The following is a 53,738-nucleotide window of genomic DNA, read 5'->3' as shown; positions in this document are numbered from 1 at the left end:
GCTCGTATAGATACTAAACAGCACCGAGAGAGTGGTATGAGTAAAGCTTACCCCAGCAACCTAACCCTGGCACAATATAAATTGATGAGTGACCTAATTCCGGAAGCGAAACCGGGTGGTCGAAAGCGTGAAGTTGATATGTGGGAGGTTCGATGGCGCGATTTTCTACATTTTGGTAGAAGGAGTCAGATGGCGATCGCTACCAGGAGATTTTCCTGCCTGGCAAACGGTCTATACATACTTTCGCAATTGGCGTAAAGACGCGACTTGGCTAAAAATCCACGATAGTCGTAAGAGTTTGGGTTCGCATAGAACATCAACGTCAACAAGCGTCCATCCGAGGCAATCATTGACAGTCAAAGTGTTAAAAGCGCAGCAATGGTGAGCCAGTCAGTTGGTTTTGATGCAGGTAAAAAGATCAAAGGACGTAAGCGATTTATGACCGTCGATACCTTGGGATTGGTTTTGAGGGTTTTAGTTACCGCAGCCAATGTTGGTGAACGAGAAGGAGGAAAACAAGTTCGCGCATCCGGTCAAACAGTCCAATCAAAAGGTATCTCGTTTGACTACTATCTGGGTAGATGGTGGCAATGATTACGAACCTTTCATGCAGTGGGTGATGAATTTTTGCCGTTGGATTGTACAGGTTGTGTTGCGCTCGCAAGAGGCTAAAGGTTTTGTCTTGCTCAAAAAACGTTGGGTTGTAGAGCGAACTTATGGGAAAGCTGATGGGATGTCGCCGATTAGTTCGAGACTATGAGTTATTGCCCGCAACATCCGAGACTTTTATTTATCTTGCCATGATACGCACTATGGTTCAGCGATTAGCATAATTTTTAACCTCTAAAAACTTTTCAAACATCCTCTAATATGTCGGCAGTGTAGTTTTTGTAAGACATGACTTTTCTTGTGTATGAGTTATTACAAGATTTAGAGCCATCTTTGTAGCGACCTAGACCACAGAATCAATCAATATAATAAGCAATTTTTTGCTGCTTTTTTTGTGTTCGTGGGATCATTATCTTTGCCCAAGTCCAAAAGTATTTAGCAACTATTTCAGCTTTAATTGAGGACTGTTCTCTAGACTCATCAAAGAAAGAAGTGTCAGTCATAATTTCTAATCAAAAGTACGATAGTCTCTTGTTTAATAGCTTATCTTATTAATTCAACAATGAAATTTCTCGGAATTGACTTAGGGTGGAAATCCCAACCCAGCGGCTTATGCTACTTACAATTAATCGATGGAAAACTCCAAATACAAGACTTAGACCGCAAGGAACTGATTGCAGATATCCTCACCTGGATTGATACCTGCGTGACATCACACGAACCCGCCATCATCGCCGTAGACGCACCCACTCTCATCCCCAACGCTACCGGGAGCCGCCTACCCGACAAACTCACTCACAAACACTTTGGCAAATATCACGCTGGTTGCTACCCGGCAAATCTTGGCTTACCCTTTGCAGAACGGACAGTAAAATTTGGCTTAGAATTAGAATCGCGTGGTTTCACTCACGCACCAACCATCGAACCGCAAAAACCCGGTAGATATCAAATAGAAGTCTTTCCTCATCCAGCCATAGTTCAATTATTTGGGTTAGAACGCATCCTGAAATATAAAAAAGGACGCCTTAGCGATCGCCGCTTAGAACTGATCAAACTCTACAATTACATTACAGAAATCTTACCCACCCTCCATCCTCCTCTGTGTTCTGTGCGCCTCTGTGGTTCCTTCCTTCCCGAAATTCCCACCACAGGCGCAGCCCTCAAAGAAGCCGAAGACAAACTAGATAGCCTCATCTGTGCTTATGTAGCAGCATACTGGTGGTATTGGGGAGAACAACGTAACCTGGTACTTGGCGATCGCACTACTGGCTACATTGTCATCCCCCAATCAAACTTGTAGAGACGCGCCATGACGCGTCTCTACAGGTTGCGTCTCTACAGGTTGCGCTGCACTGTTACTGCGCCCAAACAATCAGCCTTGGCTCATAAGGACTAGAGAGGTGTTTGTGTTTTGGCACCACGCGCAAGGACAAGCCTTGCAAACCAGAGGTATTATACACGACGTCAGCCGTGTAAATACTCAATCCGTCCTTATCCTCGCCTTGGTAATCCATCACCACAGGTACACCGTTGATAATATCGCCACTGGCATCAATAGCACCTTGGTAAAGTTCCACCTGCACATCATCGTTCGTCAAAGTTGCCAAGTCAATCTTGGCTTTGACGTTGACGGTTTGATTAACCTTAATATCTGCATCTGAAGATACGTTCACATCTTTGATTTTGATGTCGTACCAGTGGGCGGTAAGGTTATCTTTCCAATGAGCTAATTCTTTAGCTGGGGCGTAGTTATCGACAGTGAGAGTGTGGTAGCGATCGCTTGCTGGGAAATAAGCCCGCTCTGCATATTCTCGCACCATCCGCGCCGTATTAAAGAAGGGACAATTTAACTGGATTGCATCCTTCATTTTGTCAATCCAGCGGCGAGGCAAACCATCGACATCTCGGTCGTAGAATAAAGGCACGACTTCCTTTTCTAGGATATCGTACAGGGCATTCGCCTCTATCTCATCTTGGTAATCGGGGTCATCATACATTTCCCCGTGTCCGATCGCCCAACCGGTACGGACATAATCAGCTTCATCCCACCAGCCATCTAGTACGCTTAAATTCGGCAAACCATTCATAGCCGCCTTCATACCACTGGTACCGGAGGCTTCTCGTGGACGCCGGGGATTATTTAACCAAACATCGCAGCCCGCCACCATTAATCGGGCTATATGAATGTCGTAGTTAGGAACAAACACTATCTGCTTTTCCAAGCCTTGTTCTTTAATAAAGTGATTGATATCACGGATAAGTTCTTTACCTGGAATATCCTTAGGATGTGCTTTACCAGAGATGACAAACTGTAACTTACGGTCTTTATTAGCTAACAAAAGCCGCCTGATTCGCTCAACATCCCGCATCCATAGGGTGGCACGTTTGTAGGTCGCAAAGCGACGGGCAAAGCCGATAGTGAGAACCTTTGGGTCGAGAACTTCTTGTGCAGAGGCAATTTCTGAGGGAGAAGCACCACGATCTCGCAAATGTTTCACCAAACGTTCGCGAACGTACAAAACCATGTCCAAACGACAGCGTTCGTGATTGCGCCACAACTCCTCATCGGGGATGGCGTCCATCCGTTCCCATAACGGGTTATCGGTTGCTGCTGATGACCAGCTTGGTCCTAAGTAGCGATCGTACAACTCCTGAGTCGATTTAGAGACACAAGAGCGGGCATGAACGCCGTTAGTAATTGCGGTAATCGGCACTTCCTCTACTGGCACATTCTGCCACAAACCCTTAAACATCTGCCGCGAAACCACACCATGCAGCTGCGCTACGCCGTTAGAAAATGTCGCCGTTTTCAGCGCTAGCACCGCCATACTGAAAGGTCCAGACAAATCACCAGTATTTTCACGCCCCAAGCTCAAAAATTGGTCTTTATTCAAGCCAAAAATTTCAGCATAGCGTCCCAGGTAGTGCAACACTTTGTCTGGGGAGAACAAGTCAATTCCCGCTGGTACTGGCGTGTGAGTAGTAAAGATATTACTAGAAGCGACTACTTGTCTGGCTTCGGTATAACTTAGCCCCTCTTCCTGAATCAGGATGCGGATACGTTCTAGGGCAGAGAAAGCCGCATGACCTTCATTCATGTGATAGGCAGTGACATTATACCCTAGCGCTTTTAGCATTTGGACACCACCGATCCCCAGCATGATTTCTTGGTGGATACGCATATCGATGTCGCCACCGTAAAGCTGGTCTGTGATGTCCTGGTCGTAACCGTTATTCGGTTCAATGTTAGTGTCTAGCATATACAGAGGCACCGATCCCACCTGTACGCGCCAAACCCTTGCATATACGATGCGTCCTGGATAATCTACCGCAATGCGTAATTCCGAACCATCAGGATTGCGTTCCAGGTGCAAAGGCATATTATAAAAGTCGTTGATTGGGTAGCGTTCCTGCTGCCAACCATCGGCGTTTAAATATTGAGCAAAATAACCTTGTTGATACAGTAAGCCCACACCAACTAAGGGCAACCCCAAGTCACTAGCAGATTTGAGGTGATCCCCAGCGAGAACTCCCAAACCTCCAGAGTAGATGGGCAAACAATCTACAAGCCCAAACTCAGCCGAGAAATAGGCGTAGTATTCTTTTTGCTTTTGACCCCGCTGTTTTTGGTACCAAGTACGCTCTTGCAAATAATCCTCTAACTGACGAGCAGAGCGATCCATTTGCGCCAGGAAGCCTTCATCTTCCACAACTTCCAACAAACGCGCTTGGCTAATGGTACCAAGCATCAAAACTGGGTTGTGACGGCTAGATTCCCACAAGTCGGGGTCTAAGCGACGGAATAAATCTTTCGTCTCAACGTTCCAATCCCAGTGCAAGTTATATGCCAACTTCCGTAGCGGCTCAAGTCGCTGCGGTAGTGAAGGGGAGACATTAAAAGTGCGAATTGGCTGCATAGGTTAGCGTAACTCTAGCTTTAGCTATGGTTATTGTTGACTGTATTTCCCTTATGCTGTCAATTCTTTATACTAAGTTTGTGAAGTTATCGTGACATTGTTAAGTTTTAAAAAGTATTCTCAGTTTCCTTACCAAAGCGGACAACAAGGATATTTCAAATTCTCCGCTTTACCCTTTGCCACATCTTGAATACAGAAAAACTTATCAGAAAGATGTATCCTCTCTGTCAATCTACCAAATATTAGTAGTGAATTTACAAATCTTTATGTACTGGAAAACACCTACTACGGCGGCTGGGTGTCTCAGAGGTTGGATGACCGACTTTTCACGGTTCGTCCTCAAACCACGAAACAGCCTGGCTTTTTCCAGAGCAGGATTCTCAATAGTTTTGGATTAATGATAATAAACCTTGATGTCTCCAGACCCCGGCTTCTTATAATATCAAGTCCGGTTGATTACAGTCTGTTACCTGGGGCGCTGTTGCCTCTTTAAGGTCTTCTAGTGATTGTTCAAACAAACCAAAACCCCCACTGCCAGGTTTGGCAATGGGGTTATCAGGGGGAAACGAAAGGTTGTAGATTTTTTGGAAAGGTAGCGCGACAGCTACGCACTTTTCATTACTGAGTGATCAATCCTTGGGGTCTTATTACTCCTTCCAAATCAGCCCCCTGTAGGTTTGCTCCTTCTATGTTCGCATCTGTTAGATTTGCCTTTTCTAAGTCTGCGTCAAATAGGTTCGCTCTTTGCAAATTTGCTCTGGCTATGTTTGCCTTACCTAAGTCTGCTCCTTGAAGGTTTGCCGCTAGCAGATTTGTTGACTGTAAGTTAGCCTTTTCTAAGTCCGCACCTTGCAAGTTCGCACCTTCCAAGTTTGCCGCTTGCAGGTTTGCCCCTTTTAAGTGTGCCCCAATTAGGTTACACCCGACACATTCTTTGGTTTCTAGTAAACGTCTAATGTTTGCTGTTACAGACTCTGTTGGCAATGCTGGAGATATGATTGGAGTCTCTGTGGATTGTGTAGATACCGATGGTGTGAGTGATTGAGCAGTAGCGTTGGGTTGGTCAAGCAGAGAAAATCCCGCTACAAGTACTAGGAATACTGCTGCTAGAACCCAATGAGTGAGGTTTTTTAAATTTGGTTTTTTCATTTGACTTCCGTGGCTGTGCTTTAATTGCAACTATCAATAAGATGCTTAATGTTTACTTTAAATAGGTCAGCTGAGAAAATCAAATATTATTTTTATTCAAATTTATAAATTCAAGTGATGAAGAAAATTTTAGATACATAGCGCAATACCGTTGGTGATAAGCCTTTTTGTTTCCCCCTGCACCCCCTATTAGCACCATCTCCGGTAAAAAAATAATGTTGTATTCCCGCAGGCGCTCCAATACGGTTCGGATAAGATCGCCCCGCCTAAGGGCGATCCCCGATAAATTGGGGGTAGAAGGAAAATAACCCCCTTTTTTAGGGCGTGATAAACAAGCTAACCGAACCGTATTGGGGGACTTACGCGATTTGTAGGTATTGACAAAATTATCATTATTTGGTCGTATTTGTAGAATGTCCATTAGCCATTCAGCTAAAACATGGCTGAACTAACAAATCCTTTGGCGGTTACTGACTTGTATGAACTCTGCAACTTACGCTCTCATCGCAATCAGTTTGGGAGCAGTTTCAGGTGCGCTGAGTCGTTATTACCTGACTATCTTTTTTGCGCGTTGGTTAGGGACGGCATTTCCTTATGGAACTTTTTTCATCAACATAACTGGCGCTTTTTTGATGGGCTTTTTTATTACCCTCACATCAAAGCTAGCAATTTTTCCTCAGTTAAATCTGTTAGTTGCAGTAGGCTTTTTAGGTTCTTACACTACATTTTCCACTTATGCTTTAGATACTTCAAATTTGTTACGGACTCAAAAGTACCTAGCTGCAATACTTTATTGGTGTGGTAGTGCGATATTAGGGTTTATTAGTATAGAATTAGGAATCTTCTTAGCAAAGAGATTCTGATGTTTTTTCAATCAGAACGCTGAGGCGATCGCCAGTCGCCTGCTCCGGGAAACCCTACCAATAGCGCTGGACTTACACGCAACGTCTCTAGATGTGGGGAATCTTCATCAACAATCCTTAACTGAACGGGAGCATCCCAATGCATGCAAAAACAATGGTAGTGGGAGCCGGAAAGCTCCCTACTTCAATTGAAAGCGGGCAAGATGCCCGCACTACAAAATAAAATAAATTTACACATTTGGGATGCTCCCAACTGAACCGTATTGTAGTATTGAAATAAGTTGCAAAAAGTATTAGCAAATATTAGCAAGCAATAGCAGATGTGCTAGACTGGGTTCATGGAAACACAAGATTGCCATGAAGCTATCGGAGTATGCAAAAAAATAGGGATAAAGCCCTAAAAATTCTGTAGTTACTAGCAGTCGGACTTCAGGATGAATCATAATGAATCGTCCCAGTGACAGTTCTAATAGTTACCTTATAGTTGTGTTCTCTTGCTGCAACAAATAAGGAGCGGTGAAGCTCCTAAAATCAGAGGAAAAGCTTCACCGCTCCCGTGCATTTGGTTTCGCATTAGAATCCTTCTTTATGTGGCGGAGTCTCTGAAGGATTAGAAGCGGAACCCAACTCCTGTTTGCAAGCTGACGGCGTCAGCATCACTGGCCTTGTAGGCGTCAATGCCCCACTTGGCATCACCATACACAACGACGTTCTTAGCAACTTCTGATTCAGCACCAAGGGTTAAGACAGGTGCATTCTGATTTCCCAACTGGCTTGCTTTACCTTCGTCCGTCTGGAAGGAGTAACCACCGCCGATGTAAACGTTGGTGTTTTTAGCGATCGGTGCATCGTAAGTTAACAACGGCATAGCTGCGGTAGAATCACCACCAAACAGAACAGAACCGCGAAGTGAAACAGGCGCATTAGGAATGGCGTATCGTCCTTGAATATTTCCACCGAATAAAGCTGCATCATTGTCTCGTCCGCCATTGGTCACGCCAGCAGAAGCACCAGCACCAAGATAGCTACCGTTCATACCACGTGTTGCGGCTTCTTGAGTTGTAGCTGTTGTTGGAGCAGTTTGAGCCGAAGCAATACCAGCGGAAAGGACAACTGAAGCAACAGCAAGTGTAGAAGTTAACAATTTTGCAAGTTTCATAGGTTTCTCGTTACTAGAATTATGTGCAATCAATAGTCTCTAGTACTAGAATCCCTTTTTTGACAAAATTCACCTTCATGCACTTAGGTTATCCAACTGGATGAAACTGTTTCACCCAGTTAGGTGAGCCTACACCAAAATAGTTAAGATATAATATGTGGCATATACTAATTTGATTTATTTTTTTAAAAAGCGCTGACGCAAACGAGATACAAAAAGATTGACTTCTGGTAATTTCATCCATGCGGCAATCACAGCAAAAACGCCGATGCCAACTAAACCAGCAATAGATAATTGCAACAGTTGAATGAGTAAACCATTTGTACCTAAAAACTTCTGCAAAACCTCAAGAGTTCCATAGCTTGCGGCTCCAGCTACCATGCTAGCAGCAGTCAAACCTAGAATTGGCAAACTCCACTCTCGCCAAGGTAAACCATTCAGCCTGCGATCAAGCAACCACAATAGCATCAATACTGAGATGCAATTCACTCCAACTGTTGCTAGCACCAAACCAGGAGCGCCAAAAGGTTTAAAGAAAATCCAATCTAGCAAGGCGTTGAACAAGATGTTAATAACGCTGATCCGAAATGGTGTTTCGCCATCACCCAAAGCATAAAACACCCGCACCAAAACATCTCGCCCCAAGTAGACAAACATTCCAATGCCCGAAGCAACTAGTATGGAGGAAACTAGCCCTGAATCTGCTTGCGTAAAAGCACCGCGCTCATAGACGACTCGCACAATGGGGACAGACAGCACTACCATCAGCGCTCCCATTGGTAGCATGGTAAGGGCAGTAAGTATCAGTCCCTGACGAATTCGCAATTTTAGCTCCGGCCAATTATCTGGCTCGGCAAGTCGCGCAAATACTGGTAACAAAGGTAGCAATATAATATTAGAGATAATACCTAAAGGAGTTTGCACCAAGATATTGGAATAACGCAATCCAGAAGGAGCAGAGGGGATGAAGGATGCGAAATACATATCAGTGTAAAGGTTAATTTGCAACATTCCAGAGGAAAAGGTTGCTGGTGCCATAATTTTCAGTACATCGTTGACCCCTGGCTGCTTAAAATTAAATCGCAGGCGAAATGTACCTAAGCCTGCTCGTGCTTGGGCAATTTGCTGAATCAACCATTGTAGGAACGCTCCCGCTAGGGTACCTCCAGCTAATACCATTCCACCTAAAATGGCATATTGAGGTGAGCTAATTTTGTTACCTAATTGCAGAGCAAGGATACCAAGCCCAATAATGAGAATAATGCTGGAAAATAAGGGGCTAAGGGAAAGTAGCCAGTATTGATTAGCTGTGTTGAGAGTACCAAAGCCAATACCAATCAGTCCTGCTAAAACTGCGATCGGTGCCATGATCCTGAGTTGCACGATCGCATTTGCTTTTATTAATGCTCCATTAGGAACCGTATCTAAACCTGGTGCTATTAAGTCAATCAGGTTAGGGGCAAATATTACCAGGAAAATAGTCACTAAGACGAGCAAACCACCCACAAGCGTTGTAATTGTTTCCACCAAGGGGGCGGCTTCTTCTTGCTTGCGCTTGGCTAAGACGCTGACGATCGCACTGTGGAATGGTCCATTTACACCACCTAGTAATATCAGCAGGAAACTGGGGATCATGTAGGCGAAGTTATAAGCATCGACAATAGCCCCCGCACCAAAAGCAGCGGCGATCGCTTGTTCGCGTACCAACCCAAAAACTTTGCTTATTAACGTCGCAACGGCGATAATCCCAGCAATTCCAGCTAAAGAACGAGAGGCTTTTTGTTCTTTTGTCACAAATAATACCTGACAACTTTCTCAACGCGCATATCTGGAAACATTTAACCTGAAATTTAGGACTTTGTCAGGGTATTTTTGACAAAATTAGGGGTATAGGGGTGTGAGTGAGTATCCATTATTAACGTTGATTTTGGAAATACACGTAATTTTGTTGCATTGCAAATACTTTTCTCAAAACTATCAGCAAAGAGCATCAGTTGATTTAAAGTACATTTATTAAAAATAAACGAGGAAGAAATACGCAGTCTTTCCCATCCTCCCAGTCCTGAGGAAATTGAAAAAGCTATTGAAGTCGCTACGACAAAGTGTGTTCGATTGCCATAATTGTTGTCATTGATTGTTTTTGCTTAAGCATAAGCTGGACTGGCGTAAAGCAGCACCCATAACCAAGCAAGAACCCAAACTACAATCAATCCCAATATACGAAGTAAGATTTTTTTCATAAGCTTGCCCTTTGTCCTGTGCCATTAGTCATTAGTCAAAAGACTAAGAGACTTCCAAATAAAAAAATATCCAACTTTTTCTTGTGGGATGCTTCTGGTCCCTCCTATAAACTGGGGGAACCAGAAGCCCACCCGACTCTCATTGGATAATTTATTTGTTGGAATACCCTAATGACTAATGACTAATGACTAATGACTAATGACTACTTCCAATCTTGACCAATACGAATGGTAATGTCAGATTCTAGATCCCCAATCGCAGCAACCTGGGTATAACCAACGCCTAATAATTTTTGTAGTTCTTCTCCTGCTTGTCTGTTGCCTTTCTGGACAATAATCTGGGTTCGGCGTCTGCTGTCAGCCCAATCAGGTATAGCGTAAACTTTAGTAAAACCTTTCTGTTTAAGAGAGTTGATAACTTTTTGAGTTAGCTCGGGTTTATTGGAAGCATTTTGAATAGCAATTTTGAGGCTGGATATCGGTTTCGCACTTGATTTCATACCAGATATTGTCACCCCAGCATAGTCCTCAAGTAAATCCACTCGCCCAGTCAGATCTAGCCAATAGCTATTGGGGTCTTGGCTTAAACGGCTGAAAATACCAGGTAGTATGGTCATTTGGAAACTATCTCGCCTAACGTTTAAGCCAAAGTTAACCAGCGCCATCATTTCTTCCAACTTCAGGTTGGTGTCGAAATGCTTTCGCATAATGCGGACGAGTTGAGGTAACCTGGGTAAGACTGTTGGACTATCTAGGCGAGAGCGCAATGCCATCAGTAGTGCTTGCTGTCGCTGTACTCTTTCGAGATCCCCCATTCCTGGTTCACGGTAGCGCACAAATTGTTCTGCTTGCTCGCCATTGAGAGTTTGCCAGCCGTTAACTAAGTTAATCGAAAATTTTTCGCCAGAGTCTTTATTAACCATTGGTTTGGGAACAAAGACCTCTACTCCACCCAACTGATCCACCATCTGTCGCAACCCACTAGTAGATATACGAATGTAGCGGTCAATAGGTGCATTATTTAAAGTACGACTGATGACGCGTGCTGCCAAAACATGACCACCTTGGGCATTCGCATCAGATACCTTAGTTAATCCTTTTTCTGGAATAGCTGTCATCGTATCTCTGGGGATCGAAAGCACCCGGATTGTTTTGTTACTTGGGTTAACTCGTATCAACAGTATCGTATCGCTATGACCTGCAAAACTTTCCGGAGAACCATTTACACTCCTGGGTACTGGTTCAACGCCCATCACCAAAATATTCATTGGTCGGGTGAGTTGATATTGTGAAATGTTACTCCACAACTCCCCAGGCAATGGTGTTTTTTGCTCTTTCCCATCCAATCCCAATTCTTCATCTGTTCGGTCCATGTCACTCCAAAGTGGAGTCCAAAGTGCCAAACTCGATACCAGCAAGCCTGACAAAGTGATCCCTACAACAATTGTCAGTATCCAAAATAGCCATCGAGGCATGGCTAACCCTAGCCTGTGGTAAAGCTGGCTGGGAATCGAACCCGTAGACTCTACGAAGTTACGGGAAACATTTTCTTGCTTTTTTGTTATCACCCCATTCGGTGATTGTTGAATTTCTTGAGATGTGTCCTGGTTTTCTTGACCTGCGACTTGTTTAACCACTATGCTCTCCCCACTCATCCACTCCCTAAAGGTAATGTTAATGCAAGACACAAATCTTGCCAGTTAACAAGATCACTTGAAGTCTGAAGTATAAAGTTTAAAATTTTCTTCCTACCCTACAAGAAGCCCCTCGGATGGCGTTTATACAACAATACAGTTCAGTTAAGGATTGATCCTCCCTAGCCCTCCTTAAAAAGGAGGGAACTAAGCCCCCTTTTTAAGGGGGTTGGGGGATCTTAACAAAACTAAACTCCACTAACTGAACCGTATTGGTTTATATAATTTAGAGTTGTTAGCCCTTCACTCTTTTTTGTGTGTCTCTGTGTCATTTCCTCTGACTGGTCAACTAGAGTCAACTACAAGCCCTTGCCTTTTAGAGCCTGGGGAATACACTCAACTAGAGGTCGTTGACAGTACACTTGTAGTGTTCTTTAGTAAGTTTTTATGACACAATGACTAGAACGTTGTTCCCTGTCATCCTTGCTGGTGGTAAAGGTGAGCGTTTTTGGCCCCTAAGCCGCCAAAATCGACCCAAGCAATTTTTGAATCTTGATGGCAGCAATAGAAGTCTTCTGCAAGCAACTGCTGACCGACTGCTGACACTTGTAGGCGGTTGGAAGAACTTGTGGGTCATCACTTCTGGTCAGATAGCTGAAGGAGTGCGAGAACAACTGCCTGAACTGCCATTTGATAACCTACTCGTCGAGTCACAGGGAAGGGACACTGCTGCTGCGGTTGCTTGGACAACTTTGGAAATTCAAAAGCGTTACGGAGATGAGGCTATTATCGGCTTTTTCCCTGCTGACCACTGGATAGCAGACCAAGAAGCATTTGCACGCACAATAAATGCAGCTACAGAACTTGCGGCAACTCAAGCAGCAATTGTGACACTGGGGATCAAGCCAACTTTTGCATCAACTGGTTACGGCTACATTGAACAAGGGGAAAAGGTTGGTAATTTTAATGACTTGCCAGCTTACCACGTCAATAGATTTACTGAAAAGCCTGACCGTGAAACGGCAGAAAATTTTCTCTCTACGAGACGCTTTAGCTGGAATAGCGGGATGTTTATTTTTCGGGCGGGCATTGTTCTTAAGGAACTGCACATACACGCTCCGGAAATTATCGAACCGATAGAAAAACACGGTTCGCAAATCTACCCAGAGCTACCTAAGAAGAGTATAGACTATGCCTTAATGGAAAAGACAGATATAGCGTATGTCTTGCCAGCAGAATTTGGCTGGGATGATTTAGGTGATTGGAATGCGATTGAGCGTTTGCTGAAAAAAGAAGGCACTCCCAATGTCGAATTGGCTACTCACGTAGGGCTTGATACCCAGGGGTCTATCGTTTACTCGACAAATGAAGAAGATGTCATTGTTACCATTGGGTTAGATGATGTCGTAATTGTGCGCGATCGCAACGTTACCCTCATAGTCAAAAAAGACCGTACCCAAGAAATTAAGCAAGTCCTCAAAACCTTGCAGAGTGATCCCCGATTTACGAACTTGCTTTAGAACTTAAACCCTTGGCAGAGGCATAAAAGGTGAATTTACCAGTATAACTTTTCTGTCTCGTATTTCATTTGAACAATTATGCAAATCATTAGTTATCAGCTTCTAGCCAAGGGCATGGCAATAAACCGCATTATTGCCTATCAAAAGCATATTTTTGCGAGCAAAAGATTTTCGTGTCCCCATCGTCTACACGGTGGGGATTTCTGCTCAAATGATGTCAAACGGATGCTGAGCAAACAAAACTTGACAAAAGTTGTAAAATCGTCTTTATAAAGATTTAACATTGTGCGGAAGCAAGCAAAATCTTAAAAGCTAACAGCAGTACCAATGACTTGCGCTGCATCATCATTCGCTGCTGCTTAGCTCTCTAATCCCTCTGTTCGTTTTTCTGTTGCACTCTCGGTTGCCTCTGCGGTTCATTAAAATTATGTTTATAACCCAAACTGTTCCTCGTCAAAGAGAAATTATTGAAGTTCTACTTCGCAATGGCTGGGACTATATGCGACGACTCCTCACCGGAGGTAAAGCCGATGAACCCCAGCTACCTACACCTGCTGTTTTAAAAAACATATTGGTAGATTTAGGACCAGTCTACGTCAAACTCGGTCAGTTAATGTCTACCCGTCCAGACCTCCTGAGCGCAGCATACATAGAAGAACTGTCAACGCTGCAAGACGAAGTGCCTCCAGTTCCTTGGGCAGAAATAGAAGTTCTGATTCGCAAACAACTCAAACGCCCTTTAGAAGAAACCTTCGCCACAGTAAATGCGATCGCAGTAGCAGCTGGTTCTATTGCCCAGACACACAAAGCGACACTCGCAGATGGTCGCGAAGTTGCTCTTAAGGTGCAACGTCCAGGAATTGATATCACTGTTGCTCAAGATATCGCTTTAATTCAAGGTATTGCCGATTTAGTTGCCCGTACTGAATTTGGGCAGACTTATGAAATCAAATCCATCGCCGAAGAATTTACCAAGGCGCTGGAAGCAGAGTTAGATTTTACACGAGAAGCAGGTTTCACCGACCAGTTGCGACGCAATTTATCCGAAAGTCGCTGGTTTGATCCCACACAGTTAGTCGTAGCGGAAATTTACTGGGATTTGACCACACCAAAATTAATGGTGATGGAGTGGCTGGACGGGGTTCCTCTGCTGATGGGGGATCTCAGCAGTGACAACAACGGTCAAGACCCTGCGGAGAAGCGCAAAGCAATTACCACGCTACTATTCCGTGCTTTCTTTCAGCAACTGTACATTGATGGCTTTTTCCACGCCGATCCGCATCCAGGGAATTTATTTTATCTCAAAGATGGTCGGGTTGCTTTGTTAGACTGCGGCATGGTGGGACGACTTGATCCCCGCACGCAACAGATATTGACCGAAATGTTATTGGCAATTGTGGATCTAGATGCTCAACGGTGCGCTCAGTTAACTTTGCAGCTAGCGGAGTCTACACAGCCAGTGATTATGGTTCAGCTGGAAAATGATTATGACCGGATGCTGCGAAAGTATTACAACCTGAGCGTGTCGCAGATGAATTTCAGTCAAATCATCTATGAACTTCTGCAAGTTGCCCGCAACAATAAAATTCGCTTGCCCAGTAACATGGGCTTATACGCCAAAACCCTAGCTAATTTAGAGGGGGTAGCGCGGGGATTTAACCCAGAAGTCAACTTTATCGATGAAATTCAGCCATTGCTAACAGACTTGTTTCGCCGACAACTGTTTGGGGATAGTCCTGTGCGATCGCTTCTCAGAACAGCGCTGGATCTTAAAAGTCTCACTTTACAATCTCCTCGCCAGATAGAGTTGCTGCTCGACCGAATTACCTCGGAAACTCTACAGTGGAATATCTCAGTGCGTGGTTTAGATGGTTTGCGGCGCACAACAGATGATGCTGCCAATCGTCTTTCTTTCAGCATCTTGGTTGGTTCGCTGATTATGGGTGCAGCAATTATCTCTAGCAACGCACGGACACCTCAACTGTCTTTTTTAAGCAATGTGTTGTTTGCCGTCGCCAGTTTGCTAGGGCTGTGGTTAATCATTAGTACCTTGCGATCCGGGCGTCTACGCTAAAACCTAGAACCCCACCCCTAACCCCTCCCCGCTTGCGGGGAGGGGAAGTTTTGGCACAAGACAAAATTGGGGTGTGGTTTTGTGGCGATCGCACTACAGCAATTTTGCTGTTGGGAGTACCAAAAAATAAATTATCCATTCTGTAGGGGGGCTGACGGCGCACAGCAGTTGAGGTTTTACATGCAGGACTTGGATTGCGCCCTAACCCACCATTGTTTTGGAGAGTACTACAAATTGGAGATTTTTTTAATTGGAAGTCCCTTAGACTACGCCAAGAAACCTAACCCCCCAACCCCGCTTCCCTACAAGGATACTGCTGGCGAATCAGGGGTGTGACCCTCTAATACATATCCGTGTAGGGGGGAAAGTGACGCAACTGGGGAACGCTACGCGCTTATTTGGCGGTGCCGAGTACGGGCACAAAGACCGCTCACGGGCAGCGCAGTGCCGCCCGCACTCGGCACTGCGCGCGCCACTCGTGCCGTTTGTTCTGGTACTCCCCAATGGTTCCTTGGATGCAGTGTCATATGCAAATGCAACTCTCCAACTCAACTTTTTGTATCATCCTGCTAAAAGTTGCATTTTGCTCATCTCCCTTACTCTGATCAGGGGTCGCACTCCTGATTCGCCAGCAGTATCCTGGTAAGGAAGGGGGTTGGGGGTTAGGTCTGTGCTGCTGTACTTGACTCAACCGCCGAACCGCCATAACCCATGACCGAATCAGTACCCGCAGTGCCGAGTTACCAAGGAAGCGCAGTAAAAATCTTGTTTGGTACAAGCCCCTGTTTTTTAAACATGGTAGTATGCAGAAAAATGTCCAAACGAGATACGTAGTACGAGAAATACGGCGTCCTTATACAAAGCCCCTCAAGAAGATTGATGGGGATTAACTGGTCACTGTTCACTGTTCACTGTTCACTGTTTTACCTACCTTTGCACCACCACTGGTGTTCCTATCGACGCCCAGTTAAATAGCCGCTTAGCCTGCTTGGGAGGCAGATTGACACAACCGTGGCTAATCGGTGTGCCAAATTTTTGATGCCAATATGCACCGTGAATTGCATAGTTTCCACTGTAATACATAGTATGTGGAACGTCCGGAATATCATAGTCTGTACCCTGCATTCGAGTAGACTTGAGCTTGGATTGAATTTGAAAAACACCAGTGAGAGTTGGGGTGGATTTCTTACCTGTGGAAACCATGATTGCATAAAGACGTTTGCCTCCTTCCCAAGCTACTAAGCGTTGGTCTGAAAGGTCAATTTGAATCCAACGCTGATCAGATTTTTGTAGCGTCTGTATTTGTTCTTTAATTGTCTGGCTTTTGGATTGCGCCCAAACCTCATTTGAAGCAGCAAAAAAAATATTCAAGCTCAGTGCTGTCCCAGTCAGCAATAGCTTCACAGGACGCATCCATACAGGAGAAATTAGACTTTTCATAACATATGTACTCAAATAGCAGTGTTTAGGGAAAGCTTTCGCTTTCTCCTATACTTCCCAGTTTATTCCGACAATATAGGGCGTTTTGTCTGATTTCATCCTAATTAAAGAACCTGGCGCAAGACCCACTAGGGGTTATAAACCAATACGCTTGAGATAAGGCTAGATCCCTCAACCCCCCATGCATTCGGGGAGTTGAGGGGATTTTGAACGTTCTATGACTCTGGAGAGAAAATAATTGAGGCACAGGTGCGGAGTTTACGGCACACAAACAAAGTCCGCCTGCGCGGACTAACCTAAAAATAGGGTTTCAAATTTAATCTGACGAGAGTAATAAAAGAGGGTTAAGCATTAATATCACTAACTAACTAATTTTTTGGATCAGGTTTTGTGCTTTTTGAGCGATCGCCTCCCAGTTTCCAGTATCTACAAACTCTTTGGGAAACAACTGACTACTCAAACCAACTGCTGCTGCTCCTGCTTGTAAAAATTCCTTGGCATTTTCTAAAGTCACACCCCCTGTCGGAATTAAGGGAATATGACCCAATGGTCCTCGCAAACTTTTTATATACCTTACGCCTCCTACCGCTTCCACGGAAAACACCTTGACACAGGTTGCGCCACTAGACCAAGCCGTAACCATTTCTGTTGGGAGAGCGCTCCTGGTATGATAGGTACGCCTATATCGAGTGCTGCTTTAATCATCACTGGATCAACGTGGGGAGTGAAGAGAAATTGTGCCCCTGCAGCAATTGCTTCCCGCATTTGCTCTAGATTCAGCAGCGTACCAGTTCCAATAGTACAGTTAGGTAATTCGACCCTGAGTTGCGCGATCAATTCAGTCGCACCAGCACTATTCCAAGTAATTTCAATCAATTGCATTCCTCCAGATGCCACAGCTAAAGCCAATTGGCGTGTCAATGAGACCTCTGGAGCGCGGATAACTGCAATAACTTTGTGTTGTTTGAGCTGTGATAACCAAGATTGACCAGACATTTTTATGAGGTTTTCTTTTAGAGTTAAAATTTTGAATTAGTAGTCGAAATCACAATCGTCTGAACTTCTCTACCTTTTAGAAAATCAATTTCTGTCTTAATCCGTATTGACTAACTTTAACACCCTACCATAGAGATATCCCATGAAAATCATAAGAAGCTAAACGCAAGTTAAATTCTATCTTTAGAAGTATATAATGAGTGATTTCGTCTTCCATCAATAGTCTACCAACTTAAGAATGATGACTAATCAACGATGATTCATTACAAAAATTAAGTCGCCAGCGAGATGGCAATCATCAAATCTATTTCTACTGTAAAGAATAGATGTTCTTAAATGTAAAGACAAGATTATGCCTCTCTACAAACTTGCAGACTTTGATCCAAACTATAGAGAAACTTTTGGTGGTGACGATATCAGAACTTTAGATTTATATACAGAAGGCAATGTAAAAATTGGCTCAGTTGCCGATGTGCTCGTTGATGCAGATGGTCGTTTTCGCTATCTGGTTATAGACACTCAATATGATTCTTCTGATAAAAGAATATTATTACCGATTGGTCTTTCCCGTATTGATTATAATCAGCACCGCGTTTTTGTTGATGGACTCAGCAAAGAGCAAGTGCAACGTTTGCCTGAGTATAGAGACAACATAACCGTTGATTACGATTATGAAGAGCAGGTACGCGGCGCGTATCGTCCAATATCAAGTGACGTTGCTTACAATCGCGATACGTACAATTATCAACAAGATGCATCCTTATACAATTTGAATGAGGAGAACCATCAAACTTTCAAACTGTATGAAGAACGTCTCGTAGCCAGCAAAAGCCGTGTCAAGACAGGGGAAGTAGCAGTTGGTAAGCACATTGAAACAGAAACAGCACGAGTTTCTGTACCAATTGAAAGAGAGCGAGTTGTTATTGAGCGAATTAACCCTACAGATGCAGGGAGAGCAGTCAATCCTAGCGAACTTCAGTTTCAAGAAGGGGAAATAGCACGCATAGAAATCTATGAAGAAACGCCTGAAATTCACAAAGAGGCGTTTGTGCGTGAGGAAGTCCGCGTCAGAAAAGTGGTTGATAGGGATACAGTTGAAGCAGAAGAAACAATTCGTCGGGAAGAGTTAGATATTAATACTCAAGGGGATTTGCCCATAAACCAAGTTGATACGGCTGCAAATGATCGTCTTTAAATTGCTTAGCCAAAAAAATCTCAATTAAAAATTGACTGTAAAATAATACAGGCAAAAGGGTAAACATACATCTTTTGCCTGTGTTTCTTTTTGATGTCAAAAATATCTGATATTGCTGGCACGACTAAGAAAAAGTGAAGAAAACATGAACTATACAAAAATCAAAAATAACTACCACTATTGAGCATTAATAATAGATTTTAAGTCATTCGTTAGGGAGATGGAGCATAGCCGGGAAAATCTTTAAAGTAGTTGGTAGGAGATACAAAGACTTTGAGGGGAAAATAGCATGGCTTTACACAAAATTGCAGATTTCGATCCAAACTACAAAGATAGTTTTCAAGGTACTGATGTCAAGGGGCTGGGCGTCTACACAGAAGTAAACGACGAAAAAATTGGTACAGTTAGTGATGTTTTGGTAGATGAAGAAGGTCGTTTCCGTTATCTAGTTGTTGACTTAGGTTTCTGGATTTTTGGTAAGAAAGTTCTTTTACCAGTTGGTCGTTCTCGCATCGACTATAACCTTGATCGTGTTTTTGCGCTTGGGTTGACCAGAGAACAAGCTGAAAATTTACCAGAGTTCAACGAGCGTGATACCGTTGATTACGACTACGAAGAGCGCGTACGCGGTGTCTATCGCACCCCCGGAAACCGACCTGTAGATACATCAGCTTCTCTGGAAGCATCAGCTCCTCTAGAAGCATCGGCTCCTTTAGCGGGTGCAGCTTATCCAGCAGCAACAACTTCCACTTACGACCGTAATACCTACAATTACGAGCACGAGCCGTCTCTGTTCCAATTGAACGAGCAGAATAATCAAACCCTGAAACTATACGAAGAACGGCTCATTGCCAATAAGAGACGCCAAAAAGCTGGAGAAGTAGCGATTGGCAAGCATATTGAAACTGAAACTGCGCGAGTTGCGGTTCCAGTAGAAAAAGAACGAGTCGTTGTTGAGCGAGTCACTCCAGCCGATGCTGGTAGAGCAGTTGCTCCTGGCGAAGCTAACTTCCGTGAAGGAGAAGTTGCTCGTGTGGAAATCTACGAAGAAACAGCTGACGTTCGCAAAGAAGCATTTGTGCGTGAAGAAGTCAGAGTCCGGAAAGTTGTAGACCACGACACCGTTGAGGCTCAAGAAACAATTCGCCGTGAAGAATTGGATGTGAATGCTCCTGGTCTTCCCATTGATGAACGCTAAATCAAACCTCGTAGTTGCCTGACCAGCCGCCCGCAGATAGACAAATTTGTGCGGCTGAAAGCAAAAATCTTCTCTAAAAGAACTCGAAGAGCCTTTTAGTTCAGTTTCATCAATGTAGAGACGCGCAATTGCCTCACCTAAGAGTAGAGCAAGGCTTACGCGTCTCTATTTCCCATTTATTTATAAATAAATGGATAAATAAATGGATAAATTATTTTAGAATTTTAGGGTAAGCAGTTACTAAGTGCTAACAATGACTTACAAAACATTTGCTATAAACAATGAAAAGGCAAGTAAAATCACAAGAATTAGCGCCTTGCTAGAAACTTTGAGGGCAAAAGTGAAAAATTATGCTGTCATTGATAGGCAAGCTCAGGTAGTAGGTGAGGTTCAAGATTTAATCATAGATGGCAATCGTCAGTTAAACTTTGTGGTATCTGACTCGGATAATCAGGTAAAGGATCAATTGTTTCTATTAAGTAGTAAGGTAGTTGAAAAAATTGATTCACAAATTAAACAAATTTTTATAAACGTGGATAAATCACAAATAGAACAAATAGAATATTTACCTGAATATATACAAAGAGAAAGCCAAGTCAGTGAAATGGAACAAAATTCAAACGCTCCAGAAGCAAATACACAAGACTCAGTACTCACGTCAGTAACAAATGCTACCGATGTCCACATAGATTCAGTAGAAGAAATTATTCGTTTGCTAGGAGAACGATTAGTCATTGACCGCACCAAGCGTAAAATTGGCGAGGTAATTGTTCGTAAAGAGATTGAAACTGAAATAGTACAAGTTCCCATCAGGCGCGAGAAACTGATAGTAGAACAAGTTAGCCCAGAACGCAAACAGCTTGCAGAAATAGATTTGGGACAAGAAGAAATTTCTGGTCTTAATTTGACTCAAGCCCAAACACCAGAAGGGGTGATTGAAGGAGAAAGACCTGCATTTGCTAATTTTGATGGCGGTTTAACCGTGAGTGGTGAATTTAGCTCCCCTAAAATAGCTAGCTTACTTTTAAATGCGATCGCCCTTGAGCGAAATCATGGATGCAAAGCGGTGCGAGTCACAATTCTGGTAGAAGATCAAGAACACCAGAAAACATACCAGGAGTGGTTTGCTCGCACAGCAAAAGAGTAACAGCAGCCGCGTAGTCAACACAATTGCTGTCCCTAAATTTAAATTTCGTCTAAAGACGCAAAGGTGCTGAGAAAGCTTTTGCGTCTTTGCGTTTTTGGATGATCTTATCAATGTTTGATGATATTCCGCCCCTGTGTATCAGCAGCAGATTTGTCTTCTCAAGATAATGGTGTTAAAAGGTATCTATCCTATGGATGATTTGCTAAAATTTAATGCCACGCTGCCTGGAAAACTGTAACACTTTTGCTTGGGACGCATACAGCACCAATTCCTGAGCCCGAAGTCAAAACGGCTCTTAGTCTAGCTTTTAGACAAGAACATTGTACTTCATGTACCAACAATGCGCTGTATGTCGTCCACAGAGCCTTCTGCTCCTAGCCTAGGGTTGATTTTTCAAGAAATTCAGCCTGACGACGAGAGCGTATTTGTTCCATTTTGGTCTTGCGGGTGGAAATTTTTTGTAGTAGGTATTTATCCATAGTCATATGGGATGTTGCCAAAAATAGTAATATCTCATAATAAGTAGTTACCAAGAGCGATCCCCAAATGTTTAAAAAGTGTGAACTCTTTATGAAAGTGCGTAAAACACAACATAATATCAAGCAGAATTTAGTGAGCTAACCGTAATTGTGCATCCTAAGTGCTGACACTCCGAGAATGGAACTATTTGTTAAATTTAAGAATCTAGTGCTTAAAGGCAGAAGGCAGCAGGAACTGTAGGGCAAAGCTCTTGCCTAAACGAAGGAAATAATGCTTGTGATATCTGTCTTTTGACTAGTTCTTAACTGCCCTTGTTATTTCCGGCACGTTGCACTAGGAATAAGATTCATCTTTTGTACATGGAGGCAAGTATATACAGCCAAATGAAACAGGTTATTGCTAATGGCTCATGCCCAACTAAAGATTGGCAACAGACATATGTCACAATTAGCATTAAAAAATCTTGTGACTTGAGTGCTGTTTCATTGTTCCTACCTGTAGGTCATACCGATTTTGAAAAAAATGATTTGGCACAACCGAAAAACTCAACAGCGCTTTGATCAGCGAGACACATGAATCAACTGAACAATGGTTTTACCCTTTTTCTCAGTCTGCTCGTCGAGGCGATACCTTTCTTGTTGCTTGGGGTTTTGTTCTCTAGTTTGCTACTGTTTTTTGTCGATGAGCGCAAACTGGTGGAAAAAATGCCTAGAAATCCTTTGCTGGGTGCATTAGCTGGTAGCCTAGTGGGCTTTTTATTTCCTGTTTGTGAATGCGGTAACGTACCAGTAGCACGGCGGTTGCTGATGCAAGGAGTACCGATACCAGTAGCAATTGGCTTTTTGCTAGCAGCACCGACAGTCAACCCGATTGTCATTTGGGTAACTTGGACGGCATTTCGCGATCAGCCAGAAATAGTGGTGTTACGAGTCGTATTTTCCCTATCGATTGCAGTCATTGTTGGCTTTGTCTTTAGTTTTCAAAAAGATTTAGCAACGATTGTAGAACCTGCGATCGCTCGTTATCTGAAATTCAACCCACCTGCAAACCCACAAGGCAAACGCCCCACTAGAAAACAATTAGTACAACAACAGCAAGCAACGGTACCTACCTTACTACAGTCTGGAACTTATTTGCTAGGAGGGCAAGCAGGTCAAACGATGCGGATAGATGCTAATGCCGTGCAAGCAAATATGGCAACCTCTCAAGCTAGTAAACCCCTAGCAGATAAACTGCAGTTGCTGGTGGATAATTGCGTGCAAGAATTGCGGGAATTAGGGGCTGTGTTAGTTATCGGAAGCGCGATCGCTGCTGCTATTCAAGTATCAGTCCCTCGTGAATTTATCATCAGTTTAGGGGCGGGTCCAATTACCTCAATCACTGCCATGATGATATTAGCTGCAGTGGTGTCAATTTGCTCTACCGTTGATTCATTTTTTGCCCTGTCTTTTGCCTCAACTTTTACCAGCGGTTCCTTGTTAGCTTTTCTGGTATTTGGACCAATGATTGATATCAAAGGCATTGGTTTATTGTTATCAATTTTGAAACCAAGGGCTGTCATCTACTTGTTTGTTTTAGCAGGACAGTTAACATTTTTATTCACCCTCTTCATTAACTTGCACGTTATTTAAAAAAGGAGTTATTTTTCATGATGGTTATTTCTTCCTTTGTCATTTGTCTGTTGCGTTCTGACTAATGACTCATAACTCATGACTAAACACCAATGACTTCAATACCAAAAACAAAATCTAAAATCCGTCATTATAACTTACAGTCTTGGGTTGATGTTTTAGCAATCGCAGCTTGGGGTATTTTAATCCTCAAGTACTGGCTAACTAACAAACTCAACTTGTTAATTCACCCCGATTACTTCTGGTTAGCAATTGCAGGTGCCCTTGGCTTGCTCATTGTTAGTGGCTTCAAGACACTGCAACTTTTGCGGCAGCGGCGTGAGGTGGCTCCAAGTCTGCAGCACCTGAGTTTCTTTCCACCAGGTTGGGGTAGTGCAATACTCTTAACAGCAGCAATCCTAGGATTAACAATTACACCCCAGGTTTTTGCCAGCCAAACAGCGCTTGCGCGAGGTGTGACAGATTTAGTGGGAGCAACACGCGCCCAACCTCAAGCATTCCGCCCTTCGACCCGTCCAGAAGAGCGAACACTCCTAGATTGGGTACGTACGCTCAACGTCTATCCAGAACCAGACTCATATACAGGACAAAAAGTCAAGGTACAGGGATTTGTTATCCACCCACCGGATTTAGGAAAAGAATATTTCTTCTTGGCACGATTTGTCATCACTTGCTGCGCTGCAGATGCCTATCCTGTGGGATTACCTGTAAAACTGAAAGAGACTCGCGATCAATATCCACCCGATACCTGGCTGGAAATTGAAGGACAAATGATGACGGAAAATTTGGCAAATAAACGCCAATTGACTATCGGTGCAACTTCCTTGAAAAAAATTCCCCAACCGAAAAATCCATATTCTTACTAGTCAGGAGTTGATAGTCGAAAGTCATCAAAATCGACTAATGACTAATAGACTTCTTGCAAAAGTCGAAAAAAAGAATAATTAACCACAGATGGACACAGATGGACACAGATGGAATCAAAGAGATGCAATATTGTCTAATGACTAATGTCTAATGTCTAATGACTAATGACTAATGACTAATGACTAATGACTACTAGTAAAACTTTTTTCCAACCACTAGATCGTATTGCTATCGGGCTGATGCTCATCCTCAGTCTGCTGATTGGGCTATTAATGTTACAGGGTGATGCAGTTAAGCCTAGCGTGCGTCATTTTAGCTGGCAGAACCAAGAAGTTGGAGCAGACGATATATCCTTCAGCCTCACCTTTAGTCGCCCAATGGACTCAAAAAGCGTAGAAGATAACATAAAAATCGATCCGCCCTTAGCAGGTAAAATGAGTTGGGCAGGGCGGCGGATGGTTTACACACTGATGACACCAGCCCCTTATGGAACAACGTACAAAGTACAGCTAGAAGCAGCCAAGGATAAATTTTCGGAACAAGAAGGAAAAAACAGACAAATACAACCGTTTACAGGAAGTTTTCGCACACGCGATCGCGTCATTCTTTACGTCGGAGCAGATCAACAAGACAAGGGGCGATTAGTTCTCTACAATCTCACCCAACAACAAAAAAAGGTACTCACGCCTAAAGACTTACTTGTGATGGATTTTAAGCCCTTTCCAAATGGGGATAAAATTTTATTTTCTGCTCGCAAACTCGGAAGCCAAGACTTACTTTCATCTCAGCTTTATACTGTCACAACCGGTATTTCTGCGGAATCTGAAAAAGAAGCAGAAGCACCAGGTAGAGTTGACCTAATTTTGGATAACAAGGAATATCAAAACCTGAAATTTGACTTATCGCCTGATGGACAAATTCTTGTTGTCCAACGAGGCAAAAAAGATGATCCAGGCGACTTTGGGCTGTGGTTTATGCCCGTAAACAGCAAAAATTCTCAAGACAAACCAACCCTCAAACGTCTCAAAAGTCAACCAGGGGGAGACTTTATCATCACGCCGGATAGTAAAGCTGTCGCAGTTGCCCAAGGTCAAGGTGCAGCAATATTAGCCCTGGAAGCAGAAACCAGCAAACCCCTAGATTTTTTACCACAGTTTGGCTTGGTGCAGGCTTTCTCTAAGGATGGTTCGCAAGCGGCAATGGTCAAGTTTAATTCAGATTACACCCGAGATTTGTTTCTGGTGACTAACCAAGGCGTGCAAAAACAACTGTTACGCACCAAAGGCTCAATTGTTAGCTGCCAGTTTGATACCGCCTCACCCACCCTTTACTGCTTGTTAACTCAGCTCTTATCAGGAGAACTGTATCAGGAACAGCCATATTTAGTGGCGATCGACCTCAAAAGCGGGCAACAAAAACCACTGCTGGTATTGCCCCCCGACCAACGGAATGTGGAGATGAGTTTAGCACCTGATGGTTTGGGGTTGTTATTTGACCAAGTTGTACCGCAGACAACCCCCACCGGCTCATCACAAGCAAATATGTTAACAACTGATGACGGACAGACAATAGCTACCAGTAGCCTGTGGTTAATGCCCCTGCTACCCATTTCCGACCCTGCTGCGGCAAACGAGATTAAGCCAGAACAGCTTCCCCTAGTTGGATTTCATCCCCGTTGGCTGCCGTAATCAAACCTCTCGTTTATGCTTTACAATACTTGTTCCCAGCCTTAGGCTGGGAACACATTCATTCTTGAGTGCAACTTCAAAAGAGTCTAGACAAAGGAGTAGGAGGGCTTAGACTGTTCTGACAGAAGAACCCAGAACGCTCAGATTCTTGGTCAGTTCTGCCAATTTCTGACTAGATTGTTTGGCTATTTTAGTGCAAAAGGTTGTAGAAAATAGCCTTGTAGCTGCTGTAACGGTTCTCTCAAGTGCTTTGCCAGAAATCAAAAGACTTGCCCCTATCATACTGATGATAAATAATGGAAGCTGCGATCGCAATGACTCAGGAGTTACGCATGCATTATGAAGAAACGTAGACGCGTAGCGGTGAGGCAGCGCTGCAGGAGGGTTTCCCTCCGTAGGCGACTGCGAACCCGAAGGGCGTGCCGAAGGCTACCGCACTCGTACGCAAAGGACACAAAGAAATAAGAGTTTCACAGGGTTTTTGCGTAAGTCCTATGACTGAGAGGTTAAAAGTTTGCCGCGCCTGACGTAAATGCTCCTGAAATACATCCAATATCATCTGTAAAGGTCAGAGTGGGGATGTCCGACGATGAAGGCTGATTTGAGTGAGAAAACATAGTCTACCGTCCTTTGTTAAGAATTTTTTCTAATTGCTTTTCATAAAAAAACTCCTGCTCTCCCAGTGCAGGAGTAAGTTCAGTTAACCAGCTTGCTTTATCGTCATATCGAGCAAAAAAGGGGCGTTTACACCAGTTAGGGTCGCGTCCTTGAAGGAAAGAAAGCACAAACACCTTCTCGCCAAAAATCTCAGCAACACCATCCACTAAGACTTTACCTGGTAGGGCTGACATAACTGGACCTCTAACAGTTCGAGCTAACCCAGAGACCTTTTGAATCGCTTGCTGAAAAATTTCCCAAGCCCGGATTATTGGAACTTCAAAGTATTCTTTTGCCCCGGTGTCTCGTTCCATAAACATATAGTAGGGAACGCAACCTAAGCGAACCTGTTCCCGCCACATCCGAATCCACACCTCTGTTGAGTCATTAATCCGGTGCATGAGCGGTGCTTGGGTGCGAATCTGCGCTCCTGTTGAGCGGATGCGTCTAATAGCTTCTTGAGCAATCTCGGTTTCCATTTCTTTCCAGTGGTCATAATGCCCCATAATGGCGAGATGCTTACCTGCAAGAGTCACCCTTTCAAACAGACGCAGGATATCATCAGCATCTTCATCAGTAACAAACCGATAAGGCCAGTAAGCTACTGATTTAGTTCCAATGCGAATGGTTTGGATATGTTCAAAACCAGAACTTAGAAGAGGTTCGATATATAGAGAAAGATGCCTTGCTTTCATCGTCAAAGGGTCTCCTCCGGTAATCAAAACATCCGTTACCTCTTTGTGTTCGCGGAGATAGTCTTGGAAAATTCCTGATTCACGGGTCGCAAATTTCATACCCTCCATTCCCACAAACTGGGGCCACCGGAAGCAGAATGTACAGTAGGCATGACAGGTTTGACCCGCTGTGGGAAAAATGAGGACTGTCTCAGGATATTTGTGTTGAATCCCTGGAACGCGATGCTCCTGCAGGGAGCCGCGCAAGGCGCGATCGCTTTTGAGAGTAGGAACGTTGTATTCAATCTGCCCTGCTGGATGAGGGTTCAGGTGAGAACGAATTGCGCTCACAACTTGGTGCAAGTCTTCTGGCTGGGAGTTATTTAGATGCCAAACCAATTTGTCCAGATGTTCGGGATTGAGCATTTCTCCCTGAGGAAAGGTGAGACGAAAGATTGGGTCATCAGGAATGTTCGCCCAATCAATAAGCTCCTCTACTACATAGTTGTTAGCACGGAAGGGAAGAACTTGGGCAACTGCTTTCATTGCCATGCGGTCTGCTGCTGAAAGTTGTTGCAGTTGGGGGAGCTGGTCTATGTCTTTAGCTCCGTAGAAACGGATTTTTCTAGATTGAATTTGTGGCATTTCCTGAAAAGGATAGTATGATATATGACATCTCAGTTTTCAATTGCACCCAATTCCTTCAGCGTCTCTTTTTGTGATTCAGTTAGACCAATAACACCCGTAATGTTCATTCCTTCATAAGGTCTTGTTGAGATTAGAGTTTTCAAGCATTCACCGGTTGTTACGTCCCATTGTTTAATTGCTCCATCTTGGGAAGCAGTGTATAGATTTTGACCATTTGAGCTAAAAATAACAGATCGTACCCCATTGTTATGCCCTTTGAGAGTTCTGAAGCGTTCACCTGTAGTCACATCCCAAATTTCAACGGTTTGGTCAAGACTGGCGCTGGCAAGTATATTATCTTGAGGACTGAAAGCAACTGCTCGCACCCAGGCTTGAGTGTTAAAAGTTTTCAGACACTGTCCGGTACTGACATCCCATAGCTTCACAGTTTTGTCATCACTGCCACTAGCCAAAGTTTGACCATCCGGGCTAAAAGCTATAGACCAAATCCGCATCTTGTGTCCTTCCAAAGTGCGGATACATTCACCTGTGTGGATCTTCCACAGGCGTATCGTTTTATCATCACTACCGCTTGCTAAAGTTTCACCATCCGGACTAAAGCGAACGGACTGCACCCAATTACTGTGTGCTTCTATAGTTTCAAAGCATTCACCAGTACGAACATTCCAGAACCTGATGCATTGATCAACACTACCACTAACTAAAGTTTGACCATCTGGACTGAAAGCAATCGACCGTACCCGCTCTGTATTTGGTAGAGTTTTGATGGGTTTTGCGGTACGTACATCCCAAAGGCAAATAGCTTGGTCATCACCACCACTCGCTAAAGTTTGACCATCTGGGCTAAAAGTAATAGACCATATCCGATTGGCTTGTCCTTCCAAAATTTGACTACATTGACCAGTTCCGATATCCCACAACCGTATCGTTTTATCATCAGTGCTGCTTGCGAGCAGCTTACCATTAGGACTAAGGGCAATATCATTGACCCAATTGCTGTATCCTTGCAGAACTTGGGTGCAATTACGGCTCTCAATATCCCAGAACCTTACGGTTTTGTCATAGCCACTGCTAGCAAGTGTTTTTCCATGGGGACTAAATGCCACAGACCGTACGGAATTGATGTGTCCCTCAAGAATATCTAGGCATTGACCAGTGTTTAAATCCCATAACCGTACAGTTTGGTCAACACTACCACTGGCGAGTAGCATAGGGGTCTCGCTTGTCCCTTGAGGACTGAAAGCAATGCACTGCACTAATTTGGTATGTCCCTCAAGGATTTTCAGGCACTCACCCGTGTTTACATCCCATAACTGGATAGTTTGGTCGGCACTACCGCTAGCAAGTATATTACCCTGTGGACTAAAAGCAACGCACTGCACTAAGTTGGTATGTCCCTCAAGGATTTTCAGGCATTCACCCGTGTTTACATCCCACAGCCTTACTGTTTTGTCGGCACTACCGCTAGCAAGTATATTACCTTGTGGATTGAAGGCAATGGATTGTATAAAGTAGTTATGTCCCCGGAAAATTTTCAGGCTGCGATCAGCTTCGCTGCGCCTTCGGCGATCGCCCTGTTTATCCCAGAGTCTGATCGTGGCATCACTACTGCCACTGGCAAAGATATTACCTTGAGGACTAAAGGCAACTGACCTCACCCAATTGGTATGTTCTGCAAAAGTCTTGAGGTGTTGTTGGCTCTCCACATCCCATAATTTCACAGTATGGTCATCGCTACTGCTGACGAGTGTTTTACCATCAGGGCTAAAAGCAACACATCTTACCCAATTAGCGTGTGCCTTCCAGCTAAAAAGTTGTTCTCCGTACGTAACTTGCCACAAGCTAATCCTGCCATCAGCATCACCCGTAGCTAAAAGTTCTCCCTGTGGTGGGTGAAATGCCACTGACAAAATACTATGCAATATTCCAGTAAAGACAGACTTGGATAAATCAGAGTTAGTAAAATTAACATTATGCAAGTCCACGCCTCTAAGGTATGCTTGCCAAATCTTTAAATTAGAAAAATCACATTCTTTTAAATCTATTCTTAGGTGAGAAACTAAATTAATAACATTTCCACCTGCATACCCTGATGTCAGAGGAGTTCTCTCTCGGAGTACTGAGATAATCTGGATGAGATGCTCTTTAATTCTAATTTGATTTCCAAAGGTATTAATGAGTTGCTCGGCAATGGGTTCAACGATAAAACGAATTTGGGTATTACGGATTTTTACTTCCGTTTGTGCTTTTATCAGTGCATGACTCTTAAAAATGACAATTTTCTCTATAGCAATTTCTGAGGTAATCTCTTCACAAATCTTCTGAATGAAGCGGTTAATTATATACTCCATCACCACAGGTTGTAGAGTAAATTTTGCTGAACCATTTTCGTTGTCAATCAGTGAACGCCGCCTCAGAGATTCTAACGCTTCTATGATTTCTAATTTTGATAATGTAGAAATAATATCTTCTTGTAATTCCGATAAAGAAGTAGGTTTGAAATTAATTGCTATCCAGTAGAGAATATCTTTTTCTAAAGCTGATAAGCGCTCATACTGTTGGTCTAAAATATCTCGAATATTACCTACAAATACTGCAGTACCTTGCTGGAGAAACTCACAAATGTTACCACCAAAGACCTCTTGAATCGTAGTGGCAACTATCCTTAATGCCAAGGGATTCCCTGCATAGTGATTAATTAAGTTTGACCAATCTTCGTCTGTTCCTGAAAAATCACCCTTACCCACAAAGATTTTCTTGGCTTCTTGTCGCTCCAAACCACTCAATTGCAATGCTTGGACTTTGAGCTTTTCTCCTTCCAACGGCAAAATCTCTTTCGGACTCTCCCGGCTGTTCAATAGTAAACAGCTTTGGTGAGGAACTTCGCCAATTTGTCTAAACAGTTCCCCATATCCTTCATATCCTTGGCGATAATGCCCAGCGCGATCGCCTTTGAGCAAGATGGACTCTGTATTATCCAGTACCAGCAGACAACGGTGTTTCCGCAACCGTGCTATTAATTGCGAAATTCCTACTTCTGCATTCTCCCAATCGGTTTTCGCTTCGTTATTGGGCAGGAACTTGAGCAGGTCTGCAACAATGTCGTTAATAGAAGGAGCATGACGCAGCGATCGCCAAATAACATACTCAAACTGATCCTGAATCTCCTGAACTAACTTTACACACAGAGTCGTTTTACCTATCCCCCCCATACCAAATATCCCTACCAACCGACAGCGCTGTTTGATAATCCATTCTTCTAGCGTGTCTAACTCTAACCTCCTTCCAAAGAAAACCGGGACATCAGGGGCTTCTCCAAAATCACGCCGCGATTGGGTACCTACTGCTGCTGATAACTGATATCTCTCCTGTAACAGATTTCTTAAGACCTCTAATTTCCCTGGAGTACCTCCGGCTATACCAAACTTTTGATACACTGAGCCAAGCCGCTTACGCACTGCTGGCGCACTAATTTTGAGAATCGTAGCTATCGCCTCTGCTGTCTGACCACCTAAAGCCAGGATTAAAGCACTTTGCTCTGCTTCAGTCACCTTCTGTTCGCTCGTCACTGCTCTCAAAAAACTTTCGGGAATATCAGTCATAAGGGTGAATCACTCAAGTAAGTGAGAGTTGATAATTATGTGAGGTAGATGTGAGGAGTTAGTTATTCTTAGTTATTTTATCTAGAACCTGAATCTTCCACAGTGTATTAGGTAACGATGCAAGTAGATACACCCTGAGATTTTAGGAACAACCCTTTATCTACAGGAACATTGTAAGCAGGCAACCCAAAAATCACTTTCTGAACTCATCGCTCAAGTCCACTAGACAAAAATATATACACCTTCAAGAATACTTCATATTATCAACTTGTCCAATGAGATTATCAAAGTAGTTGACAAGTTGAATCCAAAAAAAGTATAAAGAATGGTAGACAACGGTTTACTACATTGGGTGTGAACGAGTAGAGAACAACTGAACTACTAGCACTGAGGTGCCCAAGGCTATGCTGTTACCAGATTCTCCTAGCCCTGCTGAAGCATTGTTTGCGTCTATCGAGGAAAGTATTCGCGTTTGCCATAATTTTAAGGATGGGACAATAGAAGTAAGCATCAGAAAAATAAGTCCTGAAGAATTGGAACTGCGTGTATTTTCGTTCCAAGGCTGCTTCCGCTGCCCTAATGAAGAGCTCAAAAGCTATCTAGAGCAGTTTCCCCCGGATAGACAAAGCCAATTGTTTATCTATCGTGAGCGTTTCCGAGTTGGGTTAATAAATATTTTGTCAAAGGGGTTTGGCTCACTCCAATTGGACTTTTCAAAATCTAAGAAAGGAAAAACAGCGCCCGTGTTTGGTGCAATGGTGACTGAGTTGTTGGATGTAGATTGAGTTTTGCAAGCTTATTGGCAATTATCTAGTTTCAGGTCATGAAGAAGCAGTGGAAAAACTGTTCTCATCCTGAGGCGGGCAAGTTAGATCTTTGAATATTTTCTAGCCCACGAGAGTCTGGAACAAGCTACGACAGGGCTGAGCGGTGAAAATCACTGCTTCAGCCTTGTTTTTTTATTGATTTTTACTCAAACATAGAATTGCAAGGAATGAGCTTATGATGACAAAACAGGATAGTCGTTTAATGAGACTCGTGTCTCGGCTCCTCAAATATTTTTTGCTGATGCTGTTTGGTTTTGCGATCGCCTACGTCTTGTCAGTCAGTTTTGGTGTATCGCATATTGCCGCAGGACTGTTCTTTATAGTACGAGAATTGTTTTGGCGCTTGGGTATTTTTCTATTTTGTTTGACGGCAATAGCGATGATTCTTGAGTCTTTTCGTTAGAACATCAAAAGATTTTGCGAATCTGTCTAGCTTTATATTGCCTTGGGCTGGCTCTCACCCAGCCTAAGGTTGTCTTTACAAGGAGATTCAATTATGCCAAATAACAAAAACAGCCAACCAGGGAAAGAAATACTTTCCCCTGTTCTCGTCATCTTAGTTGCTGGATCGCTCTCTTTGGCGATTGTGGATAAAGACAACCGCCCTGCTTACTTCGACATTGTGAAGATTGCAATCGCCTGTTCCTTTGGCTCCACAAAATCGCCGCCAGAAAATAGGCGAAATACCAATACTCCAGAAGATTTAGATAACTCAGATACTCAGAACAGTTCTACTAACCGAGAAAAGTCTAGCCCTACTAAAGATGAGTCCTGATACCACATCTACACCTAATGGTAATATCCTTATAGACTCATAGATACTGCCTGCATTACATATCTTATCAAAGTCATCGTTGTATTTTTTCAATGAAAACTGCTACAACTGTTTAGCACAGAGAAACAGGGTGAGACCATTCAACGGCATATGTTGCTTGATCAAAAACGGGAGTATTTTTTTATTCTGTATTTTTTTGCAAGCAGCACTGAGGAAAAGGTATAACTAGCTCATGTTTAGTGACTTAATGACACAAGAAGCTAAACTTGCCTTCGATAGTCTGTTTTAATGAGACAGCATTTATATGTCATGCTATCGCAGTCTCTGCTTTGTAATTTAAGGCTGGTGGGTGAAGAGAGTGATGAATCAAACTGACACCCCAAACAATGGGGATTTTGTTGAACCCCTAACAAATACCTATTCCCTGCAACCCGAGCAGGTGAGTTGTCCATTCTACTCAGTTAACAATAGTGGAAGCACTGCTGTTGCTAACCAGCCACTACTGGCACCAACAGAAAACAACGAGTGCGAAAGCGAAATTGCATCAGAACAGGATGCACTGGAGCAAGACTGGGTTGCAGAACCGAACAGCGAAAAACAACAAGTCATAGACGCTGAATTCCTCAAATTGCTGGAGTTGAATGAAGAATTACGTTCTGCCAATAATGAGTTGTATGACAAAGTAGAGGAGCTAAAAGCTACCTTAACTGAACAGGAGATGGCTTTGCAGTGGCAGAAAAAGCGCTCAAGTGTTGCAGAGTCGATGCTTAACCAACAAACTCAGGAATTTACTGCAGCTCAAGAGCAAGTAAATTCCTTATTTCAACAGTTGGAAACTGCTGTGCAAACGGTTCAGCGTCAGGAAAGTTTGATTGAAAATTACAAAGCGCAGCTAGAAATTAGCCAACAACGCCTTGCTCAATTAGAGCGGGAATGTACGCTGATGACATCCACCTGCAACGAACAGTCTCACCAGCTATTGCAATCAGAAAACTCTTGTCGAGAGCTACGGACAAGGCTGATGCGACAACAACGCCAGACTCTACAATTTAAAGCAGCTTTGGAAAAGTGTCTGGAGACACCAGTTCCTGGCTACGATTTGCTTGATAATAATCATATAGGCAGCAGTCAAACAAGACCATCTAAGCACTCTAGCTTTTTGTTTTGCCAAGCGCAACCGATTCGACCTTGGTCAGTTCAAGCAGAACCTGAATCTTTTACCGATAGTGTAGATAATCCTTACGGGGAAACGACCGCATCACCCCCATACCAATGGGATCATTCTATACCCAATCCATCGTCTACTTGGGACACGACAGATTCAGAAGAAACATTTACACAAACGCAACCAGTTGACACACCAGAACCAGAAATTGAAACAGTTTCATCGTTGGGTTCAGCAAGCTTAGAAGACCAATTGGATGGTGTGATCCAAATGTTTTTCGTTGCCAACCCTGTGTCCACATCTGCACAACCTGCTGCTGAAAAAGATGTAGCCAGTACCTCGGCGTCTGAAGCTATTTGGGAAACTTCTGTAATACCCCAGGTTTCAGAACCAGAAACTGCTCAAACATCACTAAGTATTGATTCTCCACAGGAAACTGAGGACTATTGGATAGAAGTATCGCAATTGTCATCTGTGGAATTGTCAAAGAATACTGACTCTCAAGAGCCGACCAACCACGATACCAACTCCAACTCCCCCTCCCCAGTGGTTTACCCGCAGCGTCCACCCAAGCGGCGAAAATCTTTGGCTGCTGTGGAGCTACCAAATTTTAGACCAAAGAGTCATTAGTCATTAGTCATTTCATTAGTCATTAGTCATTAGTCATTAGTCATTAGTTAAGAATTTTGACTAATGAGAAAGAACTAAATGGCTTTTGGCTTCTGAAGTGTCGTTTCCGATGTAACTTGGGCTACTGAATTTTGGGGACGTGCAATGCCTGTGGTGAGAGCATAGCTAATTGCTAATAGCCGTAACCACAATGCGGGATATCGAGGTTCCAGCCAAGGACCAATTCGCCGAAGAAAGCGTGGGAACCATCCACTAAGCAAAGTGCGTAAAAGAGCATGGCGACTGAAGTCAAAATAGTTTCGAGTCCATCTGAGTAAATCTTTAGCACCTGCAAGTTCCCAAATCCACAGTAGCAATGCAGGATTGTTCCAAGCTGCTTTGAGCGCTAGCCGATTAAAGGTCAACCAATCGAATCTATCTTTAATGAAATTATCTGCCACCTCTAGAGGTTCATCTGCCAACAGCCCAAAAAAGTTGTTGAGCATAGAGTTGATTCGCTGGGGTGGTATAAATTTGCCAGTAGGAACCATCATTCCTTTGGAAAACATCCAAGTGACGGCAATATTATTTTGAAAAGCGCGAATTTGGTTCAAATGCCGGAAACTCAGCAAGTCATGTTTAAGGGCGGTATCTAAAAGAGTTGTCAAGCGTTCTAGGTTGCGAACCAAAGAACCAAAGCCAGTGAAAACTAAGGGAGACTGGAGTGATGCTGCATCGCCGATCGCTATCAAACGGTCAAAAGCAACAGTGCGATCGCGACTTCCCACACTAAAATGCCCCGGTATATATCCAAAAGTCGGCTTTTTCCACACCAGCTTATCGATATCGCAGCGGCGATACTCTGGCAAAATCGTGAAAAAGTCCTCGTACATCTCCAGCAAGGAACCGGGGTTTTTGGGATTCACTTGGTGGTAATGAAATAAATAAATTGTCAATTCTTCATCTGCGCCAGGAAACAACTCCCAAATCAACTGTCTTCCTCGTGAAATATCCCCATGACTGTAGAGAACATCGCCATACTGAGAATCCCATACTCCCGGTTCAAATCCCCGCTCAACCACTGCTCCCACAGTTGGGCAAACACTGTCGAAAGCACGACCGCCATTCAATTGCCATGCAATTGGTGAAGCGGTTCCCATCGCATCCACTACCAGTCGCCCACTCACTTGCTTCTGTATTTGACTGGTTAAAACCTTGACAGTAACAACAACTTGTGTATTATATACATCTACCTGCATGAACTCTGTCTGATCCCAAATTTCTCCACCTGCGGCTTGCAGCTTTTGCCCACACATTTGCAACCATTTTTCAGAATCTAAAGCCACATTGAGCACTGTAGGGGTGTGTAAAACAGGCGCTTTTAGGTTGCTGGGATTATTAGCATCAAAAAATTTATTAAATCCGTCTTTGTACTCCCGTGCAATAATCGATTCCACTTCTGCAGCCGTCACCAAACCCAAGTTGAGCAAACTTTGAATCTCATCACGGGAAATATTCCATTCTCGGTTCATTCGCCCAAAAGGCAATCGTTCCAACAGCAGGACTCGATAGCCTAGTTTTGCCATGACTGCTGCATGGATAACTCCAAGCGCCCCGCCGATGTAGATGAGGTCGTATTGGGGATGCAGGGGAGAATTAGTATCTATGCTCTCCTCTGCTTGACTTGTATGGGAAAACACGACTTGACGCGGCTGTTGGGGATTGCGTACACCTTCGCGCCATCTTTGCTCCCACCAGTAGGCTCGCTTCAAGTCATATTCCCCGTTGGGCATTTTTTGAAAATATTTGACGGTTAGGGGGTAGTAGGGAGCAAGCGCCTCAAAAATTGATTGCTCAGACAATAAGAGCGTTGGAAGTTCAGGATATTCGTGGGGGAAGCGACTTCTCAAGCCAGTGGTGAGCTTTTTAAGAATTTGTTGCTCTTTGGGAAAGGGTTTATTTGCCCAACGGAACGCTTTCAAATACGTGGTTCGCTGCACTGACCAGATGAAGACAGAAAGTTCAACCGGTAGCTTTTCCGAAATCGTCCCACTACTAGTTGTAGTATCAGAAACTCTCAAGCGAAAGCCTTGCGGGGTAAGTACTTTTTCCCCAATTCCTGGTTCAAAGTCAGTATGTAGCCAGTTGCATACAGCGGTTGTCTCGGGAGTAGGGATTTCTAGGTAAAGAATCTCTTGCATTTTTTTCTAAAATCTCCGATAAATCTATAAATTAAGACCGATTTAACAAAGGAATAAAGTATGGTAAACTCCGCCCTATCGGTTGAATGAAAATTCAGTAAAGAAATATTAAGAGTTTCTCACATTTATTGTTCATTCTTTGTTTCTGTAAACGCACGCCATGAATTATCCCATTCCAGACAGTCCACAAGAAATCGTTGCCTTAAGACAAGAGCCGATTGATGAAGAACTGGTTGCTGCTGCGATCGCTGGTGTCATCAAAATTGTTCGTTCTCAGGGTCAATCCTTAGAAGAGTTAACCGCCCAGTTGCTAGCTGACGATAGCCTGCTAGACCTACAACAAAGACGCTGGCTCAGCCAACTCGTTGCTCAAGCATGGGAAAGTTTCTCGTAAGAGAAGCTAGTCGTGAACTGTGAGCAGTGAGCGCTAAGTGGTTATTAAACAACTAACAACCACAACTAACATACAGTGAATTCTTCAACCAAATTGCCAATCACCTTCGTGGTGTGGGAGTTTCAATAAATTGTCTGGGATTGGCAATTGCACTTTTGAAAGAACTCAGAACTCACGTTAAATCAAAGGAGACGTTGAGAATTCTCCGCAGCGATCGTGCGCGACTTGGCGGATTTTCAACTGGAAGTACTCAAAGCCGCTTCAGCTTGAGAGTGCAACAGAAGACCATATTCTAAACCTTCTACCACTGCTTGATAAGACGCCTCCAAAATATTGGTGGAAACACCAACCGTTGTCCAGCGTTGATGACCGTTACCCGACTCTACCAAAACCCGGGTTTTCGCTCTTGTCCCCGTGTGTCCGTTAAGAATCCGGACTTTATAATCTGTCAACTCAAACTCAGCCATTTGGGGATAGAAATTTATCAAAGCCTTGCGTAAAGCCGCATCCAAAGCGGCAACAGGTCCGTTTCCTTCGGCAGCTTCTAGAATATCCTTACCGTTGACAGCGACTTTTACAGTGGCAAGGGCGTTAGAAGTTTCTTTGCCCTCAACCAAGTCACAATGGACTTGGAAACCTTTAATTTGAAAGAAAACCTGGCGACTGCCTAAAGCTTCGCGCATCAACAGCTCAAAACTTGCCTCCGCCGCCTCAAATTGAAATCCTTCGCTTTCTAAAACTTTCAGACGTTGCAGGATTTCCCCTGTTGTGGGGTTATTTTTATCGAGATCAATACCAAAAGTGCGTGCCTTGGCTAAAACATTACTCATGCCAGACTGTTCAGAAATGACAATACGGCGACGGTTTCCGACTTGTTCCGGTTGCATATGTTCGTAAGTCATGGGATTGCGTTCCACCGCCGATACATGAAGACCACCTTTGTGAGCAAAAGCCGAACGTCCGACAAAGGGAGCATGTTCGTCAGGAGCAAGATTTACGACTTCGCTCACGAAGCGGCTCGTTTCTGTCAGTTGAGATAATCGGTTATCTTCAATACACTTGTAACCCAGCTTGAGTTGTAAGTTGGGAATCAACGAACAGAGATTGGCATTGCCGCAGCGTTCACCATACCCATTAATGGTACCTTGAACCATCTTCACTCCAGCCATGACACCAGCTAAGGCGTTGGCAACTGCCGTATCTGAATCGTTATGAGTGTGAATTCCTATCTGAGGGATTGGTGATTGGCGATTAGGGATTGGCGATTGGGAAGAGGCTTCCCCAGTCACCAGTCCCAAATCCCCAATCACCTTTACGACTTCTGTGACAATTTGAGTAATTTCGTGAGGTAAAACGCCGCCATTAGTGTCGCAAAGAACTATCCATTCAGCACCAGCAGAGATTGCCGTCTGTAATGTCTGTAAAGCATAATCTGGATTTCGCTTGTAGCCATCAAACCAGTGTTCTGCATCGTATATAATGCGACGCCCTTGAGAGCGAAGATACTCAATCGTATCCTGTATCATCGCCAAATTTTCTGCAAGAGTTGTCCTGAGTCCTTCAGTGACGTGTAAATCCCAAGACTTTCCAACAATTGTCACCCAACGCGTACCAGCAGCAAGAATTGCTGCCAACATAGGATCATCTGCTGCTGTTTTTTGAGGGCGTCGGGTATAGCAAAAGGCGACAATCTCTGCTTGAGTCAGCGGTTCTTCTTGGAGATGCCAGAAAAATTGTACATCCTTAGGATTTGCTCCAGGCCAACCACCTTCTATGAAAGGAATTCCAAGTTGATCCAACCTGCGGGCAATGCGTAACTTATCTTCTATTGACACCGATAACCCTTCGCGTTGAGTGCCATCCCGTAGCGTCGTGTCATAGATCCAAAGTTGGGGTGAGGAATTTGCAGTCATAAGATACGAACTCTTGGAGACAAATTCTAAGGCAATGTGTAAGTACAGTTAAGGATAGGGCAAGAAGAAAGTACTACAGGATACTTGTTTAGGTCTTAAAAAAAGATTTTACCGTTCCTTAGGCTCACTCAATAAGAGTGCTGAGCCGGATAAAGGAAACAAAAAGCAGAATATAGAATGCAGTTGGGATTTCTAAGTTCCTAGAATAGCGACTTCTCAGTTGTTCCCCCCTACAAAAATCTATTGAGTGCAAGATGTCTACTTTTTTCAGGTCTAAGGTTAGCTATTGTTATATAGTGTTTCGGTATTTTTCTATATTGAAATGGATTGTTACAATACAACAACAAGCTAACGAGCGTGTTCACGAATGCCCAAGGTACAAGCTCAAGGTAAAACAATTGAGTGCGTTCGCGGAGCCAATCTGCGGCAAATATTGCTGCAAAATGGTGTTGACCTCTACAATAGCGGTGCTAAGGTTATAAACTGTCGGGGAATTGGCAGCTGTGGAACTTGTGCAGTTCTTGTAGAAGGCAAAGTATCACAGCCAAATTGGCGCGACAAAGCGCGGCGGTCACTACCTCCCCATTCTCCTACAACAGACCTACGTTTAGCCTGCCAAACCAAAGTTTTGGGCGATGTGAAGGTTACAAAATATGATGGGTTTTGGGGACAAGGTTCTCAAATAGTTTGGACATCAGAAGTTTAAGACGGAGAAATAACGATATGGGTAGATGGACACCACTTATTCTTATGGCTGGCGGCTTAGCAATTTTGCTTGGTACATTGCTGGGTATTAGCTTTCCAATGGACGGACGAAATAATACGGCTCAAGCACCAGCACCAGAATCAGCACCAAGGGGCAAAGAATCAAAAGTTCTGCCAGCTAATATCAATGTTAATAGCACTGCCGCTGGTAATGGTTCCGCAAACGACCAAAGAAATAACGTTGCCCAGACTAATCAAAACAGCAACACTAACAATGACCAAGTTCAAGACGACACAAGCGGTGGTAACAACAATCAACCAGGCAATCAATCACCAGGCAATCAATCACCAGGCAATCAATCACCTAATGAAACAAATCAGAATACCGAACCAGTTCGAGCCTTGTGGTAATCACTCATGAATTACAAGTTATAAGTTATAAGTTACAAGTTATGAGTTATGAGTTATGAGTGACGAGTTGTTAGTCCAAAGTCTATAGCTCAAAGTCCATAGTCCAAAGTTCAAAATTTTATCACTAATGGCTGTTGACTAATGACAAAGATGTAGAGACGCGCCATGGCGCGTCTCTACAATGACTAATAACTAACTAATGACTAATGACTAATGACTAGTGACGTTTTAATTATTGGTGGCGGCGTCATCAGCTTGGCGATCGCCATTGAATTAAAATTACGCGGTGCGAAGGTGACAGTGGTCTGCCGCGAATTTCATGCAGCTGCTACTCATGCTGCTGCTGGGATGTTGGCACCTGGTGCCGAAAGAATCCCAGAACAGGCAATGCAAGAGTTGTGCACACGCTCTCTGTATTTATACCCCGACTGGACGCGCAAGCTCGAAGAATTCAGCAGTATCAACACTGGTTACTGGTCCTGCGGTATCCTGGCTCCAGTTTATAACCAGAGCAGGGGAGATGTGGAGCAGGGGAGCAAGGGAGAATTGAAATCTACGCCCTCCTCCTCTGCTAGCGAAGCTTCCCCTGCCTACTGGCTAGAAAAGGAAGTCATTCATCAATATCAGCCAGGATTGGGAGAAGAAGTTGTTGGAGGTTGGTGGTATCCTGAAGACGCACAAGTAGACAATAGGGCATTAGCACAAGCACTGTTGGCAACTGCTAAGTCGCTTGGCGTTGAACTTAAAGAAGGTATTGCAGTCGAAGGAATTCAACAGCAGCAACGGCAAGTTGTTGGTGTACAAACGAGTGCTGGAGTCCTTCGCGCCCAACACTATGTTTTGGCAGCAGGTGCTTGGTCAAACGCATTGTTTCCGCTGGGTGTGCGCCCTGTAAAAGGTCAAATGCTCAGCGTGAGAGTACCGGAATTGGTGCTGGATCTACCTTTGACACGGGTTTTGTTTGGGGAAGATATTTACATCGTCCCAAGGCGCGACAGACGAATTATTATTGGTGCCACCGTTGAGGATGTCGGCTTCACCCCCCACAACACGCCAGCAGGAATTCAAACCTTACTACAAAGAGCCATTCGTCTATTTCCTCAAATACAGCACTATCCTATTCAGGAATTTTGGTGGGGTTTTCGCCCTGCAACCCCAGATGAATTACCTATTCTTGGCACCAGCCCTTGTGAGAATTTAACCTTGGCGACAGGTCATTACCGCAATGGTATTCTTCTGGCACCTGTAACAGGAGCATTGCTTGCCGATTTGATTCTTGAGCAAAACTCCAACCCTTTATTATCTCATTTCCACTACTCGCGCTTCCACACCAAGTCATCTACTACCTCAATGCTTACTTACCCCACACTCAAAACTCAGAAACCGGAACTCGCAGCTAGGAACTCAGAACTCAGCACTTTAGAAGACTCACCACTCCAAATTGCGGGAAAAACTTTCCAATCTCGCTTGATGACAGGAACTGGAAAGTATCGCAGCATTGAGGAAATGCAGCAAAGCGTTGTGAACAGTGGTTGTCAAATTGTCACTGTTGCAGTGCGGCGAGTACAAACCAATGCCCCCGGACACGAAGGTTTAGCGGAAGCATTAGATTGGACAAAAATCTGGATGTTGCCCAATACCGCTGGTTGCCAAACTGCAGAAGAGGCGATTCGCGTCGCACGTCTGGGGCGGGAAATGGCAAAACTTTTAGGACAGGAAGATAACAACTTCGTGAAATTAGAAGTGATTCCTGACCTGAAGTATCTGCTACCAGACCCCATTGGTACTTTACAAGCAGCAGAACAACTGGTGAAAGAAGGTTTTGCTGTGTTGCCCTACATTAATGCTGACCCCATGCTAGCGAAGCGGTTAGAAGAAGTTGGCTGTGCGACAGTTATGCCTTTGGCAGCACCGATTGGTTCTGGACAAGGATTGAAAACAACTGCAAATATTCAAATCATCATCGAAAATGCCAATGTACCAGTGGTGGTAGATGCAGGCATTGGAGCGCCCTCTGAAGCAGCACAAGCAATGGAAATGGGCGCGGATGCCTTGTTGATTAATAGCGCGATCGCCCTCGCACAAAACGCCCCAGCAATGGCTCATGCCATGAATTTGGCAACAGTTGCCGGTCGTCTGGCGTACCTTGCCGGCAGAATGCCCATCAAAACCTCTGCTATTGCTAGTTCTCCTCTAACTGGAACAATTACAAGTTAGTCAACAATCAAGAGTTAATCGTTCATAGTCGCTCTTGAGTGTTGACCAAGAAAGAACTCAGGATTCCACAAGACAAGCCAGACCGAGAGACTCGGCGACGCACACAGGGAATTTGTCACCGCGTCACCGTGTCCTCTTCTGTTCTGCATTCTGTGTTCTTCTGTGCTAATGTAACGATTTGTCTCCTACTTCTAAGAGCAAATATAGCGTTTCTGTAACATTAAATAAATCAATGGGATAAGGAATTGTACTCATGCCCTATACAACAGAAGAAGGCGGTCGTCTGAATAACTTTGCTCGTGAACCCAAAGTTTACACAGCAGAACCGCCTACCGACCGTCAAAAGCAAAATTATATTATCCTGGGAATTACTGCGGCGATTTTGGTTGGTGGCTTGATTTTTGTTGCTTTTTCTGTATCGAATGTAAGTTAATAGAAAATTGTTTTAGAAATTGGAAATTTAATTTTTGCGCTTTTTCAGGCTCCTAGTACCGCTCGTTTGAAATTCTCGCATTCACGCATTTAAAATGCTTACATCATAAGCTTTTCGCTTCCGCGTGAATAGTAGCTTTATTTCCGCCCCCGCTGTACTAGTCTTATTAGAGCCTGGTTTTTATTTTTTAACAACATTTAACAACAAAGAACTCATACGATTGAGTAGGAACAACCATAAGTGAGTTCTCTACGACTGGGTGGCGAGTAGCGGGGTAAACACCACACCACGCATTGAAAATTGGGTAGTCTTCTTTCTTATCCTGCGGGTTAGCAATCCAGAGCCGTAAGTACATTCTGATTTCTGAGTTGTATGTTCTGCGTTCTTGTTCAAAATATTTTGTTGTTAGAGTATAATTTATAGTTTTGTTGTTTAAAACTTTAAAGAATCGATTTATCCTGAGCAAAGCAACAATGACTTGAAAATCGTAGTCATGGTCAGATTTACAGGCTGCCTGCATGCACCCCAAGAGGGTATATCCACTAGGTTTTGGCTCTTTAGCCGCCATGAGCGTAAATGAAACTACACACTCGGATAATTTTGCTTGGAATCGGCAAGTGTATCACCGCCTAAAACTTGCCCTTAGTCTCGGTTTACGACGACAAATCTTTTTGGCGGTGTGTGATGATTTAAACCTGAGAAATCAGGTTGCAGCACGTTTGCATTCAACTTTGGCTTATCCTGTTGGGCAAGTGCTATATCAGCCATCAAATGCACAAGAAGCCAGCACACCAGCATACCCGCGACTAGTAACGTTGCGGCTGAATTTAAGCGACCCTAATCCCATAGCTCAGATAAATCAGTGGTTGTCTAATTATCCACCACCTATTGTTGGTACATCAAAAGACACTCCAGGGCGATCGCTACCAATACCAGCATTTCAAATTGTCGGCGTTGAACAGCTTACTAGACAACCAGTAGCAATACAACGGTTATTTTTGCACTATCTGCGTTTAACTGAGCAACAACTGTCTAAGTTTGAATCCAGCTTGCTGTTGTGGGTACCACGTCCTTGGTTGCATGCTATCCAGCAATCAGCACCACAGTTTTGGCGTTACCGTACAGGTGTTTTTGTCTTTGCTGGAGAACCCACACCGACAACTCAAAATAAAAGCTCTCCAGAACGTTTATCCAGTTCTAGAAATTTAGAGTTGGGCAATGTTGAGCAATCAATTCTAGAAGAATCAGCGATTGCAGATGATTTTGAGTTTCCGAAACACACATTAGCCAATCGCGGACACAAAGGACAGCAAGTCCCTCCATCAAGTTCAGAAAACTTAATAAACAAACCTCTTGAAGAGGAACTCACTGAGCAAGCAAGCGCCAGCGATACTCCATCACAAGAGCGCATATCTCACATTAGCAAAGAGTTAACAGAGCTAGTCCTAGCAACGATTCACACGACAGCTGATGAAGACGATGAACAGAACTTGCAAGTGCGGCACATTCTAGAGGAGATAGAAGAATTACACGCGCAACAAGCTTCCGGTGTCGATCTGGCGATCGCTTATCATCGCTTAGGAAACTTATATCGTTTGCGTATTGAGCATGGACAGTCAACTCTAGAAAATTTAATGGTGGCAATTCTTGCCTATCAAGAATCAATCACCCATGATGACAATTTACCCCAAGTGCCAGATACCTTGAATGACTTGGGTACATTGTACTGGATGCTTTACCGCACACCACCCAATTCTGAGGAAGGACAAGCTTACATAGAGCAGGGAATTGAGTTTTATCATCTGGCTTTGAAGCTCATTTCAGCCGAAAGCCACCCGGAAACCTACGCTCGTGTACAAAATAATCTGGGAACAGCATACGGTGATTTAGCTCGTTTTGCTAATCCTGCGGAAAACTGGCAGCAAGCGGTTATAGCTTACAGTGAAGCGCTACAATTCCGTACAGCGGAGATGGAACCATTAAAGTATGCTGCTTGCCAGAATAATTTAGGGACAGCTTATTGGCATTTAGCACAATACAATCAACCAGTTGAGCATCTTAAGAAAGCGATCGCAGCTTACAAATTAGCGCTTGGTTATTACAGCCCTGAAGAAGAACCGCTCAAGTATGGCATGATTCAAAACAATATCGGCACGGCATATTGGAATATTGCACAGTACGAACAGCCACCAGAAAATCTGCACCTAGCTATTGATGCTTACCAGGAAGCCCTGAAATATAGGACTCCTGCGAATGTTCCTCCCGCCTGCGCCGCCACCCAAAATAATCTTGGAACTGCTTATTGGCACTTAGCAAATCAAGCACAAAGTTCCAAGGAGGAGCGGCAAAAGTTGTTAGAACAGTGCATTACTGCATACGAAGAAGCGCTTGGGCTTGCTCATTCACTCAGTGGTATGCCTTTGAGTTTTGATGTGTTTGCCACTCACAATAATCTAGGATTAGCTCATTTTCAGTTAGCAACAGACCAGTATTTCGATGTTGATAAAGCAACTCGTTCTAAACATTTAGAAGCAGCATTAGAGAATCATTTGCAAGCCTTAAATGGATTGAGCAAGCAACCCGAGGCTTACCAAACAACTTTTGCTTATGTGGTAAAAACGATTCGCGCTTTCCACAATGAATTAGGCATACAGGGACAAAACCTGGCTTTGTCTAAAGTTCCTGGTCAGTTATTACCAGAAATTCTACCAAAATTGTAAGTTTTGTTAGTAGCTCATAGGGTGGGCATTGCTACCCAAATGTCGGAACAGATCGTAGCTCGTAGGGTGGGCATTGCCTAGCAAAATCTGAAAATATCTTATGGACAATAAGAGCAATGCCCACCTTACTCTGATTCACCAAATAGCATGTCAGTAAAATCTGGGATTTGGCGCATTGGGTGATATTGAGAATTTTGGTGGGCAATGCCTCTGTAAGTTTATAGGTACAAAATACACATACTGGGAGGCATTGCCCACCCTAATTTCTGGAGTTTGGATGTAGCGATCGCCCTTGATTTAGGTGTCATTAGCACATCATGACTTACAACTAGTTCAACTTTATAAAACTTCAAAATGCTGCAAGTCACATTTATTAATTAAGCGCTGATAAGAGGCGATCGCTCAATATCCAACGATTAGAATCACGCTTAATCCAACGCTTTTCTTCTTCATTAAAATTACGCTGTGCAATGAGTGCTGCCTGCAAGTCTTTCTTCTGCTCAGTATCGAGTTTGGACACCATCTTCAATGCTGCTCTCAATGCAATTGTTTGCTCAAACGCCGTTTCTGAATAACTAATTAAATGTAAAACCAAATCAAAATAAATCGGATCTCCAGACCACTCCGCAACAGAAAGTCCGAGCAATCGTTTCCCTTGGTCGCTCGATTGCAGAAGGTCTTTCACTTCTTGTACAGTATATTTGACTTCTGGAGCTAAAGCACGCATCCGTCCAGCGACTGATTCCATCTCAAATGTTCGCTGTACTCCAGAAGGCATTGTCATTCTTAGTTCCTTGTAGCGATCAGCTAAACGCTCTATTTCCTGGCGTCCTTTTGATACAGGAATCCGTGATGCATAGACTTTCTGCCATTGTTGGCGAATTTGACGCATTTCTTGCTGCTGTTGCGGTGGAGCAGCATCTTCGGCTAGCTTCGTCTGCTCGATGAGAAATCCCAATGAATCACTGGTCAATGACTCTAGCATAGTCTTCATCCCTGAGCTACCAATTTCTCCCGCAGGCGTCTTCAGCGCTCCCCCACTCAATGCAAAAATTTTAAGTATAGATGGGAACCAAATCAGTGATAGGAAAACCGCTGTTGTATTTGTAACTCTAAATTTAAATGATGATTCTTTGCCCCAGCTAATTTCACAAGTACTAATAAGGATAAGAATAATACTAATAATTAACCATTTTTTAGGAACTTGGAAGATGCGTTGCAGTAGCCAATCTACTGCTTCCCTGGAAATTATGCTTTTACTAGCCTCAGGATTATCGGATTTGTTATCCATACTCTTACTTGTGTGTCTCGGTCTTTGCAGAGCACCCGAATTACCAATAACGCTCCACCTCAAGATTATTTTCCTCTGCGGCTTTTAGAATCGGGCCCCGGAATAATTCATGTTTCAGGGGAAAAATATTTTCAGGTGGACAGGCGAGTAGATGTTTAGCACGCTCATAAATGGCGATCGCCTCTTCATCATTATGAGCATTGCGGTAAATAATCCCTTCAATTTCTGGGTATATTTCTTTTTGTTCATAAAAGTAGCGCGACCAAGCTTGACTTAAACCACGTTTCTCTGTTTTCGCTAAAGTTGCGTCATTAGCACCAGCCCGCATTGCACCAGAACCGCGTACATCCAATAATTTTAAGTGACTTATGGTCGTGATTAAAGCAATCTGGTGGTCAGTAATTTCTATACAGCCTGTGTCACCAAAAACTTCCACTAGACAGCTCGAAAGTAGATGCACAGGCGCAACGTAGTATATACCACGTAGTGGGTCATTGCATGGTTTTCGATTCAGTGGCTTATAGCAGCCAGAATCAACTAATTGTTCTAGTGAAATGAGTCTGTCCTCCCCTGCAGAGGACTCCTGAGCGCAAACAACAGCAGAATCATCATTTTCTTGTATTAAATTAACACAGGGACACTCCCCCAAATGATGGTCAAAGCGATGAAGCGGACCCCAAAAACGAAAGGTAAGAGCAGCAGTATTATATTCGGGACTGAAAATTCTTAAAAGTTCCGTACCCTTCTTTAAAATATGGAATTTTGGTTTTGCCTTACTAAAGCCAGGAGGTGGGAGTATTATATTTACCACCTTTTTCACTCCTATTATGGTTGACTGACAAATTAGGATATTGAACGTCCCATAACCCTTGAGACGTTGCAAAACCTGGAACTCCAAGCTTTGTTAACTGGAAGATTCACAAGCTATCCATGTCATTCCGGAAATTCTGTGTGTAGTTATGGAAAATTTTTCAGTATAATTTAGGTAATTTTTTTGTAGCCAATCAGTTTCCCTAGTAGTCTTATCATTAATAATTTTGATTGCCTTGTAGTGAGCGCTTTAGCGCTCTCAAAGTTGAGGACTAAAGTCCTCACTAGAAATCAATACGGTTCAGTTAAGGTTTATGTGTAAAAAATCACCTGTGTAGAGACGCGCCATGGCGCGTCTCTACATTCTGATAACGGTTGTGGTCTTATCTGAACGGTATTGCACTAGAAATTACGCAATTTTTGTGTTTTTTTTACTAAGTATAAAGACTGAAAAAACCCGGTTGTGGCGAACAACCGGGTTTTTGAGTCTAGTACAATTTGATAAATTAACTCTGACACATTGCTATAACACTCCGACACACCGTGCTTCAGCAATGACCTCATCTTTTTGACCGCCTTTCAAAGCTTCTACAGGTGTAAGCCTATTTAAAGCTTTGTTTGGTCGAGTGAGCCAGCTGATTTTCGACATAGCAGGAACATTAAGGACTTTTAAGACATCTGGTAATCCAGCAATCACGCCATCTGGTCCTTGAGGATCGAATTGCCAAGTGGGAAATTTCCAAACTCCATTGTCTTGAACTGCAACTAAGCTGTTCTTTTTCAAACGATCATGGGGTGTCTGACGCGTTGTATTAAGCATTTGGGCTACTTGCGATGCACTTAACGAATCCCTGAGTAACTCTTGTCTCCACTTAAAATTCTTAGCCAGGGCAGTAAACTCTAATCTACCTCGCTCTTGATTACTGATTTTATTTGCGCCGAGCTTGGCGGCAAAGTCACTTTCTGCTTTGGAATACTTTGAAGTTTTACAAGTTGTGTGCAGTTGTTCGGCTAAGTTTTCAATTTCATCAGGGTGTAGTGAATTCAGATAATCCTGAAATCCCCTTGCTATTGTTAAGAGCGCTTGTTGCATCACGTCTTTTTCACAAGGAGCATCTATTGTTACATTAATCGTACTCATAATTTCACCTCGATTGACATTCTCACAATTTGCCATGCTATAAACTCAAGTCATGTAAGAGATGTCAAGTAACTACAACTCCAGTATTGTATGTTCCTGAATGAGTTAAGGTCAGAGTAATGATTGACTTGTGCATGAATTATGTATGACTTATATTTTTTTTATTGGTATAATAGCTCATATCACCATCAAAATATTTATTATGGAGTATAATGAGCAGGCGATCGCTTCAGGCATCTCCTGAAGGAATGAAAAAAGCACAGGCTGCCCTGATCCGTAATTCATTAACGCAACAGGCGTTGGCAGAGGAACTGAGTATTAGCCGTCAGCCAGTTAGCAAGTTTTTCCAAGGCAAAGCAGTTGACCGCTACATTTTTGTCACAATCTGCGAAAAGTTAGGACTGGAATGGGATGAGATTGCGAGTGTCTCCTCACTCCCAGCAGATGATGCAGCAAGTACTTCCCAGATAGAAAGTCTTGTAAAAACTGTACGAGAAAAAAATCATAACAGTATTGCAACGCGTTGTGGTATAATGCGACTGCTAGATCAAGAGCAGCCGATTAGGTTGGATGCCATTTACACTCATGTCAACGTTTTGGAGCGAGTGACTGGACGCAGGCGGCTTTCCATTGCTCAATTGCATGATTGTTGTCAGCAGCAGTTTGAGCGTTTTGACTTCAGCAACATTTACCAAAAACGGCTGACAGGACTCGAAGCAGTAGAACGCTACGACAAGCTGATGATTTGGGGAAAACCAGGTTCCGGCAAAACCACGTTTTTGAAATGGCTAGCAATTGGGTGTAACTTGGGTGAATTTCGAGGCGATGCTGTCCCAATTTTCATCACTCTCAAGGAATTTGCTGAGGCTAGCGGACAACCAAGCTTGTTGGGCTACATCACAGCACAATTTGAGGAATGTGGAGTTGTTGAACCCCAAGCAGTTCAAACACTGCTGAGTCAAGGGCGAGCAATAATTTTACTCGATGGCTTGGATGAAGTCAGACAAGCCGACCTTCACCGAGTGTTGCAGGAAATTCGCGCTGTTGCAACGCGGTTTTCTGCCAATTCTATAGTGATAACCTGTCGGATCGCAGCACAGGAATATACTTTTGAACAGTTCACCGAAGTGGAAGTTGCTGATTTTGATGACCAACAAATTGCTAGCTTTGCCGCAAAATGCTTTCAGGGTGAAGGTTCGGTAAAAGCACAACACTTTGTGCAGAAGCTGCAAGAACATCAGCCGCTCAAAGAACTCGCAACTAATCCCTTACTGCTGACCCTTTTGTGTCTGGTGTTTGAGGAAACAGACTTTGCAGCGAATCGTTGTCAGCTTTATGAAGAAGGACTGGATTTATTACTGAGAAAATGGGATGCTAAACGCGGTATTAAGCGAAATCAGGTTTACAAACAATCCCGGCAGGATAAAGAAGACTTGCTAAGCCAAATTGCTTGGACTACCTTTGAACGTGGCGAGTATTTTTTCAAGCAATTCGCCATTGAGCCACGGATTTTCCATCATATCCATACATTCCCTGAGGGTAGCACCTTTTTAGAAACACTTCAAGTTGACAGCGAAGATATTTTGAAGTCCATTGAAGCTCAGCATGGTTTACTGGTTGAGCGGGCAAGGGGTATTTACTCCTTTTCCCATATCACTTTTCAAGAATACTTTGTTGCCAAAAAAATTGTTGCTAGTCCACCTCATCAAGCTCAAGAAGCTTTGCAAAACCTTGTCCGCCATATGGCTGAGAAACGCTGGCGAGAAGTCTTTTTGCTAGCAGTGGAAATGTTGCCAAACGCAGACGATTTATTGCAGTTGATGAAACGCCAACTCGACACTCTCGCAAGCGATGAAAAGCAGTATGAGGAGGCTAAAAAGTTGCTCAATGATTGCCTCAACAGTGATTGTTACGTCACTCACCAAGTGCGATTGATTGAGGACGCTTTGCTACTGCCAAAGACAGGCTCAAGCGCCGTCAGTTGATGAATTAATCGCAGAAAATATTGATGAGTAATCCGCATCAGACAATGACATTTTCATTGCCGTGTCTATAATGTCGCGCACACCCTCAACCCCACTGAGATTTAAACTTGTAGATTTTGCCTCATCGATAAACAAATCTATATCTTTCATCAAGTGTTTTGTCGAAAAGTTGGGATTAGCATAATTGCTATCAAGCATCCGCTGCAACTTTTTGTCGAAAGTCGGTGCGTAAAGCGCACTCTGGCGCAGAATGTACATGAACAGATCTACGCTGACACCTTGACGCTGGGCAAAACCAACACTCAGGGCAAAAGCTGTTGTCATGGAAGCAATCAGTTGGTTTAACGCCAGTTTCAGCGCCGCCGCAGTTCCTACAGGACCTACAAGTAGAGGTTCTGGACTAAAATGTTGGAATAATTCTAGGTGGCGTTGATATTGTTCTTGGTGTGCGCCTACCATCACAATGAGTTTGCCATCTTTGACTTCTGGAGTGCTACCCAAAACAGGTGCTTCTATATACTCGCCACCAGCAGCAACCACTGCATCTCTGATTTCTTTACTTTCTGTGGGAGTAATTGTCCCCATTTGAATAATGCTGCGTCCGGCGACAGATTGCCAAGCTCTATCCGAAAGCAAAACACTATATATCGCTGCGGCGTTACTTAGCATGAGAATAGTACACTCAGCAGCATTAATTGCTTGGTAAGGGTGCGTGACGACTTCCGCACCAGCTGCTTTGAGTGGTTCTAATTTTTCTGGGGTGCGGTTATAAGCAATAACTTCTACATTTGCCTCTAACAATTTTTGCGCCATTGGCAGTCCCATCAATCCAGTCCCCAGAAATGCCACCTTCATTTTTCACCTTCCCTTGGGTTTGCTCTAGCTTTTCAATTGTTTGATTTTCATTCTTTAAAAGTAAGCACCGAGAGAAGAAACAAGATTAAGAAGAACACAGAACACAGAACGCAGAACACACCTTCGTCCCCACAGACTCTATCCGGAGGATTTAAGAAAGAATTTTTCTTGTCAGCCTAATTAAAATTAGGGACTTGTAACCTCTACTCAGAACCCAGTTGTACACCATTGTAAGGATATCAACCTGTGTTTCTAAAAAATTGCTGAGTTCTGACAACTGTGTTCTGAGTTCTTTTTTGGTCATTTTCTTTCTTGATTCTTCTCTCTTCACTCTTCATTCTTTCCCTAACCCCCAGCCGCAAAAGTCACCATAATCAGCACCGAAAGTAGAATTCCCGGAACCAGTAGCACTACTAACATGAAAAGGTCATGAGGAGTCATAATTATTACCCTTTTGAAATTATTATTTCCAATGTAATCACTGCTATGGTAGATCAACAATCACTCACACACTGTTAATAGCGCTTTATTTTTTAGATTTTTATTTGTTCTGGCACGCTGAGTCCTTTCAACGGTTGTGCAGCCTCTTGAGTTGTCAGTCCTTTGCCCTGAACTAAGACACCAAACCCACCCAGTCCCAAAGGATCTAAAAGCTGATGTAGCATATCCCGGCGGCGCAGCAACTGCGAGATAGGTTGTTGTGTATAAGATAAGCCGGCGATTCGTTCTCCCAAGCCCAAAGCCATCAAAAACAATGCTTGCTCGGTAAAACCAACTTTATCTAATCCACACCGCTCACCCCATCGTTCCAAAGCGGTAAAATCAACATGAGCCGTGATATCTTGTTGCCCTATATTAATATATGGGTCATTATGACGTTGATGGTGATAGTAACACTGTAGCGTACCTTGCGATCGCCTGGGATTGTAGTAACGGTTAGCAGGGTAACCATAATCAATAGTTAACAGGTATCCACGCTGCAATCGGTCTGCCACCATACTCAACCAATCCAAAGCAGCTAAGTTAATTTCGCTACGATAATTATCTGGAAAATCACTAATATTTATTCCTACAAAATCAAAATATTCTACAAGCTTGGATGTGGAGGGCGTACCTGGGATTTCTACAAATGATACTAGAGGAATGGGAGGAGTGATTACTTTTTCATCTCCCTTATCTGGCTCATCTGCCTCACCTTCCAGCGTTGTGACATAAATTTCCCACAGTTTCCCTTGTTGTAGAACAAACTGATGCACAGGCATTGCATCTACCAACTCGTTAGAAAAAAAGCAGCCAGTGATAGAGTGACTTGGTATCTCTTCTAAATCACACCAGCGCACAGAAAATTCTTGCAAGCGTTGCTGTTGTTCTTGCCTTAAAACTGGAGACTTTTCTACAATGACGTAATCTACAGCATTGAAAAAATCCGGGTACTGCTGCTGGATGTACTTCAACATATCTAAAGCCAAAAGTCCTTGACCTGCGCCCATTTCTACCAAAGAAAACGGCACAGGTCGCTCTAAAATCTCCCACATTTGAGCAAATTGCACCGCCAGCAATTCACCAAAGTCAGCGCCAAGGTGAATAGAAGTAAAAAAATCTCCCTGCTTTCCCAGGTTCACCGCCTTTGTGGAATAGTAACCAAATTCAGGGTGATATAGCGCCATGTCCATGAATTCGGCGAAAGTTATTCGCTTTTGGGGACTGCTAGCAATATGTTGTGCGATCGCTTGACACAAAGCCGGATTAGAATTCATAGCACTATGGACTCAGTTACATAAACCCCAGGTAGGGGCACAGCAATGCTGTGCCCCTACAACTAACCAGTGTTCTATACAGCAGAACACTGAGATTATCATTCCCAGGCAAGCCGCTTGGGAACGCAATTGTGTTATCTA

At 43.5% G+C, this 53,738-nt stretch carries 42 protein-coding genes and 2 pseudogenes; 24 read left to right on the top strand and 20 right to left on the bottom strand.

The genetic code is table 11. The features are described from left to right. Positions 1 to 36: 36 nt before the first annotated feature. Positions 37 to 833 (top strand): annotated as a pseudogene (locus V5G28_RS05090) (IS5 family transposase). Positions 834 to 965: 132 nt separating this feature from the next. Here V5G28_RS05090 and V5G28_RS05085 read toward each other — a convergent pair. After that, complete coding sequence (locus V5G28_RS05085) at positions 966 to 1,112, bottom strand: hypothetical protein (protein ID WP_158054977.1); 147 nt, start codon at positions 1,110 to 1,112, stop codon at positions 966 to 968. A gap of 59 nt (positions 1,113 to 1,171) precedes the next feature. Here V5G28_RS05085 and V5G28_RS05080 point away from each other — a divergent pair, with 59 nt between their 5' ends. Next, positions 1,172 to 1,909: a DUF429 domain-containing protein gene (locus tag V5G28_RS05080; RefSeq protein WP_332990090.1), complete on the top strand. Its 738-nt coding sequence runs from the start codon at positions 1,172 to 1,174 to the stop codon at positions 1,907 to 1,909. A gap of 55 nt (positions 1,910 to 1,964) precedes the next feature. Here the strand turns inward: V5G28_RS05080 and glgP are convergent, their stop codons facing one another. From glgP to V5G28_RS05065, 3 genes are all read right to left on the bottom strand, one after another. Continuing rightward, positions 1,965 to 4,526 carry an alpha-glucan family phosphorylase gene (gene glgP, locus V5G28_RS05075; protein WP_332990087.1) on the bottom strand — a complete coding sequence of 854 codons (2,562 nt, stop codon included), beginning with the start codon at positions 4,524 to 4,526 and terminating at the stop codon, positions 1,965 to 1,967. Positions 4,527 to 5,144: 618 nt separating this feature from the next. Then, on the bottom strand, positions 5,145 to 5,675 hold the full coding sequence (locus tag V5G28_RS05070) for a pentapeptide repeat-containing protein (RefSeq protein ID WP_332990085.1): 531 nt from the start codon (positions 5,673 to 5,675) through the stop codon (positions 5,145 to 5,147). A gap of 79 nt (positions 5,676 to 5,754) precedes the next feature. Further along, on the bottom strand, positions 5,755 to 6,096 hold the full coding sequence (locus V5G28_RS05065) for a hypothetical protein (protein ID WP_336229804.1): 342 nt from the start codon (positions 6,094 to 6,096) through the stop codon (positions 5,755 to 5,757). A 58-nt stretch (positions 6,097 to 6,154) separates the two neighbouring features. Here V5G28_RS05065 and crcB point away from each other — a divergent pair, with 58 nt between their 5' ends. Beyond that, on the top strand, positions 6,155 to 6,538 hold the full coding sequence (gene crcB, locus V5G28_RS05060) for a fluoride efflux transporter CrcB (protein ID WP_332990083.1): 384 nt from the start codon (positions 6,155 to 6,157) through the stop codon (positions 6,536 to 6,538). A 7-nt stretch (positions 6,539 to 6,545) separates the two neighbouring features. Here crcB and V5G28_RS05055 read toward each other — a convergent pair whose 3' ends face one another. The 4 genes from V5G28_RS05055 to V5G28_RS05040 form a co-directional block, all read right to left on the bottom strand. Continuing rightward, positions 6,546 to 6,683 carry a hypothetical protein gene (locus tag V5G28_RS05055; protein WP_332990081.1) on the bottom strand — a complete coding sequence of 46 codons (138 nt, stop codon included), beginning with the start codon at positions 6,681 to 6,683 and terminating at the stop codon, positions 6,546 to 6,548. A gap of 465 nt (positions 6,684 to 7,148) precedes the next feature. Further along, the gene (locus V5G28_RS05050; protein ID WP_096565241.1) at positions 7,149 to 7,697 is read right to left on the bottom strand and encodes an outer membrane beta-barrel protein; all 549 of its coding nucleotides are present in this window, start codon (positions 7,695 to 7,697) and stop codon (positions 7,149 to 7,151) included. Positions 7,698 to 7,874: 177 nt separating this feature from the next. Further along, positions 7,875 to 9,491 (bottom strand): murein biosynthesis integral membrane protein MurJ, encoded by a 1,617-nt coding sequence (murJ, locus tag V5G28_RS05045; protein ID WP_336229802.1) that lies wholly within the window; start codon positions 9,489 to 9,491, stop codon positions 7,875 to 7,877. A 649-nt stretch (positions 9,492 to 10,140) separates the two neighbouring features. Then, positions 10,141 to 11,574: an LCP family protein gene (locus V5G28_RS05040; protein ID WP_332990077.1), complete on the bottom strand. Its 1,434-nt coding sequence runs from the start codon at positions 11,572 to 11,574 to the stop codon at positions 10,141 to 10,143. A gap of 452 nt (positions 11,575 to 12,026) precedes the next feature. Between V5G28_RS05040 and V5G28_RS05035 the strand changes: the two genes are divergently transcribed. From V5G28_RS05035 to V5G28_RS05025, 3 genes are all read left to right on the top strand, one after another. Beyond that, on the top strand, positions 12,027 to 13,091 hold the full coding sequence (locus V5G28_RS05035; RefSeq protein WP_332990076.1) for a mannose-1-phosphate guanylyltransferase: 1,065 nt from the start codon (positions 12,027 to 12,029) through the stop codon (positions 13,089 to 13,091). 427 nt (positions 13,092 to 13,518) lie between these two features. Beyond that, positions 13,519 to 15,165 (top strand): ABC1 kinase family protein, encoded by a 1,647-nt coding sequence (locus tag V5G28_RS05030; RefSeq protein ID WP_332990071.1) that lies wholly within the window; start codon positions 13,519 to 13,521, stop codon positions 15,163 to 15,165. A gap of 367 nt (positions 15,166 to 15,532) precedes the next feature. Beyond that, positions 15,533 to 15,811, top strand: a complete 279-nt coding sequence (locus V5G28_RS05025) for a hypothetical protein (RefSeq protein WP_332990069.1) — start codon at positions 15,533 to 15,535, stop codon at positions 15,809 to 15,811. A gap of 281 nt (positions 15,812 to 16,092) precedes the next feature. Here the strand turns inward: V5G28_RS05025 and V5G28_RS05020 are convergent, their stop codons facing one another. Beyond that, positions 16,093 to 16,605 carry a L,D-transpeptidase gene (locus V5G28_RS05020; protein ID WP_332990067.1) on the bottom strand — a complete coding sequence of 171 codons (513 nt, stop codon included), beginning with the start codon at positions 16,603 to 16,605 and terminating at the stop codon, positions 16,093 to 16,095. A gap of 364 nt (positions 16,606 to 16,969) precedes the next feature. After that, a pseudogene (locus tag V5G28_RS05015) lies at positions 16,970 to 17,601 on the bottom strand (bifunctional 4-hydroxy-2-oxoglutarate aldolase/2-dehydro-3-deoxy-phosphogluconate aldolase). A 352-nt stretch (positions 17,602 to 17,953) separates the two neighbouring features. Here V5G28_RS05015 and V5G28_RS05010 point away from each other — a divergent pair. The 7 genes from V5G28_RS05010 (at position 17,954) to V5G28_RS04980 (ending at position 25,807) form a co-directional block, all read left to right on the top strand. Then, complete coding sequence (locus V5G28_RS05010; protein ID WP_332990065.1) at positions 17,954 to 18,796, top strand: DUF2382 domain-containing protein; 843 nt, start codon at positions 17,954 to 17,956, stop codon at positions 18,794 to 18,796. Positions 18,797 to 19,085: 289 nt separating this feature from the next. Continuing rightward, positions 19,086 to 19,994 (top strand): DUF2382 domain-containing protein, encoded by a 909-nt coding sequence (locus V5G28_RS05005; RefSeq protein WP_332990062.1) that lies wholly within the window; start codon positions 19,086 to 19,088, stop codon positions 19,992 to 19,994. Positions 19,995 to 20,247: 253 nt separating this feature from the next. Then, complete coding sequence (locus tag V5G28_RS05000) at positions 20,248 to 21,141, top strand: DUF2382 domain-containing protein (RefSeq protein WP_332990060.1); 894 nt, start codon at positions 20,248 to 20,250, stop codon at positions 21,139 to 21,141. A gap of 863 nt (positions 21,142 to 22,004) precedes the next feature. Continuing rightward, positions 22,005 to 22,181, top strand: coding sequence for a hypothetical protein (locus tag V5G28_RS04995; protein ID WP_332990058.1), 177 nt, complete (start codon positions 22,005 to 22,007; stop codon positions 22,179 to 22,181). Between the two features lie 12 nt (positions 22,182 to 22,193). After that, complete coding sequence (locus V5G28_RS04990) at positions 22,194 to 23,252, top strand: permease (RefSeq protein ID WP_096565417.1); 1,059 nt, start codon at positions 22,194 to 22,196, stop codon at positions 23,250 to 23,252. A 92-nt stretch (positions 23,253 to 23,344) separates the two neighbouring features. After that, positions 23,345 to 24,118: a TIGR03943 family putative permease subunit gene (locus V5G28_RS04985; protein ID WP_096565419.1), complete on the top strand. Its 774-nt coding sequence runs from the start codon at positions 23,345 to 23,347 to the stop codon at positions 24,116 to 24,118. A gap of 186 nt (positions 24,119 to 24,304) precedes the next feature. Further along, positions 24,305 to 25,807 (top strand): Ig-like domain-containing protein, encoded by a 1,503-nt coding sequence (locus V5G28_RS04980; RefSeq protein ID WP_096565422.1) that lies wholly within the window; start codon positions 24,305 to 24,307, stop codon positions 25,805 to 25,807. Between the two features lie 620 nt (positions 25,808 to 26,427). Here V5G28_RS04980 and V5G28_RS04975 read toward each other — a convergent pair. Both V5G28_RS04975 and V5G28_RS04970 read right to left on the bottom strand, forming a co-directional pair. Further along, entirely contained in the window at positions 26,428 to 27,783 is a 1,356-nt protein-coding gene (locus V5G28_RS04975) for a KamA family radical SAM protein (protein WP_332990053.1), read from the bottom strand. A 32-nt stretch (positions 27,784 to 27,815) separates the two neighbouring features. Beyond that, positions 27,816 to 31,388 carry an NB-ARC domain-containing protein gene (locus V5G28_RS04970; RefSeq protein WP_332990051.1) on the bottom strand — a complete coding sequence of 1,191 codons (3,573 nt, stop codon included), beginning with the start codon at positions 31,386 to 31,388 and terminating at the stop codon, positions 27,816 to 27,818. 404 nt (positions 31,389 to 31,792) lie between these two features. Between V5G28_RS04970 and V5G28_RS04965 the strand changes: the two genes are divergently transcribed. The 4 genes from V5G28_RS04965 to V5G28_RS04950 all read left to right on the top strand — a co-directional run bounded on the left by V5G28_RS04965 (position 31,793) and on the right by V5G28_RS04950 (position 34,785). Next, a complete protein-coding gene (locus tag V5G28_RS04965) occupies positions 31,793 to 32,173 on the top strand; it encodes a hypothetical protein (RefSeq protein WP_332990050.1) in 381 nt (126 codons plus the stop codon). 217 nt (positions 32,174 to 32,390) lie between these two features. Further along, positions 32,391 to 32,618: a hypothetical protein gene (locus V5G28_RS04960; protein WP_332990048.1), complete on the top strand. Its 228-nt coding sequence runs from the start codon at positions 32,391 to 32,393 to the stop codon at positions 32,616 to 32,618. A gap of 93 nt (positions 32,619 to 32,711) precedes the next feature. Further along, positions 32,712 to 32,990, top strand: coding sequence for a hypothetical protein (locus V5G28_RS04955; protein WP_332990046.1), 279 nt, complete (start codon positions 32,712 to 32,714; stop codon positions 32,988 to 32,990). A 361-nt stretch (positions 32,991 to 33,351) separates the two neighbouring features. Further along, positions 33,352 to 34,785 carry a hypothetical protein gene (locus V5G28_RS04950; RefSeq protein ID WP_332990044.1) on the top strand — a complete coding sequence of 478 codons (1,434 nt, stop codon included), beginning with the start codon at positions 33,352 to 33,354 and terminating at the stop codon, positions 34,783 to 34,785. 74 nt (positions 34,786 to 34,859) lie between these two features. Here the strand turns inward: V5G28_RS04950 and V5G28_RS04945 are convergent, their stop codons facing one another. Continuing rightward, entirely contained in the window at positions 34,860 to 36,965 is a 2,106-nt protein-coding gene (locus tag V5G28_RS04945) for an NAD(P)/FAD-dependent oxidoreductase (RefSeq protein ID WP_332990041.1), read from the bottom strand. Between the two features lie 160 nt (positions 36,966 to 37,125). Between V5G28_RS04945 and V5G28_RS04940 the strand changes: the two genes are divergently transcribed. After that, positions 37,126 to 37,359, top strand: coding sequence for a hypothetical protein (locus V5G28_RS04940; RefSeq protein WP_073633312.1), 234 nt, complete (start codon positions 37,126 to 37,128; stop codon positions 37,357 to 37,359). 236 nt (positions 37,360 to 37,595) lie between these two features. On the opposite strand, the gene cimA is transcribed toward V5G28_RS04940, so the two are convergent. Beyond that, a complete protein-coding gene (gene cimA, locus V5G28_RS04935) occupies positions 37,596 to 39,272 on the bottom strand; it encodes a citramalate synthase (RefSeq protein WP_332990039.1) in 1,677 nt (558 codons plus the stop codon). Positions 39,273 to 39,639: 367 nt separating this feature from the next. On the opposite strand from cimA, the gene V5G28_RS04930 reads away from it, so the two are divergent. The 4 genes from V5G28_RS04930 to psb34 all read left to right on the top strand — a co-directional run bounded on the left by V5G28_RS04930 (position 39,640) and on the right by psb34 (position 43,038). Beyond that, positions 39,640 to 39,978 carry a 2Fe-2S iron-sulfur cluster-binding protein gene (locus V5G28_RS04930; RefSeq protein WP_096565430.1) on the top strand — a complete coding sequence of 113 codons (339 nt, stop codon included), beginning with the start codon at positions 39,640 to 39,642 and terminating at the stop codon, positions 39,976 to 39,978. 17 nt (positions 39,979 to 39,995) lie between these two features. Next, positions 39,996 to 40,388 (top strand): hypothetical protein, encoded by a 393-nt coding sequence (locus V5G28_RS04925; protein WP_096565432.1) that lies wholly within the window; start codon positions 39,996 to 39,998, stop codon positions 40,386 to 40,388. A 213-nt stretch (positions 40,389 to 40,601) separates the two neighbouring features. Then, entirely contained in the window at positions 40,602 to 42,605 is a 2,004-nt protein-coding gene (thiO, locus tag V5G28_RS04920; RefSeq protein WP_332990033.1) for a glycine oxidase ThiO, read from the top strand. A gap of 253 nt (positions 42,606 to 42,858) precedes the next feature. Next, positions 42,859 to 43,038: a photosystem II assembly protein Psb34 gene (psb34, locus tag V5G28_RS04915; protein WP_096565436.1), complete on the top strand. Its 180-nt coding sequence runs from the start codon at positions 42,859 to 42,861 to the stop codon at positions 43,036 to 43,038. Positions 43,039 to 43,225: 187 nt separating this feature from the next. On the opposite strand, the gene V5G28_RS04910 is transcribed toward psb34, so the two are convergent. Next, entirely contained in the window at positions 43,226 to 43,606 is a 381-nt protein-coding gene (locus V5G28_RS04910; RefSeq protein ID WP_332990027.1) for a hypothetical protein, read from the bottom strand. On the opposite strand from V5G28_RS04910, the gene V5G28_RS04905 reads away from it, so the two are divergent. Continuing rightward, positions 43,605 to 45,758: a tetratricopeptide repeat protein gene (locus tag V5G28_RS04905; protein ID WP_332990025.1), complete on the top strand. Its 2,154-nt coding sequence runs from the start codon at positions 43,605 to 43,607 to the stop codon at positions 45,756 to 45,758. The two genes, V5G28_RS04910 and V5G28_RS04905, sit on opposite strands and share 2 nt — an antisense overlap. 373 nt (positions 45,759 to 46,131) lie before the next feature. Here the strand turns inward: V5G28_RS04905 and V5G28_RS04900 are convergent, their stop codons facing one another. The 3 genes from V5G28_RS04900 to V5G28_RS04890 form a co-directional block, all read right to left on the bottom strand. Beyond that, on the bottom strand, positions 46,132 to 47,049 hold the full coding sequence (locus V5G28_RS04900; protein WP_332990022.1) for a hypothetical protein: 918 nt from the start codon (positions 47,047 to 47,049) through the stop codon (positions 46,132 to 46,134). 40 nt (positions 47,050 to 47,089) lie between these two features. Next, positions 47,090 to 47,860, bottom strand: coding sequence for an RES domain-containing protein (locus tag V5G28_RS04895; protein WP_332990020.1), 771 nt, complete (start codon positions 47,858 to 47,860; stop codon positions 47,090 to 47,092). 522 nt (positions 47,861 to 48,382) lie between these two features. Continuing rightward, positions 48,383 to 49,000: a hypothetical protein gene (locus V5G28_RS04890; RefSeq protein ID WP_332990018.1), complete on the bottom strand. Its 618-nt coding sequence runs from the start codon at positions 48,998 to 49,000 to the stop codon at positions 48,383 to 48,385. 212 nt (positions 49,001 to 49,212) lie between these two features. On the opposite strand from V5G28_RS04890, the gene V5G28_RS04885 reads away from it, so the two are divergent. Then, positions 49,213 to 50,985 carry an NACHT domain-containing protein gene (locus V5G28_RS04885; protein WP_336229797.1) on the top strand — a complete coding sequence of 591 codons (1,773 nt, stop codon included), beginning with the start codon at positions 49,213 to 49,215 and terminating at the stop codon, positions 50,983 to 50,985. On the opposite strand, the gene V5G28_RS04880 is transcribed toward V5G28_RS04885, so the two are convergent. Further along, positions 50,968 to 51,840 (bottom strand): NAD(P)-dependent oxidoreductase, encoded by an 873-nt coding sequence (locus V5G28_RS04880; RefSeq protein WP_332990013.1) that lies wholly within the window; start codon positions 51,838 to 51,840, stop codon positions 50,968 to 50,970. The two genes, V5G28_RS04885 and V5G28_RS04880, sit on opposite strands and share 18 nt — an antisense overlap. Positions 51,841 to 52,373: 533 nt before the next feature. Continuing rightward, positions 52,374 to 53,597 carry a class I SAM-dependent methyltransferase gene (locus V5G28_RS04875; protein WP_332990011.1) on the bottom strand — a complete coding sequence of 408 codons (1,224 nt, stop codon included), beginning with the start codon at positions 53,595 to 53,597 and terminating at the stop codon, positions 52,374 to 52,376. Between the last annotated feature and the right edge of the window lie 141 nt (positions 53,598 to 53,738).

Origin of the sequence: Scytonema sp. PRP1 (assembly GCF_036697665.2) — a bacterium.
GTDB lineage: Bacteria > Cyanobacteriota > Cyanobacteriia > Cyanobacteriales > Nostocaceae > Kalymmatonema > Kalymmatonema gypsitolerans.
This window is presented reverse-complemented; position numbering and strand designations above follow the sequence as displayed.

Excerpts from the sequence above, each read along its gene's own strand:
- V5G28_RS05085 (WP_158054977.1), bottom strand. The coding sequence starts at position 1,112 with ATGACTGACACTTCTTTCTTTGATGAGTCTAGAGAACAGTCCTCAATT.
- V5G28_RS05080 (WP_332990090.1), top strand. The coding sequence starts at position 1,172 with ATGAAATTTCTCGGAATTGACTTAGGGTGGAAATCCCAACCCAGCGGC.
- glgP (WP_332990087.1), bottom strand. The coding sequence starts at position 4,526 with ATGCAGCCAATTCGCACTTTTAATGTCTCCCCTTCACTACCGCAGCGA.
- V5G28_RS05070 (WP_332990085.1), bottom strand. The coding sequence starts at position 5,675 with ATGAAAAAACCAAATTTAAAAAACCTCACTCATTGGGTTCTAGCAGCA.
- V5G28_RS05065 (WP_336229804.1), bottom strand. The coding sequence starts at position 6,096 with ATGGACATTCTACAAATACGACCAAATAATGATAATTTTGTCAATACC.
- crcB (WP_332990083.1), top strand. The coding sequence starts at position 6,155 with ATGAACTCTGCAACTTACGCTCTCATCGCAATCAGTTTGGGAGCAGTT.
- V5G28_RS05055 (WP_332990081.1), bottom strand. The coding sequence starts at position 6,683 with ATGCATTGGGATGCTCCCGTTCAGTTAAGGATTGTTGATGAAGATTCC.
- V5G28_RS05050 (WP_096565241.1), bottom strand. The coding sequence starts at position 7,697 with ATGAAACTTGCAAAATTGTTAACTTCTACACTTGCTGTTGCTTCAGTT.
- V5G28_RS05035 (WP_332990076.1), top strand. The coding sequence starts at position 12,027 with ATGACTAGAACGTTGTTCCCTGTCATCCTTGCTGGTGGTAAAGGTGAG.
- V5G28_RS05030 (WP_332990071.1), top strand. The coding sequence starts at position 13,519 with ATGTTTATAACCCAAACTGTTCCTCGTCAAAGAGAAATTATTGAAGTT.
- V5G28_RS05020 (WP_332990067.1), bottom strand. The coding sequence starts at position 16,605 with ATGAAAAGTCTAATTTCTCCTGTATGGATGCGTCCTGTGAAGCTATTG.
- V5G28_RS05010 (WP_332990065.1), top strand. The coding sequence starts at position 17,954 with ATGCCTCTCTACAAACTTGCAGACTTTGATCCAAACTATAGAGAAACT.
- V5G28_RS05005 (WP_332990062.1), top strand. The coding sequence starts at position 19,086 with ATGGCTTTACACAAAATTGCAGATTTCGATCCAAACTACAAAGATAGT.
- V5G28_RS05000 (WP_332990060.1), top strand. The coding sequence starts at position 20,248 with ATGACTTACAAAACATTTGCTATAAACAATGAAAAGGCAAGTAAAATC.
- V5G28_RS04995 (WP_332990058.1), top strand. The coding sequence starts at position 22,005 with ATGAAACAGGTTATTGCTAATGGCTCATGCCCAACTAAAGATTGGCAA.
- V5G28_RS04990 (WP_096565417.1), top strand. The coding sequence starts at position 22,194 with ATGAATCAACTGAACAATGGTTTTACCCTTTTTCTCAGTCTGCTCGTC.
- V5G28_RS04985 (WP_096565419.1), top strand. The coding sequence starts at position 23,345 with ATGACTTCAATACCAAAAACAAAATCTAAAATCCGTCATTATAACTTA.
- V5G28_RS04980 (WP_096565422.1), top strand. The coding sequence starts at position 24,305 with ATGACTACTAGTAAAACTTTTTTCCAACCACTAGATCGTATTGCTATC.
- V5G28_RS04975 (WP_332990053.1), bottom strand. The coding sequence starts at position 27,783 with ATGCCACAAATTCAATCTAGAAAAATCCGTTTCTACGGAGCTAAAGAC.
- V5G28_RS04970 (WP_332990051.1), bottom strand. The coding sequence starts at position 31,388 with ATGACTGATATTCCCGAAAGTTTTTTGAGAGCAGTGACGAGCGAACAG.
- V5G28_RS04965 (WP_332990050.1), top strand. The coding sequence starts at position 31,793 with ATGCTGTTACCAGATTCTCCTAGCCCTGCTGAAGCATTGTTTGCGTCT.
- V5G28_RS04960 (WP_332990048.1), top strand. The coding sequence starts at position 32,391 with ATGATGACAAAACAGGATAGTCGTTTAATGAGACTCGTGTCTCGGCTC.
- V5G28_RS04955 (WP_332990046.1), top strand. The coding sequence starts at position 32,712 with ATGCCAAATAACAAAAACAGCCAACCAGGGAAAGAAATACTTTCCCCT.
- V5G28_RS04950 (WP_332990044.1), top strand. The coding sequence starts at position 33,352 with ATGAATCAAACTGACACCCCAAACAATGGGGATTTTGTTGAACCCCTA.
- V5G28_RS04945 (WP_332990041.1), bottom strand. The coding sequence starts at position 36,965 with ATGCAAGAGATTCTTTACCTAGAAATCCCTACTCCCGAGACAACCGCT.
- V5G28_RS04940 (WP_073633312.1), top strand. The coding sequence starts at position 37,126 with ATGAATTATCCCATTCCAGACAGTCCACAAGAAATCGTTGCCTTAAGA.
- cimA (WP_332990039.1), bottom strand. The coding sequence starts at position 39,272 with ATGACTGCAAATTCCTCACCCCAACTTTGGATCTATGACACGACGCTA.
- V5G28_RS04930 (WP_096565430.1), top strand. The coding sequence starts at position 39,640 with ATGCCCAAGGTACAAGCTCAAGGTAAAACAATTGAGTGCGTTCGCGGA.
- V5G28_RS04925 (WP_096565432.1), top strand. The coding sequence starts at position 39,996 with ATGGGTAGATGGACACCACTTATTCTTATGGCTGGCGGCTTAGCAATT.
- thiO (WP_332990033.1), top strand. The coding sequence starts at position 40,602 with ATGACTAGTGACGTTTTAATTATTGGTGGCGGCGTCATCAGCTTGGCG.
- psb34 (WP_096565436.1), top strand. The coding sequence starts at position 42,859 with ATGCCCTATACAACAGAAGAAGGCGGTCGTCTGAATAACTTTGCTCGT.
- V5G28_RS04905 (WP_332990025.1), top strand. The coding sequence starts at position 43,605 with ATGAGCGTAAATGAAACTACACACTCGGATAATTTTGCTTGGAATCGG.
- V5G28_RS04910 (WP_332990027.1), bottom strand. The coding sequence starts at position 43,606 with ATGGCGGCTAAAGAGCCAAAACCTAGTGGATATACCCTCTTGGGGTGC.
- V5G28_RS04900 (WP_332990022.1), bottom strand. The coding sequence starts at position 47,049 with ATGGATAACAAATCCGATAATCCTGAGGCTAGTAAAAGCATAATTTCC.
- V5G28_RS04890 (WP_332990018.1), bottom strand. The coding sequence starts at position 49,000 with ATGAGTACGATTAATGTAACAATAGATGCTCCTTGTGAAAAAGACGTG.
- V5G28_RS04885 (WP_336229797.1), top strand. The coding sequence starts at position 49,213 with ATGAGCAGGCGATCGCTTCAGGCATCTCCTGAAGGAATGAAAAAAGCA.
- V5G28_RS04880 (WP_332990013.1), bottom strand. The coding sequence starts at position 51,840 with ATGAAGGTGGCATTTCTGGGGACTGGATTGATGGGACTGCCAATGGCG.
- V5G28_RS04875 (WP_332990011.1), bottom strand. The coding sequence starts at position 53,597 with ATGAATTCTAATCCGGCTTTGTGTCAAGCGATCGCACAACATATTGCT.